42 protein-coding genes (2 of these 42 cut by a window edge) are annotated in these 57,671 nt (G+C 44.8%); 4 read left to right on the top strand and 38 right to left on the bottom strand.

The window, feature by feature from the left end:
- The 11 genes from BK126_RS00550 to BK126_RS00600 form a co-directional block, all read right to left on the bottom strand.
- On the bottom strand, positions 1 to 400 hold the 5' portion of the coding sequence (locus tag BK126_RS00550) for a nucleotidyltransferase domain-containing protein (protein ID WP_076310809.1). Its footprint begins 359 nt before the window's first position; the window shows 400 of its 759 coding nt (coding positions 1-400); its start codon is at positions 398 to 400; the stop codon falls past the left edge of the window.
- A 461-nt stretch (positions 401 to 861) separates the two neighbouring features.
- Positions 862 to 2,559, bottom strand: coding sequence for an RICIN domain-containing protein (locus BK126_RS00555; protein ID WP_256702776.1), 1,698 nt, complete (start codon positions 2,557 to 2,559; stop codon positions 862 to 864).
- A gap of 57 nt (positions 2,560 to 2,616) precedes the next feature.
- Positions 2,617 to 3,561 (bottom strand): carbohydrate ABC transporter permease, encoded by a 945-nt coding sequence (locus tag BK126_RS00560; RefSeq protein ID WP_076310811.1) that lies wholly within the window; start codon positions 3,559 to 3,561, stop codon positions 2,617 to 2,619.
- Between the two features lie 17 nt (positions 3,562 to 3,578).
- Positions 3,579 to 4,481, bottom strand: coding sequence for a carbohydrate ABC transporter permease (locus BK126_RS00565; protein WP_076310812.1), 903 nt, complete (start codon positions 4,479 to 4,481; stop codon positions 3,579 to 3,581).
- Positions 4,478 to 7,048 (bottom strand): DUF5696 domain-containing protein, encoded by a 2,571-nt coding sequence (locus BK126_RS00570; RefSeq protein WP_076310813.1) that lies wholly within the window; start codon positions 7,046 to 7,048, stop codon positions 4,478 to 4,480. Before BK126_RS00570 ends, BK126_RS00565 begins: the two co-directional genes overlap by 4 nt.
- An 18-nt stretch (positions 7,049 to 7,066) precedes the next feature.
- Entirely contained in the window at positions 7,067 to 7,702 is a 636-nt protein-coding gene (locus BK126_RS00575; protein WP_076310814.1) for a YIP1 family protein, read from the bottom strand.
- Positions 7,686 to 9,149, bottom strand: a complete 1,464-nt coding sequence (locus BK126_RS00580; RefSeq protein ID WP_076310815.1) for an NHL repeat-containing protein — start codon at positions 9,147 to 9,149, stop codon at positions 7,686 to 7,688. Before BK126_RS00580 ends, BK126_RS00575 begins: the two co-directional genes overlap by 17 nt.
- A gap of 15 nt (positions 9,150 to 9,164) precedes the next feature.
- Entirely contained in the window at positions 9,165 to 10,040 is an 876-nt protein-coding gene (locus BK126_RS00585) for a carbohydrate ABC transporter permease (protein WP_047913812.1), read from the bottom strand.
- 2 nt (positions 10,041 to 10,042) lie between these two features.
- On the bottom strand, positions 10,043 to 10,960 hold the full coding sequence (locus BK126_RS00590) for a carbohydrate ABC transporter permease (RefSeq protein WP_256209607.1): 918 nt from the start codon (positions 10,958 to 10,960) through the stop codon (positions 10,043 to 10,045).
- A gap of 58 nt (positions 10,961 to 11,018) precedes the next feature.
- Positions 11,019 to 13,916: an extracellular solute-binding protein gene (locus BK126_RS00595; protein ID WP_076310817.1), complete on the bottom strand. Its 2,898-nt coding sequence runs from the start codon at positions 13,914 to 13,916 to the stop codon at positions 11,019 to 11,021.
- 31 nt (positions 13,917 to 13,947) lie between these two features.
- Positions 13,948 to 15,324 carry an extracellular solute-binding protein gene (locus tag BK126_RS00600; RefSeq protein ID WP_076310818.1) on the bottom strand — a complete coding sequence of 459 codons (1,377 nt, stop codon included), beginning with the start codon at positions 15,322 to 15,324 and terminating at the stop codon, positions 13,948 to 13,950.
- A gap of 272 nt (positions 15,325 to 15,596) precedes the next feature.
- Here BK126_RS00600 and BK126_RS00605 point away from each other — a divergent pair, with 272 nt between their 5' ends.
- Entirely contained in the window at positions 15,597 to 16,361 is a 765-nt protein-coding gene (locus BK126_RS00605; protein WP_076310819.1) for a helix-turn-helix transcriptional regulator, read from the top strand.
- A gap of 113 nt (positions 16,362 to 16,474) precedes the next feature.
- Here BK126_RS00605 and BK126_RS00610 read toward each other — a convergent pair whose 3' ends face one another.
- From BK126_RS00610 to BK126_RS00690, 17 genes are all read right to left on the bottom strand, one after another.
- On the bottom strand, positions 16,475 to 18,100 hold the full coding sequence (locus tag BK126_RS00610) for a response regulator (protein ID WP_076310820.1): 1,626 nt from the start codon (positions 18,098 to 18,100) through the stop codon (positions 16,475 to 16,477).
- The gene (locus BK126_RS00615) at positions 18,085 to 19,851 is read right to left on the bottom strand and encodes a sensor histidine kinase (protein ID WP_143757646.1); all 1,767 of its coding nucleotides are present in this window, start codon (positions 19,849 to 19,851) and stop codon (positions 18,085 to 18,087) included. The genes BK126_RS00610 and BK126_RS00615 overlap by 16 nt, the downstream gene beginning before the upstream one ends.
- Positions 19,852 to 19,906: 55 nt before the next feature.
- On the bottom strand, positions 19,907 to 21,586 hold the full coding sequence (locus BK126_RS00620) for an extracellular solute-binding protein (protein WP_445321899.1): 1,680 nt from the start codon (positions 21,584 to 21,586) through the stop codon (positions 19,907 to 19,909).
- A 131-nt stretch (positions 21,587 to 21,717) separates the two neighbouring features.
- Positions 21,718 to 23,256: a glycoside hydrolase family 43 protein gene (locus tag BK126_RS00625; RefSeq protein ID WP_076310822.1), complete on the bottom strand. Its 1,539-nt coding sequence runs from the start codon at positions 23,254 to 23,256 to the stop codon at positions 21,718 to 21,720.
- A gap of 169 nt (positions 23,257 to 23,425) precedes the next feature.
- Positions 23,426 to 24,451: an endo-1,4-beta-xylanase gene (locus BK126_RS00630; protein WP_179085495.1), complete on the bottom strand. Its 1,026-nt coding sequence runs from the start codon at positions 24,449 to 24,451 to the stop codon at positions 23,426 to 23,428.
- A 65-nt stretch (positions 24,452 to 24,516) separates the two neighbouring features.
- On the bottom strand, positions 24,517 to 26,076 hold the full coding sequence (locus BK126_RS00635) for a glycoside hydrolase family 43 protein (RefSeq protein ID WP_076310823.1): 1,560 nt from the start codon (positions 26,074 to 26,076) through the stop codon (positions 24,517 to 24,519).
- Positions 26,077 to 26,916, bottom strand: a complete 840-nt coding sequence (locus BK126_RS00640) for a carbohydrate ABC transporter permease (protein ID WP_371264526.1) — start codon at positions 26,914 to 26,916, stop codon at positions 26,077 to 26,079.
- A 113-nt stretch (positions 26,917 to 27,029) separates the two neighbouring features.
- On the bottom strand, positions 27,030 to 27,995 hold the full coding sequence (locus tag BK126_RS00645; RefSeq protein ID WP_076310824.1) for an ABC transporter permease: 966 nt from the start codon (positions 27,993 to 27,995) through the stop codon (positions 27,030 to 27,032).
- 143 nt (positions 27,996 to 28,138) lie between these two features.
- Positions 28,139 to 29,809, bottom strand: a complete 1,671-nt coding sequence (locus BK126_RS00650; protein WP_076310825.1) for an ABC transporter substrate-binding protein — start codon at positions 29,807 to 29,809, stop codon at positions 28,139 to 28,141.
- A 139-nt stretch (positions 29,810 to 29,948) separates the two neighbouring features.
- Positions 29,949 to 31,508, bottom strand: coding sequence for a response regulator transcription factor (locus tag BK126_RS00655; RefSeq protein ID WP_076310826.1), 1,560 nt, complete (start codon positions 31,506 to 31,508; stop codon positions 29,949 to 29,951).
- Positions 31,498 to 33,321: a sensor histidine kinase gene (locus BK126_RS00660; RefSeq protein WP_076310827.1), complete on the bottom strand. Its 1,824-nt coding sequence runs from the start codon at positions 33,319 to 33,321 to the stop codon at positions 31,498 to 31,500. The genes BK126_RS00655 and BK126_RS00660 overlap by 11 nt, the downstream gene beginning before the upstream one ends.
- Before the next feature lie 46 nt (positions 33,322 to 33,367).
- Entirely contained in the window at positions 33,368 to 34,894 is a 1,527-nt protein-coding gene (locus BK126_RS00665; protein WP_076310828.1) for a response regulator transcription factor, read from the bottom strand.
- A gap of 266 nt (positions 34,895 to 35,160) precedes the next feature.
- Positions 35,161 to 35,361, bottom strand: coding sequence for a DUF6440 family protein (locus tag BK126_RS00670; protein ID WP_076310829.1), 201 nt, complete (start codon positions 35,359 to 35,361; stop codon positions 35,161 to 35,163).
- Between the two features lie 42 nt (positions 35,362 to 35,403).
- Entirely contained in the window at positions 35,404 to 36,150 is a 747-nt protein-coding gene (locus BK126_RS00675; RefSeq protein ID WP_076310830.1) for an ABC transporter permease subunit, read from the bottom strand.
- Positions 36,147 to 37,001 carry an ABC transporter ATP-binding protein gene (locus BK126_RS00680; RefSeq protein WP_076310831.1) on the bottom strand — a complete coding sequence of 285 codons (855 nt, stop codon included), beginning with the start codon at positions 36,999 to 37,001 and terminating at the stop codon, positions 36,147 to 36,149. Before BK126_RS00680 ends, BK126_RS00675 begins: the two co-directional genes overlap by 4 nt.
- Positions 37,002 to 37,170: 169 nt before the next feature.
- Positions 37,171 to 38,142, bottom strand: coding sequence for a LytTR family transcriptional regulator DNA-binding domain-containing protein (locus tag BK126_RS00685; protein WP_256209517.1), 972 nt, complete (start codon positions 38,140 to 38,142; stop codon positions 37,171 to 37,173).
- 81 nt (positions 38,143 to 38,223) lie between these two features.
- Positions 38,224 to 38,826 carry a DJ-1/PfpI family protein gene (locus BK126_RS00690; protein ID WP_076310833.1) on the bottom strand — a complete coding sequence of 201 codons (603 nt, stop codon included), beginning with the start codon at positions 38,824 to 38,826 and terminating at the stop codon, positions 38,224 to 38,226.
- Between the two features lie 190 nt (positions 38,827 to 39,016).
- On the opposite strand from BK126_RS00690, the gene BK126_RS00695 reads away from it, so the two are divergent.
- Positions 39,017 to 39,811, top strand: coding sequence for a helix-turn-helix transcriptional regulator (locus BK126_RS00695; protein ID WP_076310834.1), 795 nt, complete (start codon positions 39,017 to 39,019; stop codon positions 39,809 to 39,811).
- A 73-nt stretch (positions 39,812 to 39,884) separates the two neighbouring features.
- On the opposite strand, the gene BK126_RS00700 is transcribed toward BK126_RS00695, so the two are convergent.
- The 9 genes from BK126_RS00700 to BK126_RS00740 form a co-directional block, all read right to left on the bottom strand.
- Positions 39,885 to 45,566: a pectinesterase family protein gene (locus tag BK126_RS00700; protein ID WP_076310835.1), complete on the bottom strand. Its 5,682-nt coding sequence runs from the start codon at positions 45,564 to 45,566 to the stop codon at positions 39,885 to 39,887.
- A 205-nt stretch (positions 45,567 to 45,771) separates the two neighbouring features.
- The gene (locus BK126_RS00705; protein WP_143757647.1) at positions 45,772 to 47,277 is read right to left on the bottom strand and encodes an extracellular solute-binding protein; all 1,506 of its coding nucleotides are present in this window, start codon (positions 47,275 to 47,277) and stop codon (positions 45,772 to 45,774) included.
- Positions 47,278 to 47,489: 212 nt separating this feature from the next.
- A complete protein-coding gene (locus BK126_RS00710; RefSeq protein ID WP_076310836.1) occupies positions 47,490 to 47,957 on the bottom strand; it encodes a heme-degrading domain-containing protein in 468 nt (155 codons plus the stop codon).
- 315 nt (positions 47,958 to 48,272) lie between these two features.
- Positions 48,273 to 50,477 carry a DEAD/DEAH box helicase gene (locus BK126_RS00715; RefSeq protein ID WP_445321898.1) on the bottom strand — a complete coding sequence of 735 codons (2,205 nt, stop codon included), beginning with the start codon at positions 50,475 to 50,477 and terminating at the stop codon, positions 48,273 to 48,275.
- Positions 50,474 to 51,835 carry an ATP-binding protein gene (locus tag BK126_RS00720; RefSeq protein WP_076310837.1) on the bottom strand — a complete coding sequence of 454 codons (1,362 nt, stop codon included), beginning with the start codon at positions 51,833 to 51,835 and terminating at the stop codon, positions 50,474 to 50,476. The genes BK126_RS00715 and BK126_RS00720 overlap by 4 nt, the downstream gene beginning before the upstream one ends.
- 18 nt (positions 51,836 to 51,853) lie before the next feature.
- A complete protein-coding gene (locus BK126_RS00725; protein ID WP_083655664.1) occupies positions 51,854 to 53,098 on the bottom strand; it encodes a tellurite resistance TerB C-terminal domain-containing protein in 1,245 nt (414 codons plus the stop codon).
- A gap of 5 nt (positions 53,099 to 53,103) precedes the next feature.
- Positions 53,104 to 53,748: a TerB N-terminal domain-containing protein gene (locus tag BK126_RS29685; protein ID WP_076310839.1), complete on the bottom strand. Its 645-nt coding sequence runs from the start codon at positions 53,746 to 53,748 to the stop codon at positions 53,104 to 53,106.
- 118 nt (positions 53,749 to 53,866) lie between these two features.
- Complete coding sequence (locus tag BK126_RS00735) at positions 53,867 to 54,133, bottom strand: DUF2798 domain-containing protein (protein WP_076310840.1); 267 nt, start codon at positions 54,131 to 54,133, stop codon at positions 53,867 to 53,869.
- A gap of 107 nt (positions 54,134 to 54,240) precedes the next feature.
- Positions 54,241 to 54,519, bottom strand: coding sequence for a hypothetical protein (locus tag BK126_RS00740; RefSeq protein ID WP_076310841.1), 279 nt, complete (start codon positions 54,517 to 54,519; stop codon positions 54,241 to 54,243).
- Between the two features lie 136 nt (positions 54,520 to 54,655).
- Between BK126_RS00740 and BK126_RS00745 the strand changes: the two genes are divergently transcribed.
- A complete protein-coding gene (locus BK126_RS00745; RefSeq protein ID WP_256702664.1) occupies positions 54,656 to 55,510 on the top strand; it encodes an SDR family oxidoreductase in 855 nt (284 codons plus the stop codon).
- A gap of 60 nt (positions 55,511 to 55,570) precedes the next feature.
- On the opposite strand, the gene BK126_RS00750 is transcribed toward BK126_RS00745, so the two are convergent.
- Positions 55,571 to 56,842 (bottom strand): FG-GAP-like repeat-containing protein, encoded by a 1,272-nt coding sequence (locus tag BK126_RS00750; RefSeq protein ID WP_076310843.1) that lies wholly within the window; start codon positions 56,840 to 56,842, stop codon positions 55,571 to 55,573.
- 192 nt (positions 56,843 to 57,034) lie between these two features.
- On the opposite strand from BK126_RS00750, the gene BK126_RS00755 reads away from it, so the two are divergent.
- Positions 57,035 to 57,671, top strand: the 5' end (the start) of a protein-coding gene (locus BK126_RS00755) for a sensor domain-containing diguanylate cyclase (protein ID WP_076310844.1). It continues 1,013 nt past the right edge of the window; the window shows 637 of its 1,650 coding nt (coding positions 1-637); it begins with the start codon at positions 57,035 to 57,037; its stop codon lies off the right edge, out of view.

Consider the following 57,671-nt stretch of genomic DNA (forward strand, 5'->3'; position numbering starts at 1 on the left):
GAGAAATAATGATCGGTGGTACTTTTTCACCAACGTCATGACCATATAGGCAAACACAAATAATCTTAACCCAAAAACCCCACTCATTTGGTTTACTTAATACATCGTCAATTGAGCAAATGATCGTATCAATCTTAGTTACTACTGGATATTCTTCCAAAAGCCTGTCTTTAATATTTGACAATCTTTCGTAATCAATATCTGTGGGATTTACACATACAATAGTAAAGTCTGCATCTGACTTAAAAGGTTTAGCAGTTCCTTTTGGAATCGAGCCACACATATAAATGCTATGAATCTTACCTTTAAATTCGGTAAGTATATGATCTATATACTTATCAACAAAATCCTTATATTCACTTTGTATTACAATTCTATTTATAACTTTTTCTAATATCATATAGACTCCTCCCAAAATAAAAAACGCCCCAAAGCAAAATGCTCTGGGACGATATTAATCGCGGTACCACCCAGGTTGCTGTATTTTCACACAGCCACCTTAATTGACTATAACGGGTCAAACCGATGGGTATTAGCCATACTCTGGAACTGGCATTTTCAATCAGTACTCTAAGGTTTTCTCAGTCATGAAACCCTTTCCTGTGAAGAGTTTAATGATTTACTTTTGTTCCATCTTTGATTTACCGATATTGGTTAAATATTACTCTTTCCCGTCACCTTAGTCAACAACTTGCTCAAGAAAACTGCCAGTTAGTTCAATAAAAAGGACGCTCCCGCGACTTCGCTTGGGCTACGCCCTTTCCATTTCCAATTATTTATTAAAGAATGTACAAGGGTAGCATGTAGTGCTTAAACAGGGGACTTATTTTAGCCTAAGCACTAAGAAAATGCTTTATTTTTTCAGTCTAAAACTATATTCTCACTTAACACAAACTTCCATTGTTGATTCAGTGCCCCCGTATAATCGTTTTGCTGCAGCTTAGCACCGTCGGCAGTAGAAGAGTTCATCACCTCAACTGCCTTGTTGCTGTTTACGTTGATAATGCTCCAGTATCCATTCCCTAAATCATTGATTTTGAAATGCTGGGCGGTCGTGTTCAAATTGCTCATCAGCTGTACAGCTTCGCCGTTCGTTAGTGTCCCGTTGCGAATGTCGATGACCTTATCCGGTGAGTTTACACTAGTCAGCATATAATTCCCCCCAGAAATTGAGTTCAGCACCCACTTCTGAGGATTGCCACCCAGATCGCTCCATTGCTGCAGCTGAAGATTGTTCACATTCTGCCCACCTGGAACATCAATGACTTTGCCAGAATGTCTTGCCACAATTTTGTAGGTCATACCTGCTATCAGGCCAGTTGTCGGTCCACTGCCCGGATAGGTTTGAGCGCGTTCATGGTACCAATTGAACAGGAAACGCCCCATTGCACTTCGAGAAGCATCTCCATCCCATTTTAGTCCTGCCGTAGGATCGGCAAAGGAGCTTCGTTGTCCCGGCTCCAGAATGAACCCATTCATATGAGCAGCAATGCTCACGTTGCCCGCTGCATTAAAGATTGTTTTGGTATTTGTTCCAAAACCTTCATTGCTGCCATTAAACAAGTTCCAGTAAGCCGAATCTCCAGGCTTGTTCTTGAACCAGGTCACTTCAGTTACGTTAATTGGATAGTTGTCTGCGGCTGCTTTTACATTGGTGTTCCACTGATCTTGTAAGATTGAGAAATTGTCATAAGCTCCGTAACCTGGATACCAGTGAACCGCATACCCATAATTGTTCAGCGGATCCGTCAAAGGATGACTTGCAGTTAGACTATAAAATTGGTTATAACCCAGTCCTGCTGCCCAGATTACATTGTCCGCACCCTGGCTGCGAATCGTGGAGATGATCGAATTCTGGAAATTGCGTAAATCGTTCCAATGGTCAACAAAATCATTCTCCCCATTGTATCCACCCCAATGACCGTTGGCATACGACTTCACCGGTTCATTGATCAGCTCAAAATGAACATTATCTGCACTTTTTATTTCCGGACGGGAGGCGAGATAACCCCATATTTGATTGAATTTTTGTAGATTTGAAGCCGTCGTTGCTTGCTCGTCCTTCAATGTAAAATCGAGTCCCAAAACGACATATACCCCTTTTGTCTTCGCATACTGAATGTACGGGATGATAACGTTTTGTGTGACCGTCTGCACTCCGGCAAAATTATATGTCCCAGCGGCCACGTCCCCCATGTCTTGGCGGTCGATGAATAATCTCACTTGGTTCATGTTCCATCCATGATTGCTTCCGTATTTCGGACTTGTATCTGTAAACGTATCGGTAATATCTTTTAGATAAGCAAGCGTGGCCTTATGCCGATCATTACCGTGGAGATTGAGATAATAATTACTGTCCTGGTATGTCCAGTATGCACCAGATGGCTGGTGCCAGCCATTTAGAAGTACCGGCTGATTGTTGCTGTTGACCAGATGTTTACCGCTTACATGAAGCTTCCCCATTGGCATACCCACCCAAGCCTCGGCGCGGCCGCCTCCCCATGGAGCAATGGTAATCAGCAAAGCTAGAATAAGCAGAAGCTTACAAGATGTCATCATCTTCTTCACTTGAATCCCTCCTGATCTATCAGATGGTTTGCGATATAATGTTTGGTTCTAACCGACGATTCCCGAACGTTCCACACTCTCCACGAAATAGCGCTGTACGAATAGATAAATTACAATCAAAGGCAGGATAGCGAGTAGAATCCCTGTATCCTGAATCATGCTTAGGTAAAAAGGATCTGCCTTGGAGGCACCATCCCCGACCTGCTGAGCAAGGTTGTATGGAAGAGACGACAATTGCGTCGACATGACCTTGCTGGAGGTCAGATACGTGGTTGTATAGAAACTGTCATTCCACTGCCACACGAAGGAAAACAGCATGACGGTCACCATGGATGGAATGGCATTAGGCAGCATGATTCTAAAAAAGGTTCGACCAATACCTGCTCCGTCTACGTAAGCGGCCTCTTCCACTTCCTTAGGGATCCCTCTAAAGAACTGACGGAAGATAAAAATATACAAGCCTGCCTTAAGCGAATTGGCTGTCACTGCCGTAAGTATGAATGGCCAATACGTGTTGAGCAAATTTACGGGTTTGCCAGTCATAATAGTCATCAGACCCAACAGGTCAAAACTTTTCAAATTAAGGTATACCGGAATAAGAATGGTCGTAGGCGGGACCAGTATCGTCAGGATTACTCCTGCGAACAGCCAGCTGCTGCCCTTGAATTTCAAACGTGCAAATCCGTATCCTGCAAGTGCGCAGGATGCCGTCGTTAACAATGTCGTTGTGGCAGAGAGTGTAAAAGTGTTGAACAGCGTTTCCCAGTAGTCCATGACTTGAATCGCCTGTTTAAAATTCTCAATGGAGAAGTTCTGAGGAATCCACACAACTACCGCAGAATAAAGATCAACCTTATCCTTAATGGAAGTCGAAATTTTCTGGAATATCGGGAAGAGGATAACAAAGGAAAGTCCGGTAATTAGAACAAAGCGGATCATGACCCACAGCCAGCCCTTCCAGTGCTCCAGCGATAATAATCGTGATGTCTTCACGCGGGACATCCTCCTTTTTAATCTTGATAGAACACACGTTTCGAAAAAATAACCGTTACGATTATTAAAATGATGGCGATAGCCAGGAAGTAGACCCATGCCATGGCAGAGCTTAAGCCAAAGTCGAACTTAACGAAGCCGGTCTCCCGAATCAGTTCCGTCATGGCATTATTGGCAAATGAATCGATAATGGTATAGATTGCATTGACGAAGATCAACGGGCTGACCATTGGAAAAGTAATTTTCCAGAACGCTTCGTAGCCGGTTGCGCCTTCGATCTTCGATGCCTCATACAATTGAGGCGAGATGGTTTGAATGCCTGCCAGAAAGATCAGAATCTGTACGCCGGATTGACTGACAATCTGATAGATTCTATCTACCGCGCTGCTTAAGTACGTGACGATCCATTCACTTACACCTGCATCAAGCATCAATTTCTCCAGTTCCAACGTGCCGAGCAAGCTTCCGCCCGTGCTGTTCTGATTAACTGCTTCAATTAAACTGGTGCTCTCCAGTGACATAATAACGCCTGATGCCAGAATAACCGGCAGGAAAAAGATAGATCGTGCCAAGGCCCTGCCCCTGAATTTCTGATTCAGGATGACGGCAAGGAACAGGCTGAATATGATGATAAGAGGCACGTTGACAAGTACGTCTGTTACCGACTCAATCAATGCACGGTTGAAGCTGGTATTAACGGTGAGCGCTTGAATATAATTGACGACACCGGTGAATTGAATCGCTATGCCTTCCGCATTAGCCTGAATCGTACTCATGCTGTAACGCAACGAAGCCATTAGAGGAATGAAGAAGAACAATACAAATCCAATAAACCAAGGCAGTACGTAGATTACGCCCCACAGGGCTTTCTGCTGAGCATACGTGCGATTTCCCCATTTCCATTTCAGAAGTGTCTTCAGAGCTGCTCACCACCAGTCACGTAACTAAGAGCTTTTACGGTATAGTTCTCCACATCCACGGGGAAGTCATTGTAATTGACGATAGCAAACCCTCCGCCTTCATACGTTGTCCGAAATACGCCTTCCGCGAGGGATTCATGTGACTTCATTGAACGCCCGGCAAACGGAAGGTTCGCCTGATTGACCTCGTTGTAAATTTGGGCAGCTAGGTCGATCCACTGCTCATAATTTGACGCATAGAGGTGATCGTAATCGGTCTCTTTCACAACATGATTCGGGGCGTTGAACCAGGCAAAGTAAGGACTCGCTCCATATTCAATCAGCTTCAGGACATATTGTCTTGCGTTCGTATAGGTGGAGAGATTGTATGGAGTGCCGGTATAGCTGATGCTCCCATGCAGAACGAGCTGATAGAACGGAATCTCTTCATCTTCCAGCTTAAAGCGGCTGCTTGTCATAGGAGCATCTGTCAGGTCTGTTACATAAGGCAGCGCGTAGCCGTTTCCGCCATCCGCAACAACGGAGCCCGCCTGCTGTTTAATCTGTTCGAGTGCCTTGGTTACGACACTAAGCGATTGCGTTCGATCGAGCAGCTTCTTCGGATTCATGTCACTGTTCAACTGTTCTGCCAGATCCCTAAGAGAAAGTCCATCCATCGGAAGAGGAGCTGTATCCTTCAGCATCTCTTCCGTCAATTCGTCTAGTAAATTGGGAGAAAGCACATAGGATGGAGATCGATCCAAGTTACGCCGCTGTCTTGCCGGGTCCATAGGGTAGATGACCGCTGGTTCCTGTGTTAACGTTCGTGAAGCTTCTTTAGATGGTCTAAAACCTTTTTTGGATTGTACACTCAACATAGCAACATCCGGGTAAAAGCCGATCCCCGACTCTCGTGTAAAGGAGCTGAATTCGCGCATTCCCTTTTTCCCGCCAATAGCACGATCCACGTTAATGGAGTCCGGCATCCGATGATAAAGACCGTCATTAAACCAACCGGCATAGCGAACTTGAATGTTGGACACCTTCTTTTCTTTCAGCGCGGAGAGTATATTTTGAGCTTCGTCAAAAGTAGTTAATGCCTCCGTAGAATCATAAGGAATGCCTAATATATGTTGGCGAGTGGACATGCCGCCAAGCAGTTTAAGATAAAACGGAAGGCTGTTCTGCTCTCTACTGGTCTTGGACTCGGGCAGACCGCCCGTTTGCAGCAGATAATCTCGATAGAGAGAGGCCAAGCCCGAGTAAGATGCCTTCTCTGCGCCGACAAAAGCATACCGAACGACGAAGTCGGATGCGGTCGGTTTGGCCTGGAATTTCGGAAGCGTTCGTACCATGTCACTTGCCTGAAGCGTTACATCGCTCTTGTTCACCACATAGAAGCTCGGATATACATTGTTGTAGCTGTTTAGCTTGCCGCTAATATCAGCATTGACAACCGCAACAGCATCTCCTTCCTCAATTATCCCCAGAAAAGCTCCTTCTTCCCGAATCAGTCCAAAGACGGGCAATCTGGCTTTAGCTTCATTTGAGCTGACTTCGCGAACCTTCATTGTCATATCCGGGCCGTAAATATCTTGCTGATACGCAGGATACTGGACTTTGCCATTATTAAAATGAATCAATGCCCCAGAACCATCTGGTACAAATATGGAGCCTTCTTCATTTGAACCACCGGCTCCGAAATAATCCAAAACAGAGATCGTGTTAATCGGATATTCTTCTGGAAAATGAATTCCGGAGGAGGGTATACGTACAAGCAGATCCTCACCGTCCAGTTCATATTCCATGGTGAGCATGAACAGTCGCGGCCCGCTCTGCTCAAGCTCAATCCCATGCTCGGTATGGTCCTGTTCCAGATCTTCTTCCGTATAGCCGGCTGTCTCAAAGGCTTTTAAAGCTCTGGAAAGCTGAAGTCCTTGCAGCGCCTTATCATTTCGAGTGTAGATTCCTTCTTCCTTGTCTTCTGTATAACCGATTTTTAATGCACGCTGCCCAGCGCTGTCGAGCTGGGAGAGCAGCTTCTGCTCAAATCGTTCTTTGCTGATCTTCACTGGCAAATCTTCAATGGAGCGTTCAGTGCTTCCGAATTGATAATGAACCTGAACTCCGTTATCAATCGCTTCATAACTTACCTGCTTGTGTCCAACACTATCCGTGTAAGAGTTTACGGAACTGCTCTGACCCAGACTGTTAAAGAAGCTGAGTCTTGTTTGCGATGAGAGAAGATCTTTGTTAATCCCGGTTGCGATTCCGTCCTTGTCACGATCAGCTGGGTTGCTTCGCCATATTTGACCGCTCTGTTTGTGAAGAACTGCAATCTCAGCAGTCTCTTCGTGAATGAACAGCTGAAGCGAATTATTCTGGGCGATTCCAAGCATGCCTGAAAGACGAGCATCGCTGAAAGACGATATCAGTTTTTCTCCGGGAGGCAGGGAGGGAACCTCAGCTTGGTCAACAGTAGTCGCAGTCTCACGGACCTGCGAAGCTGGCGAGATTTGACAACCACTGAGAAGCAGACTGCCAATGAGCAGCATTCCGCTGATTCTTTTGGCTACGGCATATTTCATTGTATATCTCCTCCTTCCTTAGCCCCGAAGCACTAATTCCTGATAAATAGTTACAACAAAGGAAACGATCTGCTGTACAAGGCTAAAGAACAATAGGCACAGAAATGCCATAAAGGCCATAGCAACTAGGGTGAGCAGCATCGTCAGCACCGTTTTGGCCGGCGTATACTGGTGGACTGTCATATTTCCCACGAATAACAGATATAACGTCCAGCCGACTGCAAGTGCGTTAGAGAAGTAATAAAATGCAGTTTCCTGTGCGGAAATGACGAGACTCAGCCAAATCCATGGAAAATGAATGAGAAACAGCGGGACCAGTGCAAAACACGTAGACATAAAAATTTCAGAAAATTTACCTTCCCCGTCCATAAGCGTGGTTAAAGACCAATTGGCAATACACCAGAACAGCACCGGAATAATGACATATACCATTTCAAGCAGGCTGTTCAGATACTTCGGATTGTTGAAGTTAATGAGGAAACCGCTGTACTGGGCATGCAAAATTTTGGTGATAACCAAAAGTACTAGAATTAGGTATGCAATCAGCAGTGTTGTTTTCTGATTCCGTTCGTATTTCAGTTCCCAGTATCCATTGAATGGATGAAATATCAGATGCATGGGGTACTGATATAATTGCTTACTTGACGTCTGCATTCGCTGTCCTCCTTTTTTGTCTGCGAACAATGATGACGGTGACAAACGCAGCTGCAGCCAGGAATAAGCCAGACATCATCCATGAGAAATGCTCACGCATCAATTCTTTGCGAAACAAAAGAAAAGCTTTGGAATAGCCTTGGCGCTCCATACTCCGCTTAAAGTATTGCGCAGAATCCTCATACTCCTTCTGGCGAAGCAGCGCTTTGCCGATTCCCGCATAGGCATACTCCAGATTGGCATTCATCTCTGCAGCTTTGGCAAACATGACCGAGGACTGATCTTCGTCGCCGTTATAATAACTGCGTACCGCTTCATGCAGCGTGCGCCCGTACTCCGTTGTTTGAAAGACCGTAATCTCGCCGAGCGACTTATCGAGAACGAGCATGCGATCGCCTGAACGTTCTAGAGCCACAGGTGTATTGAACTGACCCCGTCGGTTGCCAATACCGCCAAATATATGGAGCAGATAACCGTCGCCATTGTAGGTGAAAATTCTTCCCATGTTGGAATCCAGCACGGAATACATGTCACTATCACCAACATCAATATCAATCAAGCGTGATGATCCGGCTTCGTTGGTGTACACTAGATCGCCCTGAGGCGGCTGATAGCCCTCTCTGCGCAGAATGTCTGTTCCCTGGGCATTCAGCTTCTTGATAGAATCTTTACCGCGATCGCCGCTAGTGGCATAAATGAAGCCTTCCTCATCCATATCTAGATTGGTAAATTCCGTCGGGGTAAACATGACCATCTGACTGCGCTGCTCACGGGTTGCGAATCGTTTCCACAAATACTCCACCGGATCAACCTGAACCCTGTTTGCTCCGATAAAGGAAGAGAAGGTGCCATCGGCGCTGAACTCCATAAATCCATCAAAAACGCCTTCGGCCATGACGTAGATGCGTTCCCCCTTGTCCATGACGATCCGTAACGGTTTAAATATAAAATCCGTCTTTAACAGATCCGATTTCGGTTCAGCCACAATCTTAACCAGTTGCCCTTCCTCATCTAGATGCACAACCCGGTGATTATCTGAATCGGCGATAAGCAGGTGACCTTTATTCGTAACGTACAGCCCCTGAGGATTATTAAAATATTCTTCCTTGCCCTCCCGTTCAAATGAGTCAATTGTTCTCACCAGCTTGAAAGTGTGGTCCATTTCAATAACCCGGCCATTGCCTGAATCCAGTATAAAGACGTGTTGATTCTCTGTTACATGCATATCGCTCGGTTCTTTGAAAGGGACCGTGTTCAGCTTCTTGCCTGTGATGATTGCGGTTGCCTCATATGCCGCTGGAGCTGGAACGGTATCGCCCCAGTAGGAATAATGGTAAGCATCTGAATTGGTGTCTGCACTTACGTAGGATGCTTCTTGACTGAATAACAGGAGGCAGACTATGCCCAAGATGATCACTTTATGTTTTTTCCATATGCTTTTCTGCACGTCGCTGCCTCCTTTCTACTCCTTCATGCCCGAAGTGGCCATGGTCTGCATGACGCTGCTCTGGGAAATGACGAATAAGGTGATGGGTACAATCATGAGCAGTAAGGCAACAGCAGCCCCAACTCCCGCTCTTGCTATCCCTCCCTGAACAATCTGACTCAGTGCATAATGCAGCGTTTTGAGATTTTCACTGTAAATGAAGCTCCCGCCATCCGTGCCCCAGAGCGCAGGGAACTGCAGAATCATGAGCGTAAGCCAGGCCGGCTTCACATTGGGCATCACAATGCTCCAAAAAATTCGATATTCACTCGCTCCATCGATCTTGGCTGCCTCCAGCAATGCATTAGGAATTTGCTCCATAAACTGCTTCATTAAGAAGAGTCCTAACGAGAAAGCGAGCGAAGGCACGATAATGGATGTATGCGTGTTAATCCAGCCAAGCCAGGACATGACCATGTAGTTCGGAATCGACGTTACGTGAGGAGAGAACATCAATGATAGAATGACAATCGTAAACAGCACTTTCGACCCGGGAAAACGATATTTGGCCAGCGGATAAGCTGCTGCAGAAGCAAGGAGAATATGTCCTGCTGTTCCCACTAGCGTTATAAGCAGCGTATTCGCGATATACCTTGATAAGGGAACCCAGGAGTTGCCCATCAGATTAATCAAGTCTGCAAAATTCTCCGTCGTCGGATTATTCACCCAGAAGCGCGGCGGAAATATAAACAGCTCATCGAGTGGCTTAAAGGCATTGTTTACAGCATAGATTAGCGGGAGTATCATGAATGCTCCAAACAGAGCCAGCAGTGCAAATAACATCAAGCTAACGGTAAATGACCGGTTAAGTCTCTTCGGCATACCAAAGACGCCACGTACTTTGCTAGTCATTGTCATTCACCTATCTTTCTCAGCATTTTTTGCGTCATCACATTCGTTCCCAGCATAAGTACAAAAAGAACCGTAGCAATGGCTGAAGCGTATCCCATCTCGAAGCGAATCGTACCAAAATCCATCAAATGAGTGACGACCGTATGCGCCGCATAGTTTACACTTGGGAACCCTGCCAGCGCGATCGAAATTTCTGCCACAGCGAAGGATGCCGTAATCTGCATCACCGCACCAAACATCAGCTGCGGTCGCATCGAAGGCAGTGTAATGTACCATAGCTCCTGCCATCGGTTTTTGATCCCATCCACGGTGCCGGCCTCCACAAGCGAACGATCAATATTTTGAAGGCCTGCAATAAAGGCCAGGAAGCTGGTCCCTAGACTGAGCCATAGCTGTACAATAATGACTATGGTCAGCACGTACCTTTCGTCTGCGAGCCATTGAATGGGTTCCAGAATAACGCCAAGGCGCATCAGGAAACCATTCATGTATCCATAGCTGTCACCAGAGAAAATAATAAGCCAGATGAAGAAGACGTTTCCCGATATGGATGGAGCATAGAAGACCAGCGTCATGACCGCCCGAATCTTGGGGGAAAGTTCATTGATAATCCAAGCAAACAAGAAGCAGGCGATATAACTGACAGGGCCCGTAATTACGGCAAAAAGCAATGTGTTCTTCAGTGCAATCAGAAATACGTCATCGTTCAGGAATAGCCGCGAATAGTTCTGCCATCCGATAAAACGCGGCATTTCCAGCATATTGAAGTGAAAGAAACTCAAGGCAAGCGAAATGCCCACCGGTATGACAGTAAACATGAAAAAGATGATCATGAACGGTGCCATCAATACGTAATAGTGTCTGCTGAGGTATAGATCCCGTTTCAAAAGGGACCACCAGCCCACCTGACGCGCATGAATGGCAGGAGCGGCTGCCGTCTTGGTTGTTTTGGCTTGCAACCGTTACCCTCCCTTCCTTCTATTTCAGATTAAATTCCTTGCGTTTAAGCTCAATCTCTTCATCGATATACAGTACATAGTCCGACAAAGCCTCACGTGGATTTTCACTGGCGTTGACGACCTTGCGGAAGGCATTGTCAAGATGCCGGCCTGTAAAATAACCTCCAGGAAGCTGTGGGATACCCTTCACCCATTCCCACTGCTTTTCCAGGTTTTGATAATCTTTCACTGGCCAAGGCAATTGCTCCAAGGCTTTAATGTTAGCCGTTGGATAACGGGCAGCAGCCCCCATAAGGCCTTCCATTTCTCTTCCGTATTCGATCTGCGTCTCTTCATCGGTCCACCACTTCATAAATTTCCACGCAGCCTCCTTGTTGGCGGCATTTTCAAGCATCATCACTGCACTGGTACTACTCGCTACCTCATGTCTGATCGAACCATCCGGGAGTTGTGTACCCGGAACAATCGTAAAGTCCCAAAGGTTACGTATTTCCGGAGCCATGACGGTAAGCATGTTATATGTGGTGTAATCAGCAATTCCTATCGGCATCTCCCCGGTACGAAAACGGTTGGGGAAATCAGCCTTTAGCGGAAACTTATAATTGGTATAGAACTGTGTCCAGCGTTTAAAAGCATCCATCGAGATTTCCGAATCCAGCGCACTTTTTTTCTCGTCTTCGGTATAAAAGGTTCCGTCATTTTGGTATAAGAGCATGGCGAAGGTTGCATTCGGTACCAAATTGGCATTGTTCAGGGTATCATCAATGGGCAGATAGAACTCCATGTTATGCTTTTGCAGTACTGAGATGGTGTTGTATACCTCCTCCCACGTCTGCGGCGGTTCCAGGCCAAGCTCGTTTAGAATATCTTTGCGGTAGAAGAGCATAGGAAATTGCTGCTGCTCCGGGAGTGCATACACTCCTTCGTTGTAGCGGTAAGGTGTTAAGCCGCTTTCGCGAAATCTGCCCGAAATCTCTTCGAAATCCGGAAACCTACTTAGATCAGCTGCTGCATTTCTCATTGCATAATTTACCGGGATGTCTTCCCCCATTTGCATGGCTACGTCCGGTCCCTCCCCGGCGAGTGTTGCAGGCAGTAAAATGTTAGGCGGAACCAGACGCAATTGCACTGAAATATCGGTATCCGGGGTAAAGGAATCGTCGATCATTCCTTTCAGCACTTGTGCTTGATCTCGTCCGGTCGTAATCCACACGGTGATGGAATCTTTCTTACGCTCCACATTGCCAATGCTGTCGTAATCTTCGGTATATGAAGCGATATATGCACCCAGCTCGTGCTTGACCTGTTGAATGGCGGTTGCTTCCGCCTCCGGTAATTCCTCATCAGGCGGTGATACGACAAGGTAATCGATTGCAATCGGTTGTTCACGGACCATCAAAATCCAGGTGCCGAGACCACCTACATTGATTTTGAACGTATCCAGCCTTTTAGGTACCGTCTCTGGTCTAGCTGCCATATCCTCAAGCTGGACCACCATGGCATTTAGTACTGCGACCTTATCACTCTGCTCTCCTGTACTCTGTTCCAAATAGTCTGCAACCGAGCGAAGGGTATCTGCCTGCCGCTCAAAGACCTCGGTCATCTCTGGAATTCGCTGCTCCAACTGATAATCCCGAAGTGGATCCGGCTGATTAGAGGTGATCATCAATATTTTGCGATACATCTCGTTCAGTTCCAGCACACTGGATTCCACGGTTCGAAGCAGCGGAGCAATGTCCCCTAGCGTGACCGTTAACCGTATTCGATGTTTGCCCTTTTCAAGATGGAACTGATAAGGCTCATCCTCTTCGATACCCAGCGCGTGAGTTTGCCAAGTTGGGCTATAGTTAAACCTGATGCGCTTCATTTCCTTAAAGGGAACTTTGCCGTTAATTGTTAGACTGCGGGTGGCGTAGATCCCTCGTAATTGATCCTGCTTCACTTTGAACGCCATTTGATACAACCCGTCTTCAGGCACATCAATTTCCCACTCGATCCATTCACCAGGCAGCTTCCAGTTCATACCACCAATAGCGTTCATACGAATTTTAGATACGTGGTATGGCTCAAGCGAAGGACTAGATCGATCCGAGATGGGCGCAAGCGTCGGCGACGACTTACTTACCGCATCTTCCCCTTGTACCTTCAGAAGGGAGGGGCTCGATTTTTTTAGGCCGAGCGAATCATAGGTCTTCTTCAGCTCTTCATAGGACGGGACATCCCCTTCCTGGTACAATTCAATATAATCAATGGCCATGTTTTCTCTTAACGAAGTAAGTGATAACTGCTGGCTGCCCTTCTCAAAATAAAATTGATATGGCTCCTCGAAGTAGCCTGCACTATCCTTGAAGGAAGCAAGCTGCCATTCAGGCTGTTCCACTTGTCTCGGTTTGAGATCGTTTCCGCGATCATCCTGGCGTATGTTTTCTTCCCGATTTCCCCATACTCTGTCAAACAGGAGAGCGTCAGCTCCCCTGAAAGGAATTTCTCCGTTTATCTCAAGCCTGCGTTCGATCCCCGAGCTCTTACCTTCAACAGGATAATAATGAATGCGGATGTGATACAGACCACTTACCTGAACTGGAACATCCCAGCGAAGGGTTCCTCTTTCTGGCGTAATTACGGCGCTGCCCTCCAAGCCGGCATAACCTTGTACGACCTCGAACTCCCCGCCATCACTCTGAGCATACGATTCGCCTTCAATGCGAACCATTTCATCAGGTCGGGCCGTGTTGGCATGGGTAGTCAGATAATGCTCATAGCTGTGTTCATCCTCGCTGCCCGATACCGCTTCAAAATCCTCAAGCGCATGTAGCGTTCCCGGCCTGCGATCCTGCGATGGATATAGGGTCCATATGGAGAGCGCCAGGGCCAGGACAAGCACCACGATGAGTCCCTTATTCTTACGTGACCGCATGTTCCAATGTATCCCCTTTCCTTACTGCGTGTTATTTGTATACCTCATCAATTGCGGCCTGGAAAGGTGCCTTGTATTTCTCAATCAGGGTTGATACAGATACACCTTCTTTGAGCTCTGCATCAAAATCCCAATATGGTAAGGATGGGAAGGTGTTGTGGTCAAGAACCAACATGCCCTCTGCCACCATTCTCGCATTATTGATATCGGCTTCATCGATCAGATAGGTCTCCAGTGTGGATTGTTCAGGGTATTCATAAATGGAATCAATTTCATTAATTTTCTCCCAGATGTACATCAACTGTTCCGGATTCTCCACAGATTTCGGAATGGTCAGAGCTTGATAACGTGATTCACCTGAATGATAGGCCGAAGCGCTAGGTCCTTTTGGAAACGGCAGAAAGCCGATGTCATAATCTTGCATATCTGTCATAATACCTTCAACCTCATACATGGCACCTGCATACATGAGCGTATTACCTTGGCGGAAGAATGTGGCGGGCTCTGTCCAGTCACCGCCTTCAGAAGCTCTGCCGACCTTCTCTGTTGCCAATTTGGAGAGGAAATTCAATGCCTCTTTTGTCTTAGGATCTTCCAGGTTCTGTTTATCCTCTTTTGTCAGAGAAGCTTCATTAGAATACAGGATCGGTTCGAGCAGGCCCGTTTGTGCCAATCCCCAGGTATCGAGCTTGCCATCGTTATTTCGATCTTGATTTGCTTGCTTGGCTACGTCGATAAACGTATCCCAGTTCCATTCATCTGTATCCACATATTCTTGCAAAGGCTTTAAGCCAAGCTCCTGCATTAATGTACGGTTATAGAATATCCCATTGATGAAGGAGGACTTATCCTCGGTAAATCCATACCCCTTGCCTTCATATTGCATGTACTCCTTAGTGGTTTTCTGATTAAATACCTTGTCATTTTTGATATACTCATCCACCGGCCACAGCAGATCCTGCTTGGTCAAAGCCGGTATAGCGTAGTCTTTGCCCAGTCTTACAATATCGCCGAGCGGTTCCCCTGCCATCAGTGAAGCGACCACTTTCTCTTGATACTCTCCGAAATCAATCGAAATATATTCAATTTCGAAGTTATGCTTCTTCTTTAATGCTTCCAAATTCTCAATCCGTTGAATGTTATCTGGGTTGTTATCTGGGATTTGCATATCCCACCAGGCAACGACTTTAATTGTCCTTCCCCCCAAGTCAAAATCCATCTCTGGTGTCGACGTTTCGTTCTTTGATTCCTCTTCGGTAGGTGTTTGTTCTGCAGGTGGAGATTGTTCTTCTTGAGTCGTCTTCGTCTCCGGTTCTGGCTGCGCGCTGGGAGCAGGGCTGCATGCTGTAATCAGCAGCATAACCGCAAATACCAAAATCATTAACTTAAGCAAGTTTTTTCTTCTCATCGTCTTCCCCCTGTTATCATTTGCTCTCAAGTTTATCTCTTAAATGAAAGCGCAAACAACCTGACGAAATACAGATGTTTATCCTGGCAGATTATAGATAGGTGTCCTAAACCCGGAACAGCGGGAGGAATGAATTTCCAATTGGTAAAGAAATGCTTATTCAACAAAAATATGCATATTGTATGCGCTTTCTTTAATTAACATAATAGTTTTAAGCTATATTTCAGTTGATCCATGGATACCTAATTCAAGAGAAAGTGAGGTATTGCTTCGTGCATCAAATTCTACTTGTGGATTACAGCCGTTATTTGTACAAAGAGCTGGAACAAATTCTACATCACAGCCAATTCCACTATACAATCAGAGATTGTGTATTCTCCTCTTCTGCTGCCTTGGACGCATTAACGAAGAATGATTATTCTATCATCGTCGTGCATACAGAGCGTTGTGACACCGCTGGTTTATGGTTATGCCATAACATACGCAAGATCAGTCAAATTCCGATCCTCCTGATCGGGGGAAGGGATCACTTTAGACTTGTACGTAAAGCATTAACTTACCAGGTGAATGATTATCTCCCTTTTCCCGTCAGTCTCACTTCTCTGCTTCACAGTTTGCATGGGCTTAAAACCAAGCTGGATACAGAGTATGCAATAAATACATCACCTCTTCTTCACCCTATGGATATGAGAGGGAAGCGAATGGATTCTTGTCATGTGATACATGTCGTCAAGAGCTATGTGAGGGAACATTTATGTGATGACATCACGTTGAAGAAAATCTCCGACATGCTGCATTTCAACTGTGCATACCTTGGACAAAAGTTCAAGCTGGAGGAAAAGATGTCTTTCAATGATTACATGCTGCAGCAGCGAATGGAGAAGGCAAAGCTCCTCTTGTCATCTACCCGTCTGCGAAATTATGAAATTGCCTTAGAGGTAGGTTACAAAGATCTCGATTGGTTTTATAAAAAGTTTAAAGAATATACCGGATCAAGTCCCAATGCCTATAGAAGACAAACGATCCACACCGCCTAGAATCAATTCTTCTTTCCTATAGGACTCCTGCGTCATCAAAAAAAAACCACAGGGTCTGCCCCCGTGGTTTTATTAATTAATGTATGCTGCTCTCGGTATTCAACTAATCTTATTTAGCGTATTAACAGTGATTCACGATACTCCTGAGGGGTCATGCCCGTTAGTTTCTTGAAGAGCCGGGTAAAAGAATGAGCTGCCTCATAACCCACCCTGATCGCAATTTCACGTATCATAAGATCCGTATTCTGAAGCAGTTCCTTCGCTCTTCTAATTCGACAGTCGTCAATAAACTCAGACAAGTTTGTCCCCTTCTCTTGCTTAAACAATCGTGACAAGTAGGAGGGGTTAAAATGATGAAGCTCAGCCAGTCTCACAAGTGAGAGGTCTTTTTCAAGATTCTCCTCAATGTAACTGCACAAGGAACGGATCGCAACATTTGCACCTTCCTGTTCATTCGATCTCTTGAAATGAACCAATTCTTCAGCTGCATGATACAAGTACTGCACTGCATCTTTCCTACTGGCAAACTCTCCTAAATGAAGTAAGCTTCGTTGATCTTCAATATTCTGTTGAATTCCCCATCGATGGATCGTCGAGTGTACTAGCAGCGCTAGATTATAGTAAGTCTCCATCGCTCGCTCCATCGTAATATCCTGCTGCAGCAATTCTCCTGCAAGCTCCTCAAACATGTCATAGAATGGCTGGATACGTCCCGTTTCCAAATATCCTGACATAAGCTCAATCTTGCTCGATATCCGCAGAGGTTCTTTTGTGAATCCAGTTGAAGGCACTGTGTGATTGTCTGTTAGCACCATGGATATGCCATCGCCTGTATTCATCCATTGAAGCAATCTTAAGCGTTCATACTGTCTAGTGATCTCAGAAAAACGGCAGCTTCGCCCGCTTAATGTAAATGCGATGGATACGCCAAGTGAAGCCATGCATGCATTTTGCACCAGCTCGAGTGTACCCTCAAGGAATTTTACTAAGGCATTGTCCGCCGTCCCGTCTTCACGTTTCGTCTGAAGCAGCCAGATCATATCACCATAATGGTCTGTAACACTAGCATACAAAGCATGCTCTTGCATGAACGAGGATCCAATGATGCGCACTGATTCTTGAACTCGTTCCAGATCAGAAATCGGTTCAAGCGGGGCGTTTAATCGACCCAAGACCATATATATTGGACTGGCAGCCTGCAGATCAAGGTTCCGCTTATTCAATTCATCTTGCAAATCGTTTGAAGTACCTGAAACAGCGGTGCTATCCTGAAGAAGCCTGCGCAGAAATTCCTCCTGCCGGATCACTGCAAGTTGAGAGGTAACTTCACGTGTTTGTTTAACCAAGTCTAGCATGCTGTAACTTCGACGAATCTCTACCAACACTTCTTCAACAACAGACATCACCTTGTTATATCCTTCCGTTTTGAGCAAGTATCGTACATTGGGTAGCTGAAGGGCTCGATAGGCATAATCAAAATCACTATGTCCTGTCAGAAAAATGACCCGGCATGTCGGCCAATAGTTCTGAATTTGTTCTGTAAGCTCAAGACCACTCATACCCGGCATTCGGATGTCCGTCAAAATGATATCGATTCGAGTGCGCTGCATCCAATTCAAAGCCTCCACTGCAGAATACGCCTTGCATACATCAAGCTGATCTGGCATAAGCCTGGCGAAGGTTTCATAAAGACTATCGGTGATAATTTCCTCATCATCCACAATTAAAAGTCGATACATCCGTTAACCCCTTCCTTCGCTCGGATTCGAATTGTGACTTTCAACCCCTGCTGCTCACCTTTTGCTAGGAATAGGCCGCATCCTTTTCCATATGTGAGTACTAATCGTCTATGGATATTCATTAATCCGGTCATTTCCTCTGAGCCATCGTCTTGTTCTAATCGCTCTTGGAGACTATGAATATGGTCATCATCCATTTCACTCCCGTTGTCTTCCACCGTAATCTCGGCATATTCATCTTTGAGGTGAAAGTGAACGATAAGAAGACCCATGGTCGTTTTCTTTTCAAGGCTGTGCTCATAGGCGTTTTCAATAATGGGCTGTATGATAAGCCTCGGCACCAGAATATGTTCCATCTCAAGCGGTAAGGGTCCAAAATCAACCTTAATCCGCCTGGAAAACCTCAACTGCTGGATTTCGGTATATATTCTTGAATGCTCTACTTCTTCTTTCAACCTAACATGGTCTGTCCCGTTCCGGGTAATGAATCTGAAATATTCCCCAAGCATGTTAGTAAACTCTTCAATACGCTCTGTTTCCCCTGTTCTTGCGAGCGAATTAAGGATAAAGAAGCTATTGTATAGAAAATGAGGATTGATTTGCGATTGAAGCTGTTTTAACTCCGCACGCTGCATCATCATTGTTTTTTTAAAATCCCGGTCAATTAACAATTGGAGATTTTCTATCATCTGATTGAATCGGGAGTAGAGGAAGCCAAACTCGTCTTTACGATGGTGTACGATGGGAATATCAAGCACACCTGTCTCCATTTTTTTAAATCTTTTGACCAAAAGAAGCAAAGGGATGTGTATTAGCTTGTAGCTTGAATAGAGAAAAGCTGTGATCGCAACAATTGACGTTATTGCAAACAACCAGGCCCAATGATAGAACTTGCTTAGGGGTCTGGTTACAATCTCTTCCGGTAAATACGAAGCCACGGACAGGCCGAGAGACTCCAGATGGAACTGAGTAACTTTATACCTTTTTTCATCCACTTTCATCCAATCATCGTCAGCTGAGGCCTTGGCACGATGCTCTCGGTAATTTGAAAGAATCACATCGCTGTTTGGCTGCTTATCTGTAATGGCATGTCCCGTTTTGTCCTCAACCAGAAATGTAACGCTCTCAGGGTACAAATTAAGCCTAGATAGTTCGTTCTGGAACTGCTCTGTATCCAGCTCCACTTGTATCACAAACAACGCTGGTTCACTTTTCATACCTGATAACCGAACGGCACTTAAATTCATCGTGTCATCTTTTATGGTGAATCGTGTACCTTTTCCCTGCTTGCCTGAACTGAAGTATTTATACGAACTCTCATTGAATTCATCGACTCCCATAGTGGATGAGATGCTCTTACCGACTGCAGGGATATGAATATTAACATTTTTGATGTAAGCACTGCTGTTCTTAAAAGCCGCCAGTCGTTCCGTTAAGTAATTCAACGTGTCACGTCGTTCCACCTGATCCATTATATCCCATAGAATCGCGAGCGTATTAAGTTTACGATCTTCAGCAATATTAAATTGCTGGAGCTCGATCCATTCCATTTCCCTCTTCAACTCGACGACATACTGGTTTAATCCTCTTTCTGCGGATAAGGATATTTCCTGGCTAGCATTATCATAGCTCCAGTTATACAGGTACACGCCTAGAAGAATAAGTGGGAGTACGAAAGCCAGGTAAGTGATGACTAATCGTGTGAATATACTGCTAAACCTTGATTCAGCAGGTATTTTCAATGCATTCACATCCAATGCAAAATTGTAGGAATATTTCTTCGTATGAATATGATATCAAATGTGCTTAAGGCTCCTGAGTCACATGGGTTCCGAACCATGAGTTAACTTCCGCCGTGATCTGATCTCCCCCCAATTGGAGCCAGTTCTCTACAAACCGATCAAACTCTTCTATGGGCCTTCCGAGAATAATGTTCATATAGGCCTCAAGCTGAAGGTCACGGAGTATAATCTGCCGATCAATCATCGTATCTGTCACTCCCCCTGTGAACTGATCATACAGTAGTTGATCGTTCTTCTCGTACGAATCTGCTATGCTAAAAGCACCGGAAGGCCCGTAAGTTTGTTTCCATCCCCAGCCGCTATCTACACCCTTCGAATCGTAGGCAGCAATTCGCTTGTGAATTACAAGAGCTTCATCCTTTAGGCCTGTGAAATCTCCTGTAATTCTGGCATCACGAATTTGCTTGTATGCATCGATATTTTTGTTTCCAGGGAATGGAGTTACCGGAGATAACTTCCATACCGCTCGGGAATCATCGTTGTAGTAGGTCTCATACTCTGCATGTTCGCCCCAATTCGTGTCGAGATGAAGATTCATCATCTTCACCACCGCTTCTGGATTAGAGAATCCTTTTCTTACGGCAAAGTATTGCCCTGTATTAGATCGAAGCGGAACGAAGAGACTCCTTCCGGATTCCGCTACTATGGGATAAGCCTGCCATTCAGCACTTGTATCTGTACTCCGGCTGCTCTGAAGCATAAAAGAAGTCCATTGTTCCCCATAGAGCATGCCGATTTTGCCATCCTCAATCAGACGCAGCTCCTTGCTTCCATTTTTGTATCCGAAATCCGGATCCAGTTGACCTTCAAGATACATAGTCTGCAATGCTAATAGAGCTTCGCGAACTTCCGGTTGTATCCCGCCATAAACAAGATTGCCTTGTGAATCTTTAATCCATATATTTGGAAAAGCCCCATATCCGGCTATGAAGCCCTCAGCCCCCATGACAGGATCCCATAAATGATTCGTCAGCGCCAAGCCATACGTATCCTGCTCTCCATTTTCGTCAGGATCAAGTTCTGTAAACGCTTTCGATATTAGGAGTACGTCTTCCATGGTTTCAGGTGGCTGCAAGCCTAAACGATTTAGCCAGTCCGTTCTAATCCACAAGTATTGCGCAGTTTCAATGGATGAAGATGATTCTGGAATCGCCATAAGTTTACCGTCAATGGTGGCAGCGTTTAATGCTCCACTTCCCTCGGCTTCCAATATATCTTTCGTAAGCGGAGAAGCATACCTCTGATACACTTCAGTCAAGTCTTCTATCAAACCGGCGTTGCTTAATTGCCTTAGCTGATAAGGATTGACTTTGACCACGTCCGGGAAACGCCCAGAGGCGAGGGAGACTCCAAGCTTCTGATTGTATACATCTCCGCTTGCAATCCAGTCATAGCGAATACGAATCCCTAATTCTTCCTCGTACAAACGAGTCCAGCGATTATCCAGCAATGTCTCACCAGGCAGCTCACTAATCATTTGTTGAAGTTCATCTTCCATTTCTCTGACAAATGAAACCTCGATGGGAGGAGCGTACTTTTCTAATCCATCAGATTCTAGAATTTCCGGTACATCTGACTGTGAACTGTGTTGTTCTATACTCCTCCCGTTGTGATTTGCTGGAATGCACAGAACCAGAAAGAGAATAAAGATTCTTCCAGCTATATCCTTCCATCTCCTATTCAAGACGACATTCCCCCCAAATTCTGTCGGAATGACCATTTCACTATGCTGCATCATCTACATTGTACAACAACTTACACCTATTGAGTACGTCCCAAAATCATCATTCGGGATAGAATCCTGCGCTCATGAACTTACGGCATGATTACGCTGTATTCAAAATTTGAAAAGTCTGCTCTGCCCCCAATTACCTCTGTTGAATAGATAAACAAACCAATCCGGCAGCCCATAAAATGATCCAGCTTGTAAATCATTTTGTGGGTAATGCCTAAGGGTCTCCACTCCGTCCCATCCAAGTAGGCAAAAGAGCATTCGTCTTGATTATCTACAAAATGACCATAGGCTTTTAATGTAACCACTGGATCAGCTATTGGAATACGTGCATACTCGGTGGCAGGATTCTGATCAATCAAATTGCCGAATATACTTGAGTCCTCACTGCTTCTAGCATGCATGACCAAGTAAAATTGGTCTTCCTTCTTCGTAAGGGCGATCATACCGTATGTACCGATCAGGAAGCATATCCCAGCGTAATCCCCGTTATTCAGACCGCTCCCATCAAGTGTGACGGCTGCTTCACAAGCAGGCCCCATTGAACGCTGAGTCAGTGTATTTACGGCAAACGTCAGATTCGGACTGATCTGGCCAGTCCAGACCCGATAAACTCCCGGTGAATCCGTTACAGACCAGAGGTTCTCATTCGGCGTATGATTCCATTGCCAATAATCACGAAGTCGTATTCTCCCATCCTCACCAGTAACATAATGAAATGAATCGCTTCCTATCAAAGGCTTGTAACAATGCTCTGGTCTGGTGCTCTGGATATCTACTAGCTTCGGAGCTTCGCTTGCAAACTCTGGAACACCGTTATTAAAACGAAGTGGCACCAATACAGGGATACGGCCAACAGCTCCATGATCCTGAAACAGCATTGAATACCAGTCACCATCTGGTGTATCTACGATCCCTCCTTGTGCTATACCGGAATTGAAGTACCCCATATCATCATTGAATACGTCTCCACCAGAAAAGCTCCCTTCCAGAGAGTCTGCCATATAATAGGCCTGTGTCCTCCGTCCCGTCGCCTTCGTTATGTGAATTAAAAACACGTAATATTTCCCATTGATCTTATAAAAATGAGCCCCTTCATAACCGAGGTGATAAGGCTGCTTTTCTTTTACAATGAGGCGCTGTATCCCGTCTGGCTTAGGTCCACTCAGATCAGCTTTTAATTCGGTCAGATAGATCTCGGCATTGCCGTGCACAAGATAAATCCGGTCATCTTCGTCAAAAAACAAGGAGCAGTCATGATAAAAACCATCCACATATTGTTTCTTCCAAGGGCCAGATATGGATGTAGAGGTGTACAAATATGTCTTTCGAGTATCATTAGCGACAAAGATGACGTAGAACTTTCCTTGATGATACCTGAGGGATGCGGCCCACATGCCTTTGCCATAAATATGTTGACCGTTCTGGAGCCGCTGTGCGGGAGTGCTGTCCAGTTCGTCGTATACATGCGTTGCTACCTCCCAATGGATCAGGTCATACGATCGAAGGATAACGCAGCCTGGCATCATATGCATGGTTGTACTCACCATGTAATACGTATCTTCTACGCGAATTACGTCAGGATCAGGGTAGTCAGCCCATATAATTGGATTCGAATACATACTTTCATAACACCTCATTTTATTCTAAATATTGAAATCTACTTGACGTTGGCCAAAAACAAGTGCTCCAATAAACAATAACCTTCTCTGCTCGTATCGCCATGGCAGAGAAGGTTATATTTTTCTATGATGCGTAACTCAATGCTTGTTTAGGTTACATATTTCTTGATCAGTTCATGGGCGCAACTATTCCCGCAACACGCTGATAGGCTTCTTTGGGACGCTGCTTCTCATCGAACAAGAACGGCCAGTTTTTCCGTCCCTGGACAGGGAAATCATCCAGCCAGGTATAATTATCAGCTGCCCCCCAAAATGTCACGGCACTGATGTGTTCGCGATATTCATGAAGCAGACGGAAAATGGATTCGTATCTCTCTGCCTGCAGCTCTAACATGTCCTTCGTTGGATGAACCAGATCCGTACGTCTGTCTTCGAAGCGAAATACAGACACATCGAGTTCAGTAAGCTGCAGCTGCAGCCCGAGCTGTGCATACCGTTCAATTGCGGAACGAATATCGTCCAGAGACGGGGCGTACAAATTCCAATGTGCCTGCAAACCGATCCCATGAATCGGCACGCCTTGATCCAGCAGCGAACGAACGAGTCGATAGATGCGTTCCCGCTTATGCGGATTGGACTCGTTATAGTCGTTGTAGAATAACAGGGCTTTTGGATCTGCTTCATGAGCGAATTCGAACGCTTTTGCAATGAAGCTCTCTCCAGCGATATCGAGCCATCTGGAAGACCGCAGATATGCGCTCTCATCCTTCTCATCATCAGATATCACTTCATTAACGACATCCCAACAATAAATGACGTCCTTATACCTGCCAACTACAGTCTGAATGTGAGAGCGAAGTCTTTCCATCAACACATCACTCTCTACCAGACCACCTGATTCGTTCTCGAACAGCCAATCTGGCGTCTGGTTATGCCAGACTAACGTATGGCCGCGAAGCGCCATGCCCTGTTCTCTCGCGAATGCCGCTATGATGTCTGCATTCTCGAACGTGTACAGATCCTCCTGTGGATGCACACTAGAGAATTTCATTTCATTCTCTGCTGTTAAGCTGTTAAAGTGGTATTTCAGTAATGAACGCTGGCTCTCGATTGTTCTCGGATTCACTGCAGCTCCAATGTGGAAAGCATCCTTGTACAGTGTCTTTAATGGTACCTCTTCTCGATAAGTGTCCATGATTCCCCTCCGTATATTGCTGAATGAATTCACCATCCCAGCTTCCCTGCACTAACGCCTAAGTGCTAGATTATCCCATACTCGAACCAGTCAAAATATGCAGGGGTGCGGCTTACCTGACCATTACCAGTGGCATATAGCCCGACTACTGCGCCAGTGAAGCACATCTTATGCACAAAGTCCTCCGGAGATATTGCACGAGCAGAGCCAGCACCCAAGTCCATCCAGTTCATTCCGTCTGCCGAGCAAGATAGCTGGTATCCATTTTCTGTTGACTTGATTTGGAGTACTAGCTCCTCCATTTCAGTCTCGCTCTCATGCACGCATTGTGACTCTCCACGTACCGTCAGTCGGGCAAAAATCATTCTTCGACCTTCGGACTGTCTAATGCCAAGCTCATAATGCGCATCCTCATCCCGACGAATACACAGACCTGCCTCTTCACCATCGGCAGCCGGACTGAACGACATCGAAGCTTTAAATGTGGCCTGAAGATGCTGCTGTCTTCGTCCGACAAAAGTAATTTGTCCAACATCACTGAGACTTGCCTCTTGGCCATAGAGAGTAAGAAAACCTGGCTTTTCCGAAAGAGAACAGGTTCCTTCTGACGGGTTACGCACGGACATCCAATGTGGCCCTAGCTCTTCATCAAAGTCGTCCCGGCCCTGCGTGATCGCTGATTGGATCTCCGGTTCCGAAGGCTCAGTCATCGGCAAGCGCTGAACGACCATGTCCAGACTTACCGTTCCTTCATTGTTATCAATGTGCGGCCAGCCATCATTCCAAATGACCGGTGCAAGAAACGTTTCCCGCCCGAGCACACTGTATCCGTCTTCGGTCAATCGAACGCCAAGGAATACCGCCCACCAGTCGCCATGATGATCCTCCACTAGGTCGGCATGTCCTAGATACTGGATGGGATGATCCAGATTGCGGTGGGTTAGAATTGGCTCAGGATAGCGTTCGAACGGACCATAAGGATGATCGCTTCTCCCGATGATTTCGCGGTGCTCCTTAGCCGTTCCACCGGATGCAGACATCATATAATACTTTCCGTTAATTTTGTACAGATGCGGCCCTTCAGTCCATGGTCCACCATCCCCATGCCAAACAACTTGAGGTGAGGAAAGTGCTTCTCCCGTCTCAATATTGATCTCGTACTGAATGGCGTGGGAATCGTAATCCGCTCCTTGCTGGGCTGTTACATATACTTTGCCATCATCATCAAAAAACAAGGATGGATCAATACCGCCATAAGGGATACGGATTGGATCAGACCACGGTCCGGCTGGGTTCTTAGCTGTAACGTAGAAATTACCGATACCTCTTACATCTGTCGTAATCATATAAAATGTGCCTTTGTTGTAACGAATTGCAGGGGCATAGATTCCGTCCGAGCTCTTTTGATCGGTCAAATCAAGCTGGCTGACTCGATCAAGAACGTTACCGATTTGTTCCCAATGGATCAGATCCCGGCTTCGAAAAATCGGCACTCCGGGGAAATACTCGAACGAACTACACACAAGATAAAAATAATCTTCCGCCTTCACGATACTTGGATCCGGATAAAAACCGGGAAGGATCGGATTGGCGTAGCGGATTGTTTGTGATTGAAGTTGTGGCATTTATTCTTTCACGCTCCCGACATTTAGTCCAACGACAAAGTGTTTTTGCATGAACGGATATACGAACAAGATCGGCACCGAAGCAACAATCGTAATTGCAGCCCGAATCGAAATCGGCGTTACCTGGGTTGCATGCTCCATCCCTATACCATTCGCTACTGAAGGATTACTGTTAGCATTCATACTTGAGGATAACAGCTTCATTAACTCATATTGGAGTGTGCTCAGCTCTTGAACGGAAGAAGTATAGAGAAAAGCATCAAACCAGGAGTTCCAAGCACCAACTGCGACGAAGAGTGCAATGGTTGCGAGAACCGGTTTACACAATGGGAATATAATTCTCCAGAAAATCTTAAAGTCTCCCGCACCATCTATTTTCGCTGATTCAATCAAACTTTCAGGGATGGTGTATATATAAGTACGGATAACGATCAAGTTGAACGCACTGACCATTGAAGGCAAGACATACACCCAGAAAGAATTAATCAAATTCAGGTCCTTAATCAGGAAGTATCCTGGGATGAGCCCTGCATTGAAGTACATGGTCAGAACAAAAATGGTCGTAATTGGTTTACGGAAAACATACTCACGGCGACTCAGCGTGTAAGCCAGCATAGAGGTTAAGAAAATATTAAGCACAGTTGAAAGAACCGTACGAGCAACTGAAATAAGAAAAGCATTGTAGATTGTACCTGATGCAAACACAGCTTTGTAGTTCTGCAGCGTGAATTCACGAGGCCATAAATATAGACCACCGCGAATTGTGTCGTTCCCTGCATTAAATGAAACGACAACCGTGTTCAGGAATGGGTACAATGTAACCATAACCAGCATAATCATAAAGATAGTATTGAAAGTATTGAACAAAAGCGGTTCGATTCCCCTGCTACCCGGACGACGGACAGAAAGAGGTATCGTATTTCCTGAACCAGACAATGGTGTTTTTTTCATGATTATAACAGCCTCTCTTCCCCAAGCCGCTTGGCGGTCCAATTCGCTAAGAGCAGGATTGTAATGCTGACTACGGTCTTGAATATTCCTCCAGCAGTCGCTAATGAGTAGTTGCCTTGTGCAATGCCGTATTTAAGTACAAAGATGTCGATCGTTTCAGACCAGTCTACAACCAATCCATTACCTAACAGGTATTGAACCTCAAATCCTGCTTCAAGAATATGACCCGTTTGCATAATTAACAGAATGACGATCGTAGGCTTAATACCCGGCAAAGTGATATTCCACATTTTTTGGTAGCGATTTGCTCCATCAATATCGGATGCTTCATATAACGCTGGATCAATGGATGCGATAGCTGCCAAATAGATAATTGTGTTCCAACCGACTTCTTTCCAAATATGTGAACCCGCAACAACGCCCCAGAAATACTTTCCTTCCGTCAGCCATAGTATGGGCTCATTTATTAAGTTCAGCTTCATTAATATATCGTTGACAATGCCATCAGAAGCGAGTGATGTTGCCACAATGCCCGTAACAATGATCCATGATAGGAAATGGGGCAAATAAGAAATTGTCTGTACTGTACGCTTCCACATGACCTTTTTGATCTCATTAAGAAGAAGTGCCAGAATAATCGCAGTAACAAAGCCTAAAATTAAGTTGATAATACTCATGGCTAGCGTATTTCGAAGCACACGCAAGAAATTATCATCTGTAAACAAAAACTCAAAGTGCTTAAACCCTACCCAGGTTTGCTGTGAAAAGCTTCTAGCAGGCTTATAATCCTGAAAAGCCATCGTCCAGCCCCAAATCGGCACATAAGCAAAGGTGATAATGTAAGCAAGCAGAGGAACAGACATCCATATTAGCTGTCTCTGTGCTTTAATGTTCTGCCAGGTCATTTTCCTAATCTTCCGTTTTTTCTTCGGGTTGTGCGGATCGGTTCCCACTACAATTTCCTCCATAATATCAAGCTCCCTACCCATCTTTATAATTGATCGAAGAATGAAAGGACAATTTATCTACTATGATGTCAACAACGGCTTATAACCGTATTTCCTAACAAAATCAGGAAGGAAGAATAACTTCCTTCCTGACGATATTTCGTTTACTTCACTGACCAGTTCTCAATTCTCCATTTCAACACTTCATTGATGCGGTCTTCATATGTCTTGATATCGAGCTTCTGTATCTCGGAAACGTATTCATTCCAAACATTATCAAATTCTGATGTATTGGCCAAAATCGCTCTTGGCAAATATTTGGTAGACAATTCATTCAGCTTTGTGTTCGCAATCTTAGCTGGAGAACCTTCAACAAGGTCAACAGACCATGCCGGGTAATAGATTGGATTCTCTGGCGGATCACTGAAGAAATCCACATAGCTGTTGAATCCGTAAGCATCTAAAACTTCCTTGTCAAACGGTCTCAGACTGGCTTGATATTCTTCTGGCTGATTACTTGCCGAGGTTGCATTACCATCGCTGAAGTATCCTTCCAGCTTCGGTGCAGTTGCATAGAATGCGTCTGCTTTATTGGCCAGTTTCCATGTAGCATCAGCTGCGTTGTCACGCTGTTCCTGCGTCTTCATGAAGCGTCCATCATCATTGACGTAATAGTCCTCGCCTTCGATACCCCATGTCAGTGTTTTTTGCCATTCTTCTTCCATAAGCTTATCGAGCACTTTGATAATTTTGACAGGGTCTTTGGCACTCACTGTAATACCAAAACCATTATTCAGGTTTAGAGCTGCGCGGTCACGATAATAGTCTTTTATACTGCTATCATAAACCAGCGGGAAGCCCACATAAGTACGCTCAATTTTGCCTTGCGTGATAAGTGAATCTTCTGCGCTGCCAAAGTTCCAGTGTTGATCAAACATACCAAGCACAGCTCCGCTGGACAGTTTGGCCATATACTGATCATAGTTCTGCGCAAACGCTTCCTTATCAAGCAAGCCTTGTGCATTGATTTCATTTAGCTTCTGATAGTAGTCTTTAGCATAATCCTTGTCAGCAAAAATTTCTGCTTTACCGTCTTTTACTACCACACCGCCATCATTCGGATGACCGATTAGATGCTGCGGCGGATTCAGCAAGCCCCAGTTCTTCCAATCATAGTTGAGAACCTCAAAACCGATTGTCGGCTGGCCATCAATGGTCGGATATTTCTCTTTGTATTTTGCGATCAAATCAAAATATTCGTCCAGCGTTTTCGGAGTAGGATAACCAAATTCCTTCAGAACCGCTTTTTGAATCCAAAAGGCTGGTCCGCTGTAGTAGGTGTCCGCCACTTCACCGTTGTATGCACCGTAGTTAGGCAGGTAATAGATATGTCCGTCATTTGGATCCTTCATTTGATTCCAGTACTTTTCGTAATGCTTTTTCAAATTAGGTGCGTGTTCCTCAATCAGATCTTCAAGCGGAATGACAGAACCTGCTGCTGTAAGCTTGGTATCCGCAGAGATCAGATCTGGATAATCTCCACCGGCAATCATAACGCCAAGCTTTTGGTTCTTATCACCAGCCAAAAATTCAAATTTGAATGATACGCCCAGCTCTTCCTTCATTTTCTTATAGATCTTGTTATCAGCGGTTGGCTGCTGCCCTGCCTCGTTTAGAAATACCGAGATTTCTATCGGATTGTCGGGCCCCACCTCACTGCCTTCCCCTCCGCTCTCTGATTCGTTTGCACCGCCAGAACATCCGGCCAGCACAACGCTCAATGACAGCAACAATGTTGCTCCTGCGCGGAAAAATCTCTTTTTACTGTCCCCCATAAAGCACCTCCAAAGTTTGATCCTGCTTTAATGTAAGCCCTTTCAATTGAACAATTTCATTATAAAATTATCGCTATTAAGAAACTATATTCGAATTAAAGCTATTTCCGAGAAAAGCTCAGGTCTTCTGGTGTAAGTTTCAATGAAGCTCATTGGAGATGTTTTTCTTATATTCATTAGGCGACGTACCCAGTCGTTTCTCGAAATGCTTTAGAAAATGATGATAGCTGGAGTAACCAACCTTTTCCGAGACCTCGCTATTTTTATACTGATTCGTCTGTAGCAGCCGGCAGGCTTCCTTAATTCGCAGATTATGAAGCAGTTCATTAAAGCCGATTCCATTTTTACGTATCAGTAATTGGCCTAAATAGGCAGGGTGCATAAAGAAATGTTCCGCCAGCTTCTTAATCGTTAATCCCTCTCGGTAATGCGCATGTATATAATCATTAATATCTTGTACGATTCCTTGTGCTTCGTACGCGTTCTCCTTAAGTAAAAGCTCGAAGCAGACTCTTCCGCACGATTGAAGCATTACAATCAAATCGTTGAAGGTCAGCAGAACTTCATCTAGATTTGGAATGTCGAACAGAAGGCTGGAAGGTGATCCTGCATCCTCTCCTAGTTGAACCCCCATGTATGCTCGAATTTCATGAAGCACGTATATTACAAATTTACGGGCCTCGTCCGGGTGAACCCGCAGCTTGCGAAAGGATTGTTCAATAAGCACCACAACGGACTGGTAAGCGGAATGATCAATAAGCTGAAACGCTCGAAGTATTTTTTCCAGTAGCTGCACCTGATCGTAATGCCATTGAAATGCAACATCCTTGAGCTCGTTATAATCCATAATTAAGGTCTTATCCGCTCCATAAAAAGCATGCAGAAGTGCTTTCTCTGCTGCAGCTCGGGAATGGCTGATACGAGTGAGAGAGGATTCGGCTTCTCCCATCGCCATAAATACACGAAAGCCCGCCAGACGGCGAGCCAGTTCCTCCAATCGCTTTTGAACAGTGTCTCCTGTAACCAGGACTTTAAGGTCAACATCCTCATATACGATGGAAACCAGATTATACTGCAAGCGAATCATATACATGGCTTTAGATCCGTTCAAGCACTCCTCAGCAATATTGCTCCACCGCGCATAATCTTCCCAAGACCCTTGAATCAGGCATACGTTCCATAGATCTGATGACTGTGATAGAGACTCAAGCAAAGAAGTTTCCTCTGAAGATAACTCTTCACCGATCAGCGCTTTCTTCAGCATCAAATGTTCCTGCTCTCTCCGAGCGACCTGGCCAATATAGTGCTGTTTCTGCTCCTTCATCAGTTCCTGTCCCATTTGACGGATCTCCTGCTCCGCCTGTTCCTCATCAAGCGGTTTTAGCAAATAACGGGAAACTCTGTATTTTAGCGCCTTTCGAGCATAATGAAAATCGCTGTATCCTGTAAGAATGATGAATTTGGTTGACTGATGACCTCTGCGTCTCCATTCCTCAATCATCTCCAGGCCATCCATAACGGGCATGTGTATATCGACCATCACAAGATCTGGCCTCAGCTCCTCCAATTGTTTCAAACCTTCGGCTCCATTTGTGCAGACCCCACACACCTCGAAGCCAAGATTTTCCCATGGAATTAATAACTGCAGGCCTTCAAGAGCCAAAGGCTCATCGTCAATTAACAGCACTTTAAATTCCATCGTCAAAGCCTCCTTTTTCTAACCGACGTTCCAGCAGCTGCAATGGAATTTCAAAGGACACCTCGGTCCCTTCCCCGATCCTGCTTACCAGATTAAATTTCACTTTATCGTCATAGTACAATTCGAGGCGACGATATACATTACGCAGCCCAATATTGTAGCCTCCGCTCTCTTCCTCACTCCGCATATGATATAGAACTTCTTGCAGCCGCTCTTTGTCCATACCCCTGCCATTGTCGAATACAACGACACGAAGATGGTCACTTACGATATCCGCTCGGATCTTCACACAGCCAAGTCCTTCTATCGCTTGTATACCGTGTTTACAAGCGTTCTCTGCCAGTTGTTGTATACTCATTTTCGGTATTTTATAAAGTTTTGCCTCATCGCTGATATCAATGTAGTATTCAAATTTATCCCGGAAACGAAATTTCTCAATCCCCAAGTACATGATTGTAAAGCTCATTTCCTCCTCCAGCGTGACCACATCGTCCTTCCAATTCAGTAGACGACGAAGCAGCTTGGACAGATCCTTAATAATATCCTTGACCTCCACATAATTATTTTTGGTACTAACCACAAGGAGTGCATTCAACGTATTGAATAAAAAGTGAGGGTTCATCTGACTTTGCAGCAAATTAAGTTCAGCCCGGATGCGCTCAGTCTCTTGGCTTCGTTGCTGAATTTCAAGCTTGTATACATCGTTGATTAATGACTTAATTTGAGCAGTCATCATATTGAAATTGCGAATCAAATGACCAATCTCGTCTTGCCCGCCGTCTATATTAATCAGCTCAAATTTCTCATTCCCCACTTTTCGCATGTGCCTTGATAGTCGCTTCACCCGATAATTATAGGAACGGAGCATAATATAAATGAAAATAGAAGTCACAAGGGTAATAATTCCCGCTAGCATTCCAAAATAGAGCTGCATAGATAACATAGCTTGTTTAACACGCGTTTCCTGAGGCACACCAATTAACTTCCAGCCTTTTACATAGCTGGCTTTGCCTATCGGAACAATATGTATGTCTTTTTCTTCCAGATTACTTATATCAAACAACGCATAGTCGTTATCCACCTCGCCATGATATTTGTCATCTGCAGACACAATGATTTGATTCAAGTCATTAACTAGATACAGTTCCAGTGAACTTTTTTCTCTTGCAAGCACGTCATAGAAACGACTAAGGTAGAAATCAATGCGTACCAGCTTCTTGTAAGAATTGTGCGCGTAATAATAGTCCATTTTTTCAATGATGCTTAAATACGAAGCGGTAGCAGCACGGTTATTGGCTGCCTGATCGCGATATGCGAGTACTTTTAGAGATTTATCCGCTGCTTCCCACTGCTTATACCAAGTACTTGAGCGCATTGTACCATCCAGAACATAATAGTCACCGCCTGGTACAATAGTTGGATTATCCGTGTAGATGCCAATGCGCTGAATTTGATTATTGGTCGGAATATAGGAGGTCACCCGGTGGCGAAGCAGATCATCAAATGTGCTGTAGAAATCTAGCTGCCCATCGTAGACCCGATCCATGGATTCCGACAGCAGCTTGTCCGTAATTAAGGCATGACTGACAGCAATACCGCAGTCAATCATCGTATGAATGTCCTTCCTTGCCCTTTCCAATGATATTTGCAAATTATGCTCCTCCCGTTCCTTAATCAGCTCTGACATACGATCCATGAACAAGTAATAGCTGGCAAGAATGGGAAGTAAAATTCCGATGACATAAATCAGCATAAATTTGTAATTTAAAGGAATATCATTCACAAAGCTGCGAAACCTGAATTTTCTGAACATGTTTATATCGCCGTCCTTCAGTCATGCTTCATAACCTTCTAATATCCTATTGTAGTTTTCTATATTGCGATGGTGCCATTCCAGTCATTCGCTTGAACTGACTTATAAAATAATCAGTACTCAGATAACCCGAATGCACGGCAACGTCAGCAATGCTCATACTGCTTTGACGCAGCAAACGTTTTGCCTCATCAATTCGCTTATCATTTAAATACTCCCGAAAACTCTTGCCCGTCTGCTGTCTAAATGCTTGCCCTAAATAGTTGGCGTTCATATGAAATTTCTGTGCTAGCTCCTGGAGCCGCAAATTCTCTCGAAATTCCTGATTGACATACTGCTCTACTTGAAAAATGGTGCTGAATTCCTTTCGTTTCCGTTGTTCCTGAATCTCCTTCACAGCCGTGCGGCTTAACATTAGACCGTACTCCAGAAACCTAGGAAATGAGTTAATCCCCGTGATGTCACCTGCCTCATTCTGAACATGCTGTATAAAGGCGTCTACATTCCCCTCCAGTTCCTTCAACTGCCTGAGAACGCCCATTTCAAGAGCAATCAATTGAACCCGAACGTATTCAATATTTGACACAGTCAGCTCAGATTGGGGATTCGCTAGCAGCGCTTGCACCTTCAATTCCACCTTGTCCGTCTCGCCTGCCAAAATGGCTTCCATAAGGTCTGCGAGTGCTTGTTGATTTACTTTAGCCAGGCTATCGTTCGGTGGCAAGTCTTGATCGCGAACAAAACCGGTTTTATATTGATAGCGCTTCCATTTGAGCGCAAATAAAGCTTTTTCATATGCTGAGCGCATGGCGCCTGCTCCACCTAATTGATATCCAAACGCCACGATAATTGCGCCAGAGTTAGAATATGTCTCAAACAGATTTCTGCCGAGCTCCTCAAGCCGCTTCAAGGAATTATTAATGTCGACAGCAAACAAACCTATATTTCCTTCGGAATCCGTAAAAGGTATGGAGCATCGTGTTCCTGCAAAACTTTGTAAGTGCTGCTTAACATCTCCCATACAGTTATCCGTTGAAATCAGAAGACAAGCCATGTTCTCATGACCTTCCATTTGTAGTGTTCGATTCACTTCGTCTTGCAGTTCACTGCTGTCATCCCCTTGAAGCAGGCGATTGAACAAACAATTTACATATAACGCATGCTCACGATGATGAGCTTCTGCTGAAGCGTGCTCCTCCACAATTTTACGTCCGATTATATCCAATACGGCTTCAATCTCCACTTCATCAATCGGCTTGAGCAAATATTCCTCTACACGCTGATTCAGCGCTACTTTAGCATACTCAAAGCTGTCATATCCGCTTAAAATAACAAATTTGGGCGGTCTGTCCATTGTTTTTTTGGAACGTTCTATTAATTCAAGGCCACTTACAGAAGGCATGTGAATATCCGTGATTACAAGATCCGGTTGAAGATTCTCAATCTTGGCCCAAGCATCATTCCCGTTCTCGGCCTCCCCGCAGATTTGAAAACCATATTTGTCCCAATTGACCATGGTTCGCAAACCTTCGAGTACCCAAGGCTCATCATCTACCAACAATACATCCATCATTCATGATCTCCCCCTACCATTGAATGAATATTACATCCCAATCTCCATTTAAGCTAGTAGTATCTTATAATTATCTAGGAGCTTTTAACCAAATTACAACAAACAATACTTTATATAACGTCCAAATCTTTACCAATTATAACGAATAAGGTTATCTTCGGAAAGCACCTGCCTAATCATATAAAAAGATCAGCCATTATTACTGGCTGACCTTATCTTTTAACACGGTTTAATTCTACGCTGAACGTTTCTTCCCGTAGAGCTCCCTATTGATCCGTTCCTTCGACTGGATCGACAACAACTTTTCCATCCGCATCCAATAAAGGGGTAAGCCCGCTGCCTTGTGGATTCCATACATGAAGATAATTCACACCGGTTTGACGATCCACCAAAATATAGAGCAAGCCATGCTGATAATTTTGTAACAGCTTTTCATCAAAACGTTTGTCCCCTTTTTTACTAAACATCAACTACCACTCCCTAACCAGATTATATATTACTAACGTTCGTTAACGATCCAGTCCGTTCTTCTTATATGCATACACAAATACGACAATTGAAATGATGAGCCAGCCGGTAAGAACACTAATATCTCTCAGATTCCAATGGTAACCACCATCAGCAAATATACTGTTGGTAAAGTTCGTCAAGACACCTGTGTAAGTATAGTTCAATATGGCCGACAAATCTTCATGGAACAGCTTGACTGCAGGGACAGAAGTCAATATTACCGTAATTGGCATCGTCACTAGCGCCGTCTGTGCCTGGTTATTTGCAAATATGCCAACTATATATCCAATAATCAGGCTTATAAAGCTGGCAGCTGTTGTCATCAACAAGAAGCTTCCAAACTGCACCTCCGCGAATGAGGTTCCACTCACCGGAATCATCAGAATGTTAACGATAATGAGAATAAATAAGGGCGGCAGCAAAGTCCCGATGAGATACTCTACGCCGTTTACCGAGGATGTCATGAGTACTCTTAACGTATTTTTTTCTTTTTCTTCTGCGAGTGGACTGCTGCTCATGGAGATGCCAGCAATCGCGATATTAAATACAATCCCAAAGCTTAGCACAAATGCATTCGTTGAGAACGTAATCCCTTCACTGCTTACGTCTAAATCAGGTAATAAACTTCGGGTTGCAAACACAAAGCACAGGGCAAGAATAGGTGCTAATATAACACCTGTATTATTGATAATAGTCTGAAATTTCATTCCTGTAATGGCTCTTATTTTTCTTAATGAAATGCTCAATGTAGTTCCCTCCCTGTCAATTCCAAGAAGACTTTTTCAAGTGTCGGTTCGTTAGAATGTATCGTAACAAGCTGATCATCAGCCATCCATTGATTTATTTTTCGGCCAGTTTCTTCGGAATGCGGTAGTGTCAGCTCCCTCTCATCCTTTAACAAAATGTGATAACTCTTATTCTGATTGTACTTGAGACATAGTGCTTTCGGTGTTCCATACTCTACAATCAGCCCCTCATTTAACAGTGCAACATGATCACACAACGTTGATGCTTCCTCCATGTTATGGGTCGTTAGAAAAATAGCGGTACCATTCTCTTTTAACTCGATTAGTAATTCATGCACTGAAATGGCTGTACTCGGATCTAACCCGCTTGTAGGTTCATCCAGAAAGAGCACCTTCGGCTGATGCAGAATCGCTCGTGCCAGAACTAAGCGCTGAGTCATGCCCTTCGATAATTTGCCGGCGAGTTTACGCTTGTGCTCAAATAAACCAACTCTGTGTAGAAGTGAATCTACACGTTCTTTCTTAACCCCCAATATTTTGGCGAACAAATTCAAGTTGCTGTACACCGTCATTTTTTCATAAATGCCACTATGATCTGTAACCATACCCATCTGTTCATAAATACGTTCGTTCATTTGTTCAACTGGCTTACCTAACACGATAGCTCTTCCTGAAGTTTGTGCTAATTGTCCTGTCAATATTTTGATTGTTGTTGTTTTCCCTGAACCAGAAGGTCCAAGAAAGCCAAAAATTTCTCCCGACTGAACTGAAAAATCGAGCCCTTTCAGCGCAGACTCGTCTTTGAATTTTTTGGATAATTGTTCAGCATAAATCACAGTGTTTCTGTCCATTCGCTCTTCTCTCCTTCGCAAATATTGAAAGATAATGATGTTGTCCTTCTGTACTCTAATTTATCGAATGGCAGCAGAAAAGTCGTAAAATAACGCCGAACGGTAATGCAAACAGCTCAAATATAACAAAAAGAGGCCGAAATGTACTCATTCCAGCCTCAAATGTACTCTAAATTTCAATTAATTGTTTCATTTCCTCCAGCCGGCTGCGGGAGAGGGGAAGCTTCACATTCGAATTCCCCTTCAAGATTAAGGTATAACTATTTTTAGAATAACTGATCAATTCAGACACGCGCTGCAAATTCACTAAATAAGATCGGTGACATCGGAAGAAGCCAAATTTAATTAACTTCTCTTCCAGTTCGTTCATCGTTAAATCCGTCGGGAAGTAATCATCATCGATGCGAATATTACTTACACTGTTGATGCTCTCGATATAATCAATTTCGTCTGGACTAAAAAAGATCGTCTTATCTGCCAGCTTACAGCTGACCTTGAATACATTGTTTGGTGTAAGCTTAATGCTCTCATTCAATTCAGATGTAACAGGGGTCGGTTCATTGACAAGGTCCGTTTTCTCAAGTCCCATTAATCTGTTATATCGATATATATCACGGCTTAATAGCAATAACTCTTCTATAGAGTTGGATGTAATTAAGGTGGCCGTATGATTTGAACGAAGATACTCCAGTGCCGTTAAATACAGCTCAATTCCTTCAGCCGTTAGATTATGGAGTGGATTCTGGACTAATATTAAATCCGCGCGGAATAGAAACATGCGGAATAAACTGACTCTTTTCTTCTGGTCTTCTGTCAATTTGTTAATCTTTGTCCGCCAAACATCGGATAGAGAAAAAGCGGCAATATACTCTTCTAATGGATGAGGGAATTCGGCAATTTGTTTAAAAAACGTTAAGTAGCTATAGACAGTCAGTGTATCATATAAGCCATCATCCTGAATGGATGATAGAATTGAGCTCGTTTCTCTTCGAATCGAGCCACTCGTTGGCTGAAGGTTCCCTGAGATCAGGTCAAACAGCGCTGAACTTTCTTCATTCGACATTTTAATGCCGATATGTGAATCGCTCTCGATAACGAGTTCTATATTTTTTAACACCGTTCGATTTTCTACTTGTTTCATTACTTTTTCTAACGAGATCAAGGTCATTCAATACACACTTTCTTTTTCGTATTTTAGGAATTATCTTAGTCCTAAGAAAATCTAAGCCTCCCTCACTTTATACACATCACTCATTTTACCAGCCTGATAGTAAGGATATTCAAGCTTCTGTTGTACAAGATGTGCGGTTTCCTTATTTGTAAGCCACTCGATGAGATATAAACCCAAATCGATTGAGGCCGTCACCCCGCCTCCGGTAATTACCCCTTCATCTCTAACGACACGTGCTTCAATAACTTCCTCGCAGTACGGAGCCAATAAATCATATGCCGAAGAGTTCGTGGTAGCTCTTTTTCCCTTGAGAAAACCTGCCGCTCCTAGTAATAATGCGCCTGTGCAAACAGATACCTTATACGGAACATTCTCGGCAGTCCGGATCCAATCGATAAAAGCCTTGTCATTCCGGAGTTCTCTCGTCACCATTCCTCCAGGGACAAAGACCAGATCAAACTTCCCTAGATTCGGACTTACTTCATTCACCCTCATCGTGAGTCCCCGATCATCTGTGACTTCTTCCCTGTCCGCACAAAAGGTCCAGGATACGTTCTCTTTCGCCTTTAATATGCCTAACCAGGTGATAGCCTCGTAAAATCCAGTGAAGTCCATGCTTGTCATGCCGTTGAACAGTACAAATGCGATTTTCATTTGTTCACCAATCCTTTTCTCATTTGTTTAACAAAAAAAGCATTTGATGTAAAATCAAATACTGTAGTAGACAGACGCATATCCGATATGATGATTATATCAATGCTTGAATTAAACTCAAACACATGATATGAAAATAGACATACACCAATCCCCAGCAGTCTAATACTGCGCCAACGGAGGTCATGTCATGATACCTTTTTATGAGATTCGTGCTGGTGATTTGATTATTAAACATAATGCGAGACAGCTCACGTTTCCTGCTCATCTGCATGGACATATCGAGATACTTTATGTTTTTAACGGTATACAGCGTATACAAATAAATGAAAGCGCATACGAAGTGCATGAAGGCGAGGCAGCGTTAATATTGCCGGACATTGTACACAGGTACTATAGAGTTGGACAGGATCCCGCAGACGCCATGCTGATTATATTTAATCCTCGTATACTTGGAGGTCTTTTTCCTGATCTGATTCAATTTCAACCGGCTACACCTTTAATATCGAGAGCCAATATTCATCAAGATGTAGTCTATGCTCTTAATCAAATTAATAACAGCGAGGATTTTGCCACAAAATTGGGGTTTACTTATATCATCATGTCACATCTTCTTCGCCAAATCGAACTCACTGAGAGGCCGCGAATACCTGTCCAGGACATGTCTAAAAAAATCATGGAATACTTAGCTAATCACTTTACCGAACCGATTACACTAGATTCCCTTGCTTCTGAATTCTCTGTCAGCAAATACTATATCTCTCGCATCTTTTCGGAAAGGATAAAAATGAACTTCCGAAATTATCTTGCCCTTCTCCGTGTCGAATACGCTTCAAAGTTGATTCGTACCACAGACGCATCCTTTACGACCATTAGCAGCAATGCTGGATTTGATAGTCAACGAACCTTTAATCGAGTATTTCAGAGCATATACGGCATGACGCCGAGAGATTTTAGAAATAACGTTACAAAATACCTGAAATGAATCAGCATGAATAAATCAAAGGAGTGCCTATTAAGATAGGCACTCCGGCACTCCCTTACTTCGATTAATGTAATCAGTGTTCAACAGTCACGGTTACAGTCGCAGTGGTTCGATTCCCGGCATAATCAGCAGCCTCATAGGTTATTGTATACACACGTCCTGAACCAGCGCCTGAACGCTCTGCCCTTAATTCAAATTCATAATCTGATGTACCATATTCTGCTCCTTGAATATCATCATTCGTGTTCCCGTCGCCTTTTCCGTTGTCAGGTTCATTACTGGTAATAGATACGAGAGTGATGGAGGCTATACCAGATTCCTCATCGGCTGCGTTAGCAGTCACTCGAATATTCTCCATTCGATGCCCTCTTGCCTTGAGGACAGGCTTATCTACTTCAAGCTGCAGAACAGGAGGCACTTCATCCTCGCCGATGACAAATTCGATCTCATAGATTTTGACGCCTCCGTCCTGAGAAGTTACATGGATAACCGCACTTCCAGGAACGTTCTCCGCTTGCTCGATCGAAATGACAGACTTCTCTGATTGAGCTGTAGCAGTAACGATTGGGATCTCGCTTTGGGCTTCCAGCTCAACTTGGTAAGCAGTCACCTGAGGATCAAAATCAGGTATAGCCACACCATCAACATTCAATGCTTCCAGCTCCCGATTACTATTAGCCAAGTCAATTGAATCAACCGGGTTCCAGCCATCACTTCCACTCAAAATGTTAGCCGGCGTATACCATGCTGCCTCTTCAAGTGTTAGCTGCTTAGTCCAGCGATATCTGCTCTTCGGATTGGCTCCAGGTCCATAACTCGCATACTCGCCATAACGTGCAGTGGTTTCATTATTCACATTGCCCCAGTTATTCCAGCCTTCTGGAGAAATATGCTCACCAAGGTAGCTGTTCACGTAAATAACATTGGCATCAGCACGCCAAGGTCTTCCCAGTGTTACTCCTGTTATGCCTGGATCTGCTGTAATCCGGCTATTAATGAATACATAACCTGGCTTTCCTGCACCTGTAGAGGCAGCCGTGACATAACCATTGCGGAGACTATGGATGTCACTATTTTCAAATACGGCAGAAGCATTTCCAAAGATAAAATCTACAGTTCCTTCAATATAACTGTCCTTATAATAATGGCGTCCATTATTGGCATATAACGTATCCTGATGTCCTCGCAAGCTGACATCCCGGAATGTAAGCCGATCTGCATTGGCATATAACGCGACTGCCTGGCCCGCATCAATGCCTGCATCGTTTTGTATAGTTAGCCGCTCCGCAGTGAAATCATTTGCCAATACCCTGAAGCTATAGCTGTTGGAAGTCCCCAGCGGGTTTCCATTCCCATCTAAGGTGCTGGCAGAGTCTCCATAGATCAGTATCGTGCCTTCTCTGCTTTCTCCAATGAAACGTAAATTGATTTTATCGGAAGGTACACTGATTTTCTCACGATAAATACCGTCTTTAATTTTAATAACCGTCTGAGTTGGACTGTTACTTGGGACCGCATTAATGGCATCTTGCACATTAGAATATTGTCCGGTGCCATCTTTAGCCACTACAATCACCTGTGCAGGTACCTCCTTTAAGGTAACAGAGGAAGCTCCCTCCCCCACAGCGTTCGTAGCCGTAATAATATAGTAGTAAGGGACCCCATTCGTAAGTCCACTGTCCGTATAGCTTGTCTCGGTTAGATCACTTACAACCAGCTCATAAGGACCATTCTCTGAACTACTGCGTTTGATAGAATAGTATGTTGCCTCTGACACGGAATTCCAATTCAGTATCACACTCTCGGCTGCAGGTTCTGTTGTGAATCCAGAAGGTGCTGCAGGTGTGCCGTCATTAGCAGATGGACGTATGCCTACGGCTGCTGATTCGAGACTACGTGTTTGATCGTTCACTGCAGTGACTCTGTAATAATACGGTACTCCATTCATGAGCCCGGAATCGAGATACGTGGATTCGGATACGGTTCCGATCAAATTATAAGCCCCTTCTGCAGTATCGGAACGACGCACTTCATAAGAGGATGCGCCATCTAAGCTCTCCCAATGGAGCTCTGCTCCATTAGGCAGTGGCGCTGCTGTAACCGTTGGTGTCGATAGTTGAGCTGTGGGTATTACCGTTACCGCTTCAGAATTCTCGCCTTCTCCTCCAATACTTACAGCAGAAATGACGTAATAATATGTGGTTCCATTATCCAATCCGCCGTCTCTATAAGAGGTCGAAGACACCTTCGATGCAACCGTCTCAAAAGGGCCTTCCGGATCCGTGCTTCGTTTAATCGTATAGCTAATGGCATGATCAACACCCTGCCAATTTAAATCAGCTTGCGTGCTTCGAGCCGAGATCGTAATTCCCGCGGGTGCATCGGGTCTGATGGCTGCCGAGGAAGGAGTTACCGTAACTTCATTCGAAGGACCGCTCTCTCCCGTTGATCCCACTGCTGTCACGACGTAATAATAAGTTGTATTATTCACCAAGTCCTCATCAATATAGGAGACATCAGTAATTCCACTCGTAACGGTTTCATACGGGCCACCTTCTGTCATGCTCCTCTTGATACTATAAGTAGAAGCGCCTTCAGCAGCTGTCCATTGGAGCTGGGCTTTTTCGTTGCCGGGTACTGCAGTGAGACCCTTCGGACTCTCCACTGGCTCTACATATACTTTAAGGTTGTCATAGTAGATCGTTCCTTTACCCGTTCCCGGCGTTTTGGTGGAAATCCGGCCTATTCCCGAAGCTGTCAGATCTGCTTCAAGTGGCGCATCATCCGCCACTAGCTGATTATCGAGGTAAATATCTGCTGTCTTCGCTGCTACGTTCGTCACTAATCTCAGGTTGTACCATTGATTATTAACTAAAGGATCGGTGAGTTTATAATCTGCTCCATTCCTTTTGTAAACCAGTGTGTAATCCGGCTCCGCAACAGGTGCTGTTGGTTTGCGTAATTGAATGGATAATGCCGTCTTGCTGCCTGTTTCGTCTTGAAGATTGAGAACGGTAGAGGTACCTGGCCATCCTGGAGAGGTCATATCCACTTCAAGAATAAACTTACCCTTCTGCGGGGCGAATTTGCGAAAAAATTCGGTACTACCAACCGCATTATCGTACAGTAATAGAGCTCTGTCTGATGCATTTCCAGTCGTATCGGAAGGAATATCCTTCACCACAACTTTATGATCCGTGTCCTGCGGATTTGGCATAAAGGTATATTCAGCTGGAGTTGTATCGATCGCTGTATCCTCGAAATTCTCATTAATATAATAGACCGTTCCCTGTTCTCCCTCTGGTATAGCGCTCGCTTCCTTAGAATTAAAGCTTGTGCCGCTGCTATTCTCTGCCGTAACGATGTAATAGTAGATCAATCCTGGTGTTAGGTCCGCATCGTTATAAGCATTATCGACAATTCCCGTAGCGACCTCTGAATAGGGGCCTCCTGGAATCTCGCTTCGGTACACTGTATATCCTTGTGCCGTTGTAACTTCGTCCCAGTTAAGTTCAATTGATGTCAGCCCAGCGGTCGCCGTAAGTCCTGTAGGAGCTGTTGGGAAATCCGCGGCCACTGGGTTTACCGATGCATTGGAGAATACCGACGTATTATACTTGCTGTTGTCGTCATCCGCCTTGGAGGCGTCAACCGCCAGGCCAAAATAAACGGTCTCCCCCATAGAAATGGTAGCAGAATCAACGACCTTCCAATCCGTACCATTCTCTGAGATGAGTGATGTGATTTGGTCCCCAAGCCGAACGATTTTAACCCAATATGGAGTATTAATAAAATGCTCCGGCTCTTCTCTGGTCAATGGTTCACCCTCCGTGTTACGGGTCATGATGATGCTCTTCTTACCATATTTGACATAAGAGACGAGCAGTGCAGCCATTTTAGCATTGGATTCCAGATTTTCGCGGATCATAACTCCCGCTTCTGCCCCATCATCGGTACCTGTAATGCTCTCAACTCGAGCCACAATTTCCCCATTGCCAGTCAATTCCTGATAAGCAAAATGAAAATGGTCCTCTTCCCCGTCAATATCTCCTGCAGACTTCAAGGTTACATCTGTATCTGCTTGTCCGAGCTGAGTATGGCCGGCAATTTCAGGTGCACCTATGTCTTCAGATTGCCATGGACTTATATCTCCCGGCTTATTCACATGAACCGCTGCATTACTTGATTGTGTGGAAGTCCCGGAATCATCAATCGCTCGTACCGTTAGAAAATAGGTTCCATCCTGGACATTCTCCCAGTTTAATGAATAAGGTGCAGTGAGGTCCTCTCCAAGCTTGATATCATCTTGATAAAATTCCACCTTAGAAACAGTACCATCCGAATCAGAAGCGTCAGCCTGAATCTCCACCGTCGCTCCTTCCTCCACAATCATGTTGTCTGCAGGATAGTTGATCGAGACAGCTGGATTTATAGATCCATTGCCAACGATCCCGTTTAAGTACATCTCAAGATTCGTATACCCTGATGAATGGATACCATTACGGTCCTCTGCATTAGACGGATTGAGTCCGTGTGCTAACTCCCACTCGTTTGGCATGCCGTCATGATCATCATCTGCGAGTGTAGATACAGCTTCTTCAAACTCAAGGTATCCACCAACTTCTTTTGGAGAATTGATATGCTTCCCTGACCGGTTCTTCACATCGTGGACGACACGAGCGTCAATAGCATCCCTTCGTGGCAGAACGGCTCCTGCCTCTTGGAGCACTCGTTCATAAGCGGTCTCAGCAGTGTCTAGATTAATCGGATTCGGCATGGATACCGCCGTATTCAGCTTCGAATCCGGATTAGCGAGTTCCCCTACTCCGAGCCAGTTATTTGCAGTTACCTCAGGTGATCCGTCCATGATGTTACCGTCTACATATAGGCGAGTGTTCGCACTGACATCAAGGAAGATTTGATCTCTTACGGACCGATAAGTATTGGGACCATATTTATAGTAGTTATTTCTTAGATTATAATTGCCTTCCTCGCCGCCATAAGCGGAGAAGAAGCCCCAATTATAAATGATGTTATTAGAAGAGTCTGTGGGGAAATCCGGCGATCCGGCAAATCTCGGATTACGGCTTACATTATGGGCGATCAGATTATGATGAAATGTTGCATTGTTGCCGCCCCAAATACCTGCATAACCGTGCCTGCCTTTTTGATGGGAGGTCATTAGCATACTCTCTGATATGATGGACCACTGTACTGTCGTGTTCTCATTGACATACATACTGAGCACTTCATCTACCGACCAGCTGAATGAGCTATGATCGATAATGATATCCTTGTGATATCGGCTGCCAAAAGCATCATCCTCGCTGGGATATCGATCTCCAAGCCTAAATCTCATATATCGAACAATAACATTATCTGCCTCAATCGTTGTTGCATAGTCAGACACGGTCACACCTTCACCTGGTGCGGTCTGACCTGCAATTGTTAGATTTGAGCCTGTAATTTTAAGCGGTGTTTCAAGATGAATCGTTCCACCAACCTTGAACACAACCGTCGTATTATCTCTGCTGACTGCTTCCCTAAGTGAACCCGGTCCGGAATCTGCAAGCGTAGTGACTTCGTAAACTTCGCCTCCTCTGCCACCGGAAGTATACATTCCTCCACCTTCCGCTCCCGGAAATGCCGGCAGTCGTTCATCTTGCACAGCCGGTGCTGTTTCTGCAGATGTAATGCCCGTCAATGAAGTCACGAGCATAGATGCGGCCAGTATACCTGACACTATTTTTTTCATAAGCTTCCTCCTTTAAGTTGCAGCTTCATCATCTGCCTGGTTCATTTCTTTACTTGTTCAATATAATCACCCCTTTCAAGGGCTATCTGATCCAATTATGAATGATGAATGCGCTATTAAATCATGAGATTAGAATGATGCCCGAACCGTTAAGAGAATGTCACACTTTTCGGGCATCATTGATTGCACATGCTATTCTCTTTTCTTAATTGTTTACCGCTTTATAAGCAGCTTCGTATTCTGAGATGATCTGATCTCCTCCGCTCTTTCTCCATCTTTGAACCTGCTGCTTAAATTCATCCACATTGATATCTCCCAGAATATATTTATAGGTCGCATCTGTAATGATTTTTTGAAGCTCAGACCCTTGTGAGGAATAGGTATCAGACTCTAGCGAGTATAAAGGGTTGAGTACAGCAAAGGTGGCGTTTTCTTGAATGAGCCTTCCAGCCTCTGTTTTCAGCGGATCATTATCGTGAACTTCATAGCCGGGCTCCTTCGGTCTGGAGGACGCAAACGGCTGTACCTCCTGTTCCCACAATTTTTGATTAATAATGGTTACCGATTTATCTTCATTCATTGAATAATGCATACCTTCAATACCATAAGTCATTAGCGTGTACACTTCTTCAGACATTACATCGTTCACAAATTGAAGAATTCGCTTCAGCTCCTGTTCGTCCTTTACTTCCGATTTAGGAAAAGCTAGGAGTCCTCCTACCCCATTACTCGTTGACCAGATGGCACGATCACTTTCGTTTCCTGTAGATGTGATATCGTTTACCATGACAAGCTCCATGTTGTCCTGAACCCCTTTGGCAGAATTAAGCAGGTTTTTAGAGTCAAAAAGAGCCCCAACATAAATGCCTGCTTTCCCTTGAGAGAAGCCCTGCTGTTGATCTGATTTGGCTGTCACTGCAAAGCTTTGATTAATGTAACCGCCTTCATAAAGTTGTTTCATAAAATCCATCGTTTTCAAATAACCTTCTGTTTCGAACTCGGGAGTGACCTTGCCATCATCGCTGACAGCCCAGCTGCTAGGTGTTCCAAAATAAGATCCGAGCGTCTTAAATGCTCCAAAGACGAGATCACTTCGATCGATAAAACCGGTCGTATCCTTCACACCATTGCCATCCGGATCTTGCTCTGTAAATGCTTTTGCCACTTCCATTAGTTCATCTGTCGTCTGTGGTACAGACATCCCTAACGTATCGAGCCAATCCTTACGTAAGATCACACCGTTTCTGGCCACATCCTTTTGCATCGGAATACCGTATAGCTTTCCTTCAATAGACGCTGAATTTCTCATATCCTGTGAGATAGCTCCCAAATTCGGGAATTCATCCAAGTAGGGACTAACTTCCCAAAAAACCCCCGCTTTTAAAGCATTACGAACCGATGAATTCTCCAGCATCGTGAGTGATACAATGTCGGCTAAAGAGTCAGAGGCAAGCGAGGTATTGATTCGCTCTTCTTTTGAGGAATCGGGTACCCAAGCAAAATCAATGTTTGCCTGTGTTACTTCTTCGATTTTGCTCAGCACAGTATCCGTTGGAGGCGATGGTGCATGCAAGATATTCATCCAGCTGATATTTACCATACCGTCTTCATTACTCGATGACTCTTGAGCGGAATTTGTTTCACCGCAAGCGGTTAACAACAGCGAGCCGCATAAGACCAATGCCGCACACTTCATCAACTTCGTATTCATTCGAACTCCCCTTTTCTTAATGGATAATTAATTGGATTTTATCATACGAGGAGCCGAGAAATTGGACATAGAACATTCAAAATTGGCCAAAAATTGCGCTGTAACGAATCCAGTAACTTGACATCATTGTTCTCTTCATACCTATAACAACAAAAAAAAGTGAAAGTTCGAAAGAGTTTAATCTTTCCGAAGCTTTCACTTTTCAGGTACGACTATGCTAAGAATCTTCTAAGCGCACCAATCAGCAAATCATGATCCTCTTGATCAGGCAAGCCCGATACCGTAATGGTACCAACTTGTCCTATTTCGTTAATGGTGAGGGGAAAACCACCGCCTGCAGCAACATAATCAGCAAATGGAAGTCCATAGTCATCTTCAAGATTCTTTCCTTCTTCACGCAATTGCAGTGCCACGTGCCAGGAGCTCATACCAAAATGCTGGACGACATTATTTTTCCGACGAATCCATTGCTCGTTATCGGCCGATGTACCCTCCATCGCATGACTGAACAGCCTCTGTCCGGAACGATATATTTCCACCGTGATGCTCTTATTCACTCTCTTGGCTTCTTCAATAATGGTCAAACCCAATTTCAATGCGGTTTCGTTCGTAAAAGAAGGAAACCGCAGCTCCTCTTCCTCGAGCTCCATCTGTTTAATTCGTTCACTGATCTCCAGCATGCTCATCACTCCTCATGAATTGTTAAATATGTATTTGGGTATGGAATGTACTATCTAAGAAAATCGTATCACGAAGAGCTGCATTTGTCCCAGAGAAAATTTTTATTACAGGATCATACTATTAAAATGAAATTTCTATCATCATTTATAAGACAACTTGGTTTACATAATATTTATTACGAAAATAATGGTTGTTCCTTATTAGTTAAGTATTTAAATGTTCAACGTAAAACAGTGTGACCTTTTATAAGATCACACTGTCCAAAAAATACATATCACATTTTTAAATATCTTCCTGCTATTTAGAATAATCCTCTATTTATTGTTTATGCCCAACGTCTGTGCTAGACCCGCAACATCAAGCCCATCCACACTAAAGGCACTTCGCACAAGCTGAGGAAATACGAATTCATCATATTTTCCTAAATATGGGGCTTCCTCCGGCTTCAGTAACAGGCTGGGGTCCTCAAGATTTAACAGCTCTTCGCTAATCGCATGATGCATGGTTATCGGATCTGTTTTGCCTGAAACGACCATATAGTAAGGTTCCATAGGGACGATAGATCGTAAATTCAATCGCTGGGATAAATTATGCTTAAGCAGCCGCTCCAAGGTACGAAACTGCTTGCTCCCCGCCCATGGCAGAATGAAGAGAGAATCTCCTCCCGCAGGTATAATCATGCTGTTTAGCAGTCCACTTTCCCGAGCCAGTCTTCGAGCTCGCTCAAGCCGATTAACTGCGCCTGCAGCCAGATAAGGGTATATGGTGCTGCCTGCCAAGACCTCTCGCATCTTCTGCATGACTTTGGTGTGGATATCTCCTCCTGCACCGAGCCATAGTGTATCGACCTTGCCCTTAGCTGATTTGACATACAGTGCTTTGTGCTTCACATCAACCTCTTCGACCTTCCAGAGCTTACCTGCTAGAGAGAAACAATAGCCAGGAGGCGGTACTGTTGTAATTGATCCGATTTCTTCCGACCCATTATATACAACATGTTCCTCATCATCCTTGAAGACTGCGTAGAACCGGTAATTGTTCACAATCTTCTCGCCGCCCAGTCCGATGATCAGGCTTCCCTCCTCTGTGCGCTGAATATGATCCGTCTGTAGTAGATACGTAAGAAATTGTTTATATTCATTCGTGGAAATCTCCCTGAAGGCAGGCAGTGTAAGCACATGTCTCGCAAGCTCTGCCGGGGTCGCTTCCCCCATACTTTTTAGCGTACTCATTGTCTGATGATACAATACACCGACGGGCTTCTTCCGAACGTCCACAGGTTCTACCCACTTGTCCCGTAGATACAATTCGATCACAGCTATAGCACGCAGCAGTGTCCACGGCATCCGAGCAGGAAGCTGTGCTTCTTCATCTTCTTCCTCAGGAATGAGGAACATCATCTCAGACGCCTGATCCTCTCTACGGCCAGAGCGTCCAAGACGCTGAACGAAGCTGGAACTGCTGTACGGCGCTCCGAGCTGAATGACCCGCTCTAGTTCACCAAGATCAATGCCAAGCTCCAATGTAACCGTCGCAGCAGCCACGGCAGGTCCCTCTCCTGTCTTCAGTGCAGCTTCGGTTTCTTCTCGCAGCATGGCGGAAATACTGCCATGATGGACGTGGAAAACATCGCGCTGCTCCCGTTTAGCAGCGATCCGTCTTAGCTCAAGCGTAGTTAGTTCTGCATCTGATCTGCTGTTGGTAAACACGAGTGCTTTCTTCAGATGAGTTACATCATATATGAATTGATGATAGGCCTGCTTGGCCAGCTCTAACTGCTCTGCCTGCTTCTCATCCCGGGCATCCGGCAGGGAGAAATGCTCAACAGACAGCCTCAGCTTTCTTCCTCCTTGTGGAGAAACCACTTCAGTGGATATTGCTGTTCCTGCACCAAGCCATCCTGCAGCCGATTCATAATCGCTTAAGGTGGCCGACAAGCCGATCCGACGTGGTGAACAGGAAGCCATCCGCTCTATCCTTGTCATCTGACTCAGAACCTGTATACCTCGATCGGCTCCCATAAAGGCATGAACCTCATCGATAATAATGTATCTTAAATCATGAAACAGGGCTGGAATCGCATTGGGCCGATTCATAAGCAATCCTTCTAATGATTCCGGCGTAATCTGCAAGACACCCGAAGGCTTCTGCATCAGCTTGGTCTTCTCTGCTTGCGAAACATCCCCATGCCAATGCCATACTGGTACATTACCTTCCTTCAGGAGATCGCTTACGCGCTCGAACTGGTCGTTAATCAGCGCCTTTAACGGTCCGATGTAGAGTATCCCTACGGATTCTGGAGGATGATTATACAACTCTGTTAGTGCGGGAAAAAAAGCGGCTTCAGTCTTCCCCGAAGCGGTACCCGAAGCAATCAGCAAATGATTCGGTGTGTCAAAGATAACACGGCATGCTTCTACTTGTGCTTCACGGAGGGTTTCCCACCGCTTCTTGTATATAAATTCTTGAATGAACGGAGCCAGACGGGTAAAAGGATTGGGTGTCCGGTTCATGCTCATAGGTCAAACTCCGCGAGAAAGTCATCCAGGTCATCCGAAGGGCGTTCTTCCTTAGAAGAGACAGATACGGACCTAGACCCGGCACGATTTTCACTCTCCTGTTCACGGTCAGACAGCAGCTCTTCAAAGGCCGTTTCTGGATGCTGATGCAGTGTATGAAGCAGGTCCATGAAATCACGAATCACTTCTCGTGTCGTCAGAAGCTGTTCTGCTCCCAGTCTGCCAACTGCAGCCTGCATGAAGGTTATCAGCTGCTCATTGGACAGCTGAGCTTCATATTGGAAATGCATCGCGTGAATCTCACGCAATTTTTGCAGCAGGATGAGTATCTCCTCATTCGACAGCATTTCAAGCTTAAGAATGGGAGAAGTGTATGTCTTTAGCAAGCCTCCGCCATAACGACCGTCGATTAGACGAGATCGCAGTGCTTCATAGCTGAACAGCCCTCTTCGTTCATCCTCAACAAACTGTGGCGTGCCTCCCATGTATATGCCTAAATGCTCTGCTTTGCCCTGCATCGTATCGTTAAACATCGTCAGCAGCTTCTCGTAGTTACTGTGCCGGGATATACTGTTCGTAATCTTGTACAGGTTTACACCTTCATCTATAAATAACAGCAGTCCCTTGTAACCAATCTTGGCTATAAACTCGCTCCACAGCTTCATATAATCATACCAATTGTCATCATCTATAATGACAGATACGCCGAGCTCCTTGCGGGCTTCCGTCTTGGTCGTATATTCACCGCGCAGCCAGCGAAGTGAAGCACCCTTGAGATCATCATCCGTCAGCTTGTAACCGTTCCAATAAGCAGCGAGCACCTTGGCAAAATCAAATCCATGTACCAGGTTCTGCATTTCATTGGCAACAGCATAGATCTGGACCTCAACCTTCTGGGTGATCGCGGGATCATCCGGCTTAAGTCCGAACTCTAGCATCAGATCCTGCTGAATCGCAGCGATCCATTTCTGCAGTATAGCCTCCAGTGCGCCGCCATCTGGACGGGTCTTGGTGGATAAATGTGTCATTAGTTCCCGGTAAGTGGCCAGTCCCTGCCCTTTAGTACCGACCAGACGACGCTCCGGGGACAGATCCGCGTCAGCAACGACAAAATCTCGGTCCATCGCATAGTTGCGGATCATTTGGAGCAAGAAGCTCTTGCCGCTTCCGTATCTTCCCGTAATCAAACGGAAGGCTGCGCCGCCTTCGGCAATATTGTCCATATCTCTCAAGATCGATTCGACCTCAGGTTTGCGCCCAACAGCAATATGTTCAAGTCCGACTCTGGGGACTACGCCTGCAGTTAATGAGTTTACAAGCGCCGTCGTCAGACGTTTTGGAATTTTCAATGATTTCATATTTGTTATTACCCCGTTTCATTCTCCGGACCATAGCTTGTCCAGCATACTCATATAATCTTCGACAATCATGTCCTCATCAATGATCAAGTCGCCGATATGCTCCATTGCGGCTTCATTAATCTCCTCAATCAGCACAGCGGGCATGGAGCCTGCTCTGCTGGCAGCAGCCTGCAGCGCTTGTTCACCATGGATGTTCTTAAGTGCGAACAAAATTTCGAGATGTGTATGCTGTAAGCTAGCGGCAAAATCTCTCCATTCCTCATCAAGCTCTTCCACGTTCCATACCACAGCAGGCTGCTCTTCCACTTGATTCTCCGCAACAACAGCTGATACGGGATTCACTTCTTCAATTTCGTCTACAGATAGAGGAGCAGGTGCATCAAAGTCCATTACGGCCTGAATAATCTGCTGTCCTTCTGACTCGCGCTTTAAGGAAGCTGCTTGGGAGCCGCTATGTTCCAATAATCTGTTATGTCCGCTATGTTCAATCCGTGCCTTACTGGAAATATTCACTTCCTGTTCTTCATCATCTACGCCAAGCATCAGCATATTTCTTACCTCATCAGATTCACGTGCTAAGCGCTCAAGCTTTCGCTGATTGATGTGGATCTGCGGCTTAACCGCGCGGGCTGTTTCAGCTTTGAGGGCGTTCATCTCTTTTATCAAGTAGCGTGAGATAAGCTCCTCCACCTCTTGTTCAAGTTCAATCCCTCTTAGTCTGCCCTTGAACCCTTTCAATTCGCGCAGCTTATTCTCAGTGAATCGCACTAGCTGAGTGATATAAGCTCTTAATGGCTTATACTCGCTGATCGGCGCATACTCGACGGTTATCGTTCGTCCGTAGATGTCACTATCATATAGTGCACTCTTGAACAGCGTCCGTTTCACACGCCGGGAGTGAGGTTCAAAGCGCTGGATCAGCCTGGCTCCATGGGATCTGTATAAATATTGATCAACAAGGGCAATGACCTTCGGAGTAAACCTCGTCATCTCATATCGACCGCTCTCGATATAAAACCGGCTTCGCTCAGGATCAAAATCCAGCATGAAAAAGAGGTTGTCCCAAGACAGCTCTACCGGTTCAGCGGTAAATCGCCGTTTCCATTCCAGCTCCTTCAATTCATTCGACATGCTGCGAGGCAGCTTCTTATTCATAGGAGGCGGAACATAACCCAGCTGATGCAGGGCTGCAAAATCATAGAGCCATTCTCTCATGTAGTTGTCCATCTTCGGATGATGTTTACGGTAAGCCTGCCACACTTTATTTAGCTGGTCCCAGCCATCAGACGGGTCAACCCAGCCAATTCCGTTAATAAGCTCGTATATATATATACAAATAAATAGGACAAATCCGTCACTGGATAACGGCAGGCCCGCACTTCTGATCTCCAGTAAAAATACCACTGATATTGCTCAGTTCTCATCTGATCATAAGTGGGCCAGTAGCTGTGAAATGGAACAAAAGGAACCTGCTCAGCACAATACTCTGCCAGTTCTTTGGCTGTATGTACAAACTGCTGCTCCCGTGATATATAACGAAAATCCTGCTCCCAGATCACTTGCGGTACGGTGTTCTTAGGGGCATAGATCTGACGAACTGATTCGCTATGAGGAACTTCCTGCACAGCCAGGTTATTGTACCGATTAAGTCCATCATCCTGCACTTTACTGAGCTCTGTATAACTGCTCTTAGATGGTTTCTCAGTCGCTGCTTCCTCCCAGATCAGAACATCTGGAATGTCCAGGTCATCGATATGAGAATCCAGGGATCGTTTATATTTAGCATCACTAGTACCTGCGTTGTTGTCCTTAATATCTGTAGAAATTGCTTCACTTGGAGCAATGGAAACATCCCTTTCATTTCCTGACAGATCAAATTCGGCAAACCGGATCTGATCGTTGTTACTCATAGGACATACCTCCCTCCATCACAATTTAGATTATAACACTTGAAGGAATTGAGCATCTATCCCTGCACAAAAAAGAGAAGGATTCTTGAGTTCGAATCCTCCTCCTAGCGTGAGAGTATTATTTCAGTTCTGTACTCTGCTGTGTCTCTCTTGTATATTCCACAAACTGAATTCTTTTCATCACTTTGCGGATTCCTTTCGGAAGAAAATAGGCGACAGGAAATGCCAGCAAGAAAGCAATACTCCAAGAACGCATCCATATCATTAAGAAGGAATCATGAAAGCCGTAATTAATTGACATCATGACAAATGACATCAGACATGACATTCCAAACGCCATAAAAAATGTGAAAATAATCGTTTCGTACTTTTTATTTATCTTCATTATGTTTCTCTCCGTTGTTCTATAATCATATTGCTCAGGACGCTGCGTTACCGCATAACGATGTATTTTATCAGTAAGTATGCAGTTCGTCAATCGTTAGGTGTTGCTCATATTCTTTCTTTGACCGCTTGAATGAACGCTGCCGGATTCTCTTTAACAGTATAAGGATAAACGCCTTGCTGTGTATGCAGATATAGCAGTCCATCCTTCTCGCCCACCTTTTTGTAGGATAGATCAAATACTTTATCCAGTGGAAACTCCCGATATTTTGTAACAATCTTATCCGAATAAAGAATCAATTCACGCTCATCTGCAATGGTCTCCATACGGATACCTTCAATTTTACGTAACATTTTATAATAGGCCTGTGTGGCAAGCCTCTCCATATTATTCACTCCTTGCTTTGAATGATAATGCAGCTTGAATTACCCGATCTTCGTGAGTCTTTTTACGATGACTTCGATTACTATTCATGATAATCTGTTATCACAGTGAAGTAAAATCTCCATAAGGAGTGATCATGTGAATCCCTTCTCACCCGACATGTTAAGAGACAAAGTCATTATCGTTACGGGAGGTGCTACCGGCCTCGGCCAAGCCATGAGTGAGCAATTCGCAGAGCTTGGTGCCAAGCTCGCCATATGCGGAAGAAGACAGGCGGCGCTGGATCAAGCGGCTGAAGTATTTCACTCTAAAGGTCAAGACATCTATGTACAATCCTGTGATGTAAGAGATCCTGTTCAAGTGAGTGAATTTGTGAAAGCGGTTTATTCACATTATGGTAAAGTTGATATTCTCGTCAACAACGCTGCAGGCAACTTCATAAGTCCAACCGAGCGATTGTCTCATCGGGCAGTAGATTCAGTTCTTGGCATCGTTCTGCATGGTACCTTCTATATGACCCTTGAAGTCGGCAAAAAATGGATTGAGCTTGGCCATCCTGGAACGATGCTGAACATTGTAACGACTTATGCTTCAACGGGATCAGGCTACGTAACCCCTTCTGCTGCAGCTAAGGCAGGGGTGCTTGCCCTTACTCGTTCACTTGCGGTAGAATGGGCACCTTATGGAATTCGTCAAGTTGCCATTGCACCGGGAGCTTTTCCAACCGATGGTGCAGACTCAAGACTCTCTCCCACACCGGAGCTCCAGCAGCAATTGATTGACCGTATCCCTATCAAACGCGCTGGCAGTAAGGAGGAGCTTACTCATCTGGCAGCCTTTCTTGTATCAGACTATGCAGGCTTTATTAACGGTGAAGTCATAACGATTGATGGCGGCGAATGGCTGCAGGGAGCAGGACAGTTCAACGGGTTAACAGAAGTATCGCATGAACAGTGGGATGAGCTTGCCAGAATGACACGTAAAGGCAAATAGAATAAGGACACCTATTTTGCTGATGATCATCAACAATAGTAGGTGTCCGTTTATATTAATTTATGATTTGATAACTTCTCCGCCCATATAAATGGTAGAGCTGTATAGTCGCTTCGTTTGAACTAAAGGCTTCGCTCCCGGCATAACAGCAATAGAATCTGCATGCGATGAATAGATGCGAATCGTATCACCATCGTAAATTGCAATTTGCTCCCGGCCGTTACCTAGAAAATCGGCATGCCCTACATAACCATCTACCGGAAAGGCTGTAACCACATTCATATCACCGTCATAGAGCGTAGGAAATATACCCCCTCCACGTCTATAAGCTAGTATGTAATCCATCCCGCTCTCATCCCAGCCGCTGATAGTATCAATAATGGTGAGCCAGCCGTCTGTTTGACGATGCTCCTTCCATATTTCTTGACCGTTTGCATCCAGCATGAACATTCCATCCTTGCCTTTAAGGCCTGATTTGCCATCTCCGCGAATGATCCGGTCCAGCCCAGCAATCTGAAGCCCCGGCAGATCCTCTCGGAATCGTCCAAGTGCAATATGCTGGGATTCAATAGAGTCCTCATATCTCCATACTTCTGTTCCATGCTTATCCATCATCACCGTTACGCTGCCGCCAATGACAATCTCCATCTCTCCATCCCCGTTTACGTCCCCTACCCATATACAATCTGCATGATCAGACAAGTCCTGACAGCTCCATAGTACGTTTCCGGCTGAATCCAGCAGATCATACCCTGCCATGACTTCGTCTTTACCATCACCATTGATATCGTAAACCCACGGGAAGTGACCGGGATTCCCTTGATACGTCCACAGCAGTTCAAAATCGGAATTTAGCGCCCATATTTGATGATAACGATCTTTGAGCAATAGATCCGTTGGACGATCATTTCCAGACAAATTTGCGATAATAATACAGTCGTGCGCTTCCGGAGAGGGAAGATCATAGACCTGTCTGCTCTCTCCAGTCGTCCCGTCAATAATATGAAACTGATCATTCATCACACACAGGACTTCCAGCTGTCCATCACCGTCCAGATCATACACTTGTGCAGGATAATCCGATCCTTGTGTGCCTGCATCCATATCCGGAGTTCCTCTTTGCCAGAGCATCCGTCCCTCCAGATCAAATACCGTGATACACTGCACCTGATGAGGAATATACCTTACATCCTTGCGGTTATCCGGCTGAATCATAACCAGTTCCAATCTTCCATCGTTATTGAGATCCCCGAATAACATTTTACAGTTAGGACCAGCTGCACTCGCATCAACTGTTGCAAGGCAAACCGGCTCTGATTGCTGAAGTATCATGAGTGGTCCTCCATATCAATGAATGTAGTGTAGATAAGCGTTTACATTGTACAGCATAAGGGATCACGATCTTTCCATCAATTGGACTTTTTTGTATAAGTGCTTTTGGGTATGGAATATATATCCTGTTCATGTTATATTCACTCTGTTCGTCAAATTTCGAGTATTTTTGTCATATCCTTAGGAGGCCTCATGTTTAAACTTCGTACCGTTCTTGTCTTTGCATTCACTGTAATCGTCATTATGCTTACTTTCATTCTGGGATCAATACTTAGCCATCGTGCCGAGAGCAGCCTCCAGAAGGAGATAGGTCAATCACTTGCGAACATTGCCTATCAGATGTCGGACAAGCTGGACAATTTTATGTGGTCAAGGCAGGGTGAAGTCGAAATGCTGGCCGCTACATATACACTGGCTCAGAATAACGAGATTTCCGCAATCCAAAATTTAATGGGACAGCTTCAAACAAGCTTCCCTTCTTTCTCATGGGTAGGTTATATGAATGTGAAGGGAGATGTGTTGGCAGCGACAGATGGAATTCTGGTGGGCGCAAATATATCTGAACGTCCTGTCTTCAAAGAAGGAATCAAGGGCAAATTTATTGGAGATGTACACGATGCTGTACTGCTGGCTAAGCTTCTTCCCAATCCTACCGGAGAGCCGCTGCAATTTGTGGATATTAGTATGCCGGTAATGGACCGTGACGGTCAGGTTAAGGGAGTGCTCGCTGCTCACCTTAGCTGGGAATGGTCTAGAGAGGTGGAGCGGACGATATTGGAGCCTCAGCAGCAGCATACGCAGGATATGGAGCTGTTCATTGTAAGTAAGA

Source organism: Paenibacillus sp. FSL H7-0326 (assembly GCF_001955535.1).
Taxonomy (GTDB): Bacteria; Bacillota; Bacilli; order Paenibacillales; family Paenibacillaceae; genus Paenibacillus; species Paenibacillus shunpengii.

Coding starts and splice junctions, on each gene's coding strand:
- BK126_RS00555 (WP_256702776.1), bottom strand. CDS start 2,559: ATGATGACATCTTGTAAGCTTCTGCTTATTCTAGCTTTGCTGATTACC.
- BK126_RS00570 (WP_076310813.1), bottom strand. CDS start 7,048: ATGAAATATGCCGTAGCCAAAAGAATCAGCGGAATGCTGCTCATTGGC.
- BK126_RS00575 (WP_076310814.1), bottom strand. CDS start 7,702: ATGCAGACGTCAAGTAAGCAATTATATCAGTACCCCATGCATCTGATA.
- BK126_RS00585 (WP_047913812.1), bottom strand. CDS start 10,040: ATGACTAGCAAAGTACGTGGCGTCTTTGGTATGCCGAAGAGACTTAAC.
- BK126_RS00595 (WP_076310817.1), bottom strand. CDS start 13,916: ATGCGGTCACGTAAGAATAAGGGACTCATCGTGGTGCTTGTCCTGGCC.
- BK126_RS00600 (WP_076310818.1), bottom strand. CDS start 15,324: ATGAGAAGAAAAAACTTGCTTAAGTTAATGATTTTGGTATTTGCGGTT.
- BK126_RS00610 (WP_076310820.1), bottom strand. CDS start 18,100: ATGTATCGACTTTTAATTGTGGATGATGAGGAAATTATCACCGATAGT.
- BK126_RS00625 (WP_076310822.1), bottom strand. CDS start 23,256: ATGTATTCGAATCCAATTATATGGGCTGACTACCCTGATCCTGACGTA.
- BK126_RS00630 (WP_179085495.1), bottom strand. CDS start 24,451: ATGGACACTTATCGAGAAGAGGTACCATTAAAGACACTGTACAAGGAT.
- BK126_RS00635 (WP_076310823.1), bottom strand. CDS start 26,076: ATGCCACAACTTCAATCACAAACAATCCGCTACGCCAATCCGATCCTT.
- BK126_RS00640 (WP_371264526.1), bottom strand. CDS start 26,916: ATGATTATGCTGGTTATGGTTACATTGTACCCATTCCTGAACACGGTT.
- BK126_RS00645 (WP_076310824.1), bottom strand. CDS start 27,995: ATGGAGGAAATTGTAGTGGGAACCGATCCGCACAACCCGAAGAAAAAA.
- BK126_RS00650 (WP_076310825.1), bottom strand. CDS start 29,809: ATGGGGGACAGTAAAAAGAGATTTTTCCGCGCAGGAGCAACATTGTTG.
- BK126_RS00655 (WP_076310826.1), bottom strand. CDS start 31,508: ATGGAATTTAAAGTGCTGTTAATTGACGATGAGCCTTTGGCTCTTGAA.
- BK126_RS00660 (WP_076310827.1), bottom strand. CDS start 33,321: ATGTTCAGAAAATTCAGGTTTCGCAGCTTTGTGAATGATATTCCTTTA.
- BK126_RS00665 (WP_076310828.1), bottom strand. CDS start 34,894: ATGATGGATGTATTGTTGGTAGATGATGAGCCTTGGGTACTCGAAGGT.
- BK126_RS00670 (WP_076310829.1), bottom strand. CDS start 35,361: ATGTTTAGTAAAAAAGGGGACAAACGTTTTGATGAAAAGCTGTTACAA.
- BK126_RS00680 (WP_076310831.1), bottom strand. CDS start 37,001: ATGGACAGAAACACTGTGATTTATGCTGAACAATTATCCAAAAAATTC.
- BK126_RS00685 (WP_256209517.1), bottom strand. CDS start 38,142: ATGAAACAAGTAGAAAATCGAACGGTGTTAAAAAATATAGAACTCGTT.
- BK126_RS00690 (WP_076310833.1), bottom strand. CDS start 38,826: ATGAAAATCGCATTTGTACTGTTCAACGGCATGACAAGCATGGACTTC.
- BK126_RS00695 (WP_076310834.1), top strand. CDS start 39,017: ATGATACCTTTTTATGAGATTCGTGCTGGTGATTTGATTATTAAACAT.
- BK126_RS00700 (WP_076310835.1), bottom strand. CDS start 45,566: ATGAAAAAAATAGTGTCAGGTATACTGGCCGCATCTATGCTCGTGACT.
- BK126_RS00705 (WP_143757647.1), bottom strand. CDS start 47,277: ATGAATACGAAGTTGATGAAGTGTGCGGCATTGGTCTTATGCGGCTCG.
- BK126_RS00710 (WP_076310836.1), bottom strand. CDS start 47,957: ATGCTGGAGATCAGTGAACGAATTAAACAGATGGAGCTCGAGGAAGAG.
- BK126_RS00715 (WP_445321898.1), bottom strand. CDS start 50,477: ATGAGCATGAACCGGACACCCAATCCTTTTACCCGTCTGGCTCCGTTC.
- BK126_RS00720 (WP_076310837.1), bottom strand. CDS start 51,835: ATGAAATCATTGAAAATTCCAAAACGTCTGACGACGGCGCTTGTAAAC.
- BK126_RS29685 (WP_076310839.1), bottom strand. CDS start 53,748: ATGAGTAACAACGATCAGATCCGGTTTGCCGAATTTGATCTGTCAGGA.
- BK126_RS00735 (WP_076310840.1), bottom strand. CDS start 54,133: ATGAAGATAAATAAAAAGTACGAAACGATTATTTTCACATTTTTTATG.
- BK126_RS00740 (WP_076310841.1), bottom strand. CDS start 54,519: ATGGAGAGGCTTGCCACACAGGCCTATTATAAAATGTTACGTAAAATT.
- BK126_RS00750 (WP_076310843.1), bottom strand. CDS start 56,842: ATGATACTTCAGCAATCAGAGCCGGTTTGCCTTGCAACAGTTGATGCG.